We start from the raw sequence: 56240 nt of genomic DNA on the forward strand, positions 1-56240 counted from the left end.
GGGCGGGTTGGTGGCTGGGGATCGCCGTGGTGGCTGCCGCGGGCGCGGACTTTACCGCCGTCGGCCATGTGGTGGCGCTGCTGCTCGGCATCGGGTTGTCGTTCCGGCTCCGGTCGGCTGCGTCATGGGCGCCCCTGCACCAGACGCTGCTCATGGTCGCCGTCACGTTCGGCTATCTCTTGCTCGCCGGGCCCTCGCTGATGGCGCCCGTCGGGGGGCTGGCCGGGGCGCTCATCGGACTGGCCACCAACCGTTCGTTAGCCGGTGGGTCCCGCCAGGTTGTCGACGTGGTACCGGCTGGCGGTCCAGGGCGGTGAGTCGGCGGTGGGCGTCAGGGTGATCGTCGCCTGCGCTTTGCCACCCGTCACCGAACGCGGCAGCAGGTAGGTGTCGTCCAGCCACCGGTGGATGCTGTTGCTGCGCGGCTGCAGCCAGTTGCCTGTGGGGGTGCCGTCCACCGCAACGTCGGCCGATTGAAAGCCGGTGGCCTGATCCGAGGTGCGCCGCAGCAGGATGCCGTCGTTGTCCGGATCGATCTGGACGTGAAAGGTGATCGCGCCGTTGGCGGTACGGACCGAACCGGCGACGGGCAGGGTGTCCTGAGTGCCTTCGTACTCGCTGACCAGGAGCTGGTCGGTCGCGTCGGAGTCGGTGTAGCCGTGTAGGACCCGATTGACGGGAGCCGTCGGGCTGATGTCGTCGCCACCGGTGACACCGGGGTCCGGCTGGGTGTAGAGGAAGGCGGTCGAGCCGTAATCGGGCTGCACCATGTTCCGTTTGCCGTGTTCGATGCCGAATCGGAGCGCGGAGTGATAGCCGATAGCGTCGGCCAGCATAATCCGGTAGACGGCGACGCAATAGTCGGCGCAACCACCGGCGGAGGTGCGTTGATCGGGCTGGCCGTTGAGTGGGTCGCTGAAGTGGGTGCCGTCCTTGAAGTACCAGCCGCCCTCGTAAAGGTCCTCGGTGCCGGTGCCGTACCACTGCGGGGACGCGGCGCCGTCGATGTAGACCCGTTCGGCGCCTTCGAGAAAGTACGGGGCATCGTCACTGAACGCCGTTTTGGTTCGATAGCCGTGGATGGTCTGGCTGACACCGACGAATTTGCCGCGTCCCTGCTCCTCGGCGAACAGCCAGTCCTGGCCGAGCGCGGTCGGCCCGGCATGTGAGCGCGCGGTGAAGTAGCCGGCCCGGCCGCTGATCAGCGCGGGCGCCCACCGGGCGTCGGGTGTGGTGGCGACGTCGCTGACGATCCCCGATACCGCGTCGCCGCCGGTGTTGACGAGCGTGACGCGGGCCGATTGCGCGAAAGGCATTGGCCACCAAGCGCATAGCTGCAGCGCCCCATCGGGCTGTGGGGTGGCCGCGAACATCAGCGATCGCACGGAGTTGACACCCAGCCCGGCGCCGAAGAACTCCCCCAGTGGGGAGTCCACCATGGTTCGCCCGTCGAACTCGATCCGCAGCTGCAAGCCGTTCAACTGCGCGGCCGCCGGCCCCGGCAGCTGCAGTCGCAGCGCCGAAATGCTACCCGGGCCGGTCGATTCGGCGATGGTCTGCGCGGCGCCGCCGGCCAGCTCGATGACCCGATTGCTGTGCGCCACATCGGCGGCCGCCGGTTTGGGGTCGGTTGTCCCGGCGGCCCGGAGGGTGTCCAGCACGTCGAGCGCGGGATCGCTGGGCGCGAAAGTGTTGATCCCGTCGGCGTTGGGAAACTGCCGATAGTCGACGTGGTAATACTCCAAATGCGATGTGACGCTGACCCGCATCGAGCGCCGGTACGGCATCGGCACCTTGATGTAGTCGCCGCCCGGCGATTGCGCGGCGTTGGCCACCAGCGGCCACACGAACGGTGCCCCCAAGCTGCCGTCGACCAACGATTGCAGTGGGGTGTCGACCACGGTCTGCCCGTCCAGCTCGATGCGGATGTTTCCGAGGGCGCGGACATTGCCGCCGTCCCGGGTCAGCCAGATCGAATCGATCTCTCCGGCACCGTGATCCTCCGCGATGATGCAGCCGGCGCCGCCCGGCGCCAGGCACCCGCCGCTGCCGTTGCGATTGCCGGTCGATATGTCGAAATTGCCGCCGCTGCGATCAAAGCTGGATACCTGCAGGGTTTGCGAGGCGGGGTCCAAATAGGGCAGCCGATCCAGCCGCCGATAGGTGTCCCAGCCGACCAATCTTTCGCCGGCCAGGTTTGTACCGGGCGTGGCCGGATCCGCCCCGGCCACCCCGGCCGCGGAATTCGTCACCAGCAGCAACGCGAATGTCGCGGTGCATAACCGCGCTGCCACCGACATAGAAACAGAGCCTACGGAAGGAAATCCCGTACCTGCAGTTAGGCGCTCCGGTGAATTCGATACCGAAAGTTGGATATCAGGCCCTAAAGCAAGTTTGTATCCTGTTTCGGCCCAACACGTTTCCTCCCTGGCGATAACTGCCTGCGGGTACCCCTTTGCGGCGCAATAGGACTCGATTTAGACCCGAAAACATCTGCACTCACCCCGTAAGGTGCCCGAAATCAACGACCTGCACTCGGCTACTTTCAGTCAGGTGAAGTAATTAGTCCGAAAATTACTCATTCCCATACTCATACGACAGCGCGACGCGTAATATACCTACTCTCGGGCGTCAGATATTCTCCTACGGACGGAGTGGTCATGTCTGGTCTGAAATACAAAGTTGTTCTTGGTCTGATCCTCACCTTCACCGCCATCACGGCTTCCGGCTGCACGACGCCGATAACCATCGACTGCGGACCCAACCTGACCTGCACGATGTAGGTTTTGCCGGGCTACCGGCACGGGGTCTCAATTACTCGCATCCATTCCTTGGTATGGCCCATTTCGTGGGCCTGTTGCGTAGTTTCTCCATGGCATTGGGTGCCAGTTTGCGCACGGTCACATACCGTTACGTGCCGGCGTAGCGGATGGGACCATGACGGCATCAACCGAAACCTCGTGATGTGAAAGTCACTGGGCATCAGGGGTTTTGCAGGCCGCATCGGTCGCATTCGGGCCGCGCTTGGGCAACGCCCACTCGAGCCACGCGAGGGCGTGCGCATTGTTCGGGCCATGCGCACGCTCTCCGCGAATTGCCTGGGTGACCTTTGCGCGCGATGGCGGTAAGCTAATCGCCTCGGCTAAACAGTTCTGAAAGCCGTTGGCCCCGACGCCGTGGCAGTTCGGGCGGGGGAATTCGTGTGGTTTGAATCCGGTTCGCCAATGCGGGGATTGAGGCCCCTGGGTGTCACTGTGACAAATCAGGTTAAGCCACTGCGGCGCAACAGAATGCCTTCTGCGCACGCGCCGCGAGTGATAGCGTTGGCACCCTCACGTGAACAAAGGGGCGCGCGAGGGTAAACCGCGGCCCACGCAGAGTCCGTACAACGCATTGTGGTTAGTCCTTCTCGTTTTTGAGGTCTCGATCCCGGCTGGGTTGAACGCGTTTGGGTTCGCCGGGCATTTTCGGGTAGTTCGGTGGATACGGCATGTCCCCAAGCCCACGCTCGTCGTCGGCCTCGGCCATTTCCAATAAGGGAACAATCGATTGGGCCGCATCATCCATTGCGGCCCAAGGGTCTTGCCGATCCTTGACCAGATCGGGCACGGTCGCCATGGTGTAATCGTCCGGCTCGGCGTCGGCGAGCTCGTCCCACGTCAGTGGCATCGATACCGTGGCGATCGGCGTGCGTCGCACCGAATACGCCGACGCCATGGTGCGGTCCCGGGCGTTCTGGTTGAAGTCGATGAAGATACGCTCGCCGCGTTCTTCCTTCCACCAGGACGTGGTGACGGCATCGGGCGCCCGGCGCTCGACTTCGCGGGCCAGGGCGATGCCGGCGCGGCGCACTTCGATGAAATCCCAGTCTGTCGTGATCCGCAGGAACACGTGGATACCGCGACCGCCCGAAGTCTTCGGGTAGCCCGCCAGTCCGAGCTCGTCAAGCAGCGGGCGCAGCACGTCGACCGCGACCGTGCGCGCCTGGTGGAATGCGACGCCGGGCTGGGGATCCAGATCGATGCGCAGTTCGTCGGGATGGTCGGTGTCCGGACAGCGCACCTGCCATGGGTGCAAGGTGACCGTGCCCATCTGTGCCGCCCACACGACCGCCGCCGGGTGGGTGACTTTCAACGCGTCGGCGGTCCGCCCCGACGGAAAGGTCACCTGGCACGTCTGCAGGTAGTCGGGATGGTGCTGCGGGATCCGCTTCTGGTAGATCTCCTCACCGTCGACGCCGTCCGGGAACCGCTGCAGGTGCGTAGGCCGGTCGCGCAGGGCATCGAGCATCGGGCCACCCGCGACGGCACGGTAGTAGTCCACCAGGTGTCGCTTGGTGCCTTTCGACCCGAGTTTCGGGAAATACACCTTGTCCGGATTGGTCAGCCGCACCGCGATGCCGTCGACGTCGAGCTCTTCTGCAGCAGCCATACCTCTGATTCCAGCACAATCAGGCTATGCATCTCCCTGTCATGCCGCCGGTGTCGCCGATGCTGGCCAAGTCGGTTCGCTCCATTCCCTCCGATGCGTCCTACGAGCCCAAGTGGGACGGCTTCAGGTCGATCTGCTTCCGCGACCACGACCACGTCGAGCTGGGCAGCCGCAATGAACGGCCGATGACGCGCTACTTCCCCGAGCTGGTCGCCGCGGTCAGGGCCGAGCTGCCGCAGCGCTGCGTCATCGACGGCGAGATCGTCATCGCCACCGACCGGGGCCTGGATTTCGAGGCGCTACAGCAGCGCATTCATCCGGCGGAGTCGCGAGTGCGGATGCTCGCCGAGACCACACCGGCGTCCTTCATCGCGTTCGACCTGCTCGCCCTCGGCGACGACGACTACACGCGGCGGCCCTTCACCGAGCGGCGCGCCGCCCTGCTCGACGCTGTGTCTTCAGCGGCCCAGCCGGGCCGCACGATCCATGTCACGCCGGCGACGACCGATCTGGACACCGCGCAGCGCTGGTTCGACGAATTCGAGGGCGCGGGCCTCGATGGCGTGATCGCCAAACCGCTGGACATCACCTATCAACCGGACAAGCGGATCATGTTCAAGGTCAAGCACGAGCGGACCGCCGACTGTGTGGTCGCCGGCTATCGCGTGCACAAATCCGGTGCCGACGCGATCGGTTCGCTGTTGTTGGGGCTGTATCAAGATGACGGTCAGCTGGCGTCGGTCGGGGTGATCGGTGCGTTCCCGATGGCCGAGCGGCGGCGACTGTTCGGCGAATTACAGTCGCTGGTCACCGATTTCGAAGGTCACCCGTGGAATTGGGCGGCGCACGAAGCCGGCGAGCGGACGCCTCGCAAGAACGAGTTCTCCCGCTGGAACGCCGGCAAGGATCTGTCGTTCGTGCCGCTGCGGCCCGAGCGGGTGGTCGAGGTCCGCTACGACCATATGGAAGGTCGGCGGTTTCGCCATACCGCGCAGTTCAATCGGTGGCGCCCGGATCGTGACCCCCGCTCGTGCGCGTACGAACAGCTCGAACAGCCGGTGACTTTCAGCCTGGGCGACATCGTGCCGGGGCTCGGTTCGAGCTAGGACAGCGACGGCGGGTTGACGGGCCTACAGCGTCCGGCTGTTGGGCGTCACGACGCCGCGGTTGTCCCAGGATCTATATCGCAGTGGGAGACTATCCGCCGCGACCGGATCAGCGTCGTAAAGAACCCTGAACTAAGCGACGAAGCCTAGACCCGTGTCCCGGTCGGGTCCAGTCAGGCGTCGACGTGCCTCGAGGATGGAGGAAGACGAAATCCGCGTCCGCTTGGCGCACGTTAGTGCGCACGTCGGCGCGGATTGTCGACTTCGATTATCGCGATGCAGTCCTGCGCGCATCCGCGCGAATTTCTCTATGCCCCAACCTGTTTGGGCCTTAACCCGGTGCTGGTCATGACGGGCAGCGCTGAGCTAGTTAGCTGTCGGTGGTGGTTGGGGTTGGAAGGGTGTGTACCACCACCACTGGGCGCGTTCGCCGGTCGGTCCCGGACAGGGCGCGACCGCGGGTCGGGGTGTGGTGGGTGGGCGTGCCAGCGATCCCGGGCTCAGCACGCGCCCGGCGTCGTCGCGGACAACGAGTGCGTGTGCGGGTCCGGTGATGGTGATGACGCCGCGATGGTGCAGCCGGTGATGGTACGGGCACAGCAGCACCAGGTTGGCCAGCTCGGTGGGCCCGCCGTCTTCCCAGTGCCGGATGTGGTGGGCGTGCAGGCCGCGGGTGGCACCACAACCGGGAACCACGCAGCTGCGGTCGCGATGCTCCAGCGCGCGGCGCAGCCGCCGGTTGATCAGCCGGGTCGCCCGCCCGGCGCCGATGACCTCGCCGTGACGTTCGAACCAGACTTCACAGGTGGCATCACAGGTCACATATTGGCGTTCGGCGTCGCAGAGCAGCGGACCCAGATGCAGTGCCGCGGCCGGCTTGTCGACGTCGAGGTGCGCCACGACGGTGGTGTGCTGCCCGTGTGGGCGCCGCGCCGCCTCAACATCCCAGCCCGCCTCGACCAGGCGCATAAACGCCTCCACCGTGTTAGGCATCGGGGGCCGCTGATCCAAGGTCCCCGCGCCCGCGCCGTGGTCGCGTTGCCATTCGGCGATCAGCGCCTCGCGGTGGGAGGCCACGGCGGCGTCGAACTTCGCCGCATCCAGCGGGCCCAGGGTGATCCGATAATAGCTGCCCGCCTCGGTGGTGGTCGTGGTGAACGAACCCTGGGGCTCGGGCCGGGGGTCGGGGTCGGGTCGGGGTTCGAGCTTGACCGCGGTGCGCAACTGGTTGACCGTCGCGACCGCGGCCAGCTGTGCGTAATGCTCATCGGACCCGTGACCGGCGCGTGCGGCGATCACCCCGACCTGATCAACCGACAGCCGGCCCTGCCGCAGGCCTTGGGCGCACCGGGGGAACTCCTCGAGCCGGCTCGCGATGGTGGTGATCGTGTGCGCGTTCACCGGTGAGCAGCCCGTCTTCCAGGCCACCAACGCCGGCACCGACCGCGCCCCGGTCATCCCGCACAACTCGTCGCGATCAATCTCGGCCACGATCTCGACGATGCGCCCATCGATCGCATTGCGTTGACCGCTCAACTCCGCCAGCTCCTCGAAGAGCACCTCGAGCCGTTCCTTAGGGGACGCTTCGACGCTGGCTACAGTCGCGGTCAAAGACATGACAACATCATCGCAGTCGGGTACGACAAATCTGGCCGCAAGAAATTGTGCCGGGAAGTGACCAGCCCGCTCAGCCGTCGATGTGCGTCGGTGGATCGGCGAAGGTGAAATCCGAGGGCTGCTGGCCGGGACCCATCAGGCCGCAGTGGTTGTCCGGCACTAGGTAGGAACTGGCGCCGTTGGGGACCAGGCGCGTGACCGCGACGCAACGTTGCCAGGTGCCGTCGGGCTGGACGGGGCCGTCGCACTTGCTGAGAACGGGTCCCCCGTACTGGCAGCCGGCGGCGGCCGGCGGCGCCGAGGCAATCAGCCCTGCGGCCGTCAGCAGGGCAGTCGTTCCACCAACAATGCAGCGCTTCATGGTTGCCTCCCGTCACGACGCTACCGCTTGGGCGAGCGGGTTTTGGCCGTTTAAGCCCCGACTACAGCGGGCACGCGGCCACCATGTCAGTCACAGCCTTTCAAGATCTGCCGTTGGCCGATCGTGGCCGCAAGTGGGATGGTGACGCGGCCGAGAAGCGGGTGCGGAAGTGGGCCGGCGCCCAGGACGGTCCGAATCAGAAGTACCGTGACGCGCACGTCTGGTACGACGGCGACAACAAAGACAACTTCACCGCCTACAAGCTGCTGATCGCCGACGTGATCGATGGCGACCTGACGGCCGTGCCACGCGGCGTGATGGCGGCCGGCGCCATCATGGACGGCGCGCGGGGCGGTATCGACGTGCCGCAGTCCGATGTCGATCGGATCAAGAGCCACCTGGCGAAGTACTACAAGAAGATGGACGAAACCCCGCCCTGGGAACGGAGTTAGACCGCGACCATCAGCTGCGACAGCCCGCGCAGCGTGACGTTGGTCTTGTACTGCGGTTCGCCATCCAACCGGGCGTTCAAGAAACGCGCAGTCACCGCCGACAGGGCCGCACCGGCTTCGAGTCGGGCCAGCGGCGCGCCCAGGCAATAATGCGCCCCGCGGCCGAATCCTAAGTGTCGCATAGCTTTCCGATCCGGATCGAAGACATCGGGACGCTCATACTCGGCGGGGTCGCGCTGGGCGGCGGCGGTGAGCAGCATCATGATGTCGCCTGCGGGCACGTCAAGGCCGCCAATTGTCATGTCGTCGGCCGCCGTTCGGGCGATCATCTGCACAGGCGGGTCGTAGCGCAGCGTCTCCTCGATGACCGCCGGGGCGCGGTTGGCGTCGGCGCCGAGCGCGATCCATTGCGACGGTTGACGCAGCATCGCCAAAACCGCGTTGCCAATCAGGTTCACCGTGGTCTCGTGACCGGCGACCAGTAACAGCACGCAGGTGGACACGATCTCCTCCGCGGTCAGCTGGTCGCCCGACTCTTCCACGGCGATCAGCCCCGACATCAGGTCGTCGCCGGGCCGCGAGCGGCGACGGTCGATGAGGCCGTGCAGGTAGGCGCGCAACCACATTCCGGCGTCCATCCGCTCCTTGAGGTTGTCCGACGGCGTTCCGGTGAAGGCGACGAACGGGTCAAGCGATTGCGCCAGCAGTGCGGACACCCGGCTGAATTGCGGTTCGTCCTCGAGCGGTACGCCGAGCAATCGGCAGATGACCGCCACCGGCAGTGGGTAGGCGAGGTCCTCGACGACGTCGAACCGCCCCTTGTCGGCGATCCGGTCCAGCAACCCGTCTATCAGCGCGCTGATGTCGGGTTGCAGCGCGTTCACCACCTTGGGCGCGAACGCCTTGCTGACCAGTTTGCGCAGCCGGGTGTGGTCCGGCGGGTCCTGGAACAGGAACCCTGGCGGGGTTTGTGGCGGCGCCTCGGCACCGGCCTCGAGCAGCTGCTGGGTCTGCGCCTCGATCTGTGCGCGGGCGGCAGTCGACTTGAGTCGGTCGTTGCTCGACGACGGGTGGCGCAACGCGTCGTCGCAGTCACGATAGGTCGCGAACACCGCGAGGTTGCCCTCCGGCAAGGCGAACGATCCTTGTTGGCGAAACCGCGCGAACAGCGGGTAGGGGTCGGCACGGACGACCGGGTCCAGCAGCCGTACCAACAGTTCCTCGGGTTTGGTGGACTCGGTGGGCGCGGTCGTCATCCTGACATTGTGCCCGGCACCGGGTCGCGCCCTGATCAGCGGCGCAAGAACTCCACGATGTGACCGGCCAGTTCATTTCCGGCGTCCTCCTGCAAGAAGTGCCCGGCGCCCCGGATCACCGGATGCTCGATCCCCTGCGCGCCGCGCATCTGCCGCTGGAAGATCGCGGCCATCGGCCCGGTGATCGGGTCGCTGTCGCTGAACGCGACCAGCATGGGTGTCGCGCTCGCCGAAAGCTTGGCCCACGCGCTCTTGTTGGCCGCCGCGGCGGGGTCGTCCGGTGAGGTGGGCACCAGGCCGGGCATGGCGCGCGGCCCGGCGCAGTAGTCGTCGGTGGGGAACGGCGCGTCATAGGCCGCCCGCTCCCGCTCGCTGAGTTGCGTGCGACAGCCGCCTTGGACGAACGCGCCGACGTTCAGCGTCGGAGCCGAGGTGATGGCTTCGCGGAAGCGCCACCAGACGTCGGCCATGGGCTGCTCGCCATTGGGCAGCCCGGTGTTCGCGACGACCACCCGGGCGAAACGCTCGGGATGCTCTGCGGCAAGCCGTAATCCGATTAACCCGCCCCAGTCCTGGCCGACCAGGGTGACGTTGCGCAGGTCGAGGACATCGAAGGCCATCGCCCGCATCCACTCGACATGGCGCGCGTAGCTGTGGTCTTCGCGGCGGGTCGGCTTGTCCGAGCGACCGAACCCGACCAGGTCGGGGCAGACCACCCGACGGCCGGCGGCGGCCAGAATCGGGATCATCTTGCGATACAGGTACGACCACGATGGTTCGCCGTGCAGCATCAGAATCGGGTCGGCGCCTTCCGGGCCGTCCTGAACCCAGGCCACGCGCAGTGCGCCGCCTTCGTCGTCGGGTACTTCGCAATACCTTGGGGTGTAAGGGAAGTCGGGTAGACCCTCGAATCGGTCGTCGGGCGTTCGCAGTGCTTGCATGTCAGGTTCCTTCGGATAGTCCGGCCACGCCCGGATCCGCCATCAACCGGTCGAGAAAGCCGTGCTGGCCCTTCAGTAGTTTGATCCGCGCGGTTGCCACCGCGAACCATCCCACGCGGTCGACTTCGGGGAACTCCCGCAGCGCGCCGGATCCCTTCGGCCATTCCAGTTCGAAAGTGTTGCTGCGCGCGTCGGTGACGTCGAGGTCGCTGTCCACCGCGAAGGCGGTCACGACCTTGCCGCCGGACTGCTTCAGCTGACCGAGGTCGATGCGCGGCCCGGCCGGCACCGGCAACCCCAACTCCTCGGCGAACTCGCGTTGCGCGGCCGCCCAGGGATCCTCCCCGTCGGCGTACTCCCCTTTCGGGATCGACCACGCGCCGTCGTCCTTACGGGCCCAGAACGGCCCGCCGGGATGCGCGAGCAAGACCTCGACGACGCCGTCGCAGGTCCGGTACAACATCACACCGGCGCTCAGCTTCGCCATCGAATCCTATGCTCCCACAGCGCGTTCCAGGTCCTTCAGTGAGGATTCCAGATGCGCGAGCAGGCGTTGCAGGTGCGGCACGCTGCGCCGGCAGCCCACCAGACCGAAGTCGAGATTGCCGGCGTTGTTGGCCAGGGTGATGTTCAGCGCTTGACCGTCCAGCGCGATGGACAGCGGGTAGTTGCCGTCGAGGCGGGCGCCCCCGTAGTAGATCGGCTGCGTCGGTCCCGGCACGTTCGAAATGATGATGTTGAACGGCGGTGACGTCGATGTCACCCAGCCCGGGACCGCCGCCAACGCCAACGCCGACGTGTTGATGGCGGACAGCGCCAGCGCCTGGAACCGCGGCAACTGTGAGAACACTGTCTTGTTGCTGCGCATCGATTCGCTGATGGTCAGCAGTCGTTGCGCCGGGTCGTCGGTGTCGGTCGCGAGATTGCACAGGATGGCTCCGACCAGATTGCCGCCGGCGTCGGCCTCTTCCTCGGTGCGCAGGCTCACCGGGACCATCGCGATCAGCGGCGTGTCCGGTAGCGCGTCTTGCTCGAGCAGGTAGTAGCGCAGGGCGCCCGAACACATCGCCAACACGACGTCGTTCACCGTGACTCCCGCGGCCTTCTTCACGGTCTTGATACGGTCCAGCGACCAGGACTGCGCGGCGCAGCGGCGAGCGCCGCCGATCTTGACGTTCAACATGGTCTTCGGCGCCCCGAAGGGCAACGTCAGTTGTTGTTCCAGCAGCGCCGCACGCGCCAGCCCCAGCGTCGACGGCGCAAGCGCCGCAACGGATCCCGCCGTGCGCGCCAGTGCGCGCAACGGAGACGACGGGCCGGCTTTGCGCCTGGGTTTTCGCAGACCCCACGGGGCGCGGATCTCGAGGTCGTCCGGATCGGTCGACAGCGCGCGCTGCATCAGCTTCTGCGCGGAGACACCGTCGATCAGCGCGTGGTGGACCTTGGTATAGATAGCGAACCGGCCGTCTTTCAGGCCCTCGACGATGTGCGTCTCCCAGAGGGGGCGGTGCCGGTCCAGCAGGCTGCTATGCCAGCGCGACGTGAGTTCGAGCAATTCGCGAACACGTTTGGGCGACGGCAGCGCCGAACGGCGGACGTGGTAGTCGATGTCGACGTCGTCGTCGTAGGACCAGCCCAGGTTGGCGATGCCGCCGACAAAGCTCGCGGGATGTTTGCGAAACGTGGGCTGGAAATCCCGCTGAGCGGCCAGGCTCTTGTAGAGGTCACTAACGAAGCCGCGGCCGGCGCCAGGCGGGGGCTCGAACAACTGCAAGCCTCCGACATGCATGGGATGTTCGCGAGATTCTCCCAGGAGAAAGATCGCATCGGTGGGCTTTATCAGTTCCATCCACCCATTAGACCCATTTCGGCCTGATCCGGAAAGGCATAGCGCGATCGGACCGGCGCCGGCCCAGGTCGACGGGGGCAACGCCAGGCGGCCCGGCGAAGGATCGACGCGCTAAATCACTCGGCGGCCATCGACCAGATCGAGGTGGCGATCAGGTCTCCGCGGTCCAGACCGGCGGCCCGATGCTCGTGCACCTTGGCGTATTCCGGGGTTGTCACCATGTCGATGAAGGCCTGCGGGGTGGGATATTCGACGATGAGAATCGCGTCCCACCAAGGCTGTTCGCCATCGCCGATGACCACCGACGGCGCTCCCCCGGCGTAGCGCAGGGTGGCGCCGACCCGCTCGAGGTGTGGAACCACTTCTTGGCCGTATTGCAGGTAGCTCTGTAGACCGCCCTCGGGTTTGAATTTCAACAGGTTGACCATCACCACCGGCGCATCGGCGGGTCGCGCCGCGAGCGCGGCGAACTGCTCGGGCGTGGGTTCCAGGCCGCTCATGTGAATCTCCTTGCGCTGGTTTGTGCTAGCCGTACGACGAATCCGGTTAGAGCAGGTCGGTGATCGTCTTGAGTCCCGCGTCGTAGAGCACACCGGGAAGCATCCCGCCGTCGCATTCGATGGTGGTGCCGTTGACGAAGTCGGCCTGTCCGCCGGCCAGGAAAACGCAGACGCGCCCGACCTCCGCGGGCTCGCCGGCGCGGCGCAACGGGACGGCGGCGAAATACCTTGCGCCATCGGGGTCGTCCTTGGGCAGCACGAACGACCGGAAGTTCTCGGTCATCGTCGGCCCCAGGGCGATGCAGTTGACCCGCACCGTGGGCCCCCACTCTTCGGCCAGGGACCGGGTGAGGTGGTTGAGGCCGCTTTTCGCCGCCCCGTAGGAGACCAGGGTCGGCGATCCGGCCGGGTGGCCGGCGCCGCTGGAGATGTTGATGATGCAGCCGACGCCGTCCTGAGTTTGCATCTGCCGATAGGCGCGGATCGCGAACCACAGCGGGCTGATGAGGTTCATCTGCACGGCGAACGCATGGAACAGTGCGGTGCGCGCGTAGTCGTCATCGTCGGCGGGCGCACCTTGAATGCGTTGCACCAGTTCGGGAATGCTCTCGGCGTGGGGTGCGGGGACGGTACCGCCGGCGTTGTTCACCAGGATGTCGATCCGTCCGTGGACGGCCACAACGTCCGCGACGAACGCGTCGATCGATCGGTAGTCACCCTGGTCGCACACCTGTTGGAAAGCGCGCTCCGCCCAGGCCGGCTCGATGCCCGGAATGCCGTCCAGCGGAGAGCGCGAGCAGCCGATCACGGTCGCGCCCGCGCGCAGCAGCTCATGGGCGATGCCCACACCCACGCCGCGGCTGGTGCCGGTGACGATCGCGATCTTGCCCTCGAGGACGCTCATCACAGACCCTCTCCAAACGGTGAATTATTGACAGTCACTGTCAACGAGTCATAGCCTGCCATTTCATCCGTCGATGTGTAAAGACCGCGCACTGTCCACCCCGGAGGTCAATGATGAGTAGCCCGTCCAAGCTTCGTGTCGTCCAATGGGCCACCGGGGGCGTGGGTAAAGCCGCGATCCAGTGCGTCCTCAATCATCCACAGCTGCAGCTGGTGGGGTGCTGGGTGCACAGCGCGAACAAGAACGGTGTGGATGTCGGCAACATCATCGGGGCAGGCGATCTCGGCGTCACCGCCACCAACAGCATCGACGAGATACTGGCGCTGGACGCCGACTGCGTGATGTACAGCCCGCTGATACCCAACGACGACGAAGTGATCGCGATCCTGCGCTCGGGCAAAAACGTGGTCACGCCGGTCGGGTGGGTCTATCCCGATCCGGGCAACAAGCGTCACCGGGCCGTCGCCGACGCCGCGACGGAAAGCGGTGTGACGCTGCATGGTTCGGGCATCCACCCCGGCGGTATCACGGAGCGATTCCCACTCATGGTGTCCTCGTTGTCGTCGGCGGTGACGCACGTGCGGGCCGAGGAGTTCTCCGACATCCGCACCTACAACGCACCGGATGTGGTGCGCCACATCATGGGATTCGGCGGCACCCCCGAGGAAGCCACCCAAGGGCCGATGGCGGGACTGCTCGAAGCGGGCTTCAAGCAGTCGGTGCGAATGATCGCCGACCACATGGGTTTTCGCATCGACCCCAACATCAGGACCATCCAGGACGTCGCCGTCGCGACCGCCGACATCGACTACGACCCCTTCCCGATCACGACCGGCACCGTGGCCGCGCGCCGGTTCCGCTGGCAGGCGCTCGTCGACGGCGAACCGGTCATCACCGCGGCGGTCAACTGGCTGATGGGCGAGGAAAACCTGGAACCGGCCTGGAATTTCGGCGGGCGGGGCGAGCGCTTCGAGGTGGAGATCACCGGCGATCCGGACGTGAGCCTCACCTTCAAGGGCCTGCAACCGGAGACGATCGCGGAAGGACTGGTGAAGAACCCGGGCGTCGTGGTCACGGCCAATCACTGCATCAACGCCATTCCCGACGTCTGCGCCGCAGAGCCGGGCATCAAGACCTACCTGGACCTGCCGTTGTTCGCCGGCCGCCCGGCCCCGAATCTTTCGGCGGGCAATCGGTGACGGGCCGGGGTGTCCTCGGTGACGTGTCGTTCTGCCACCTCGTCGTCGGGGTGACCGACATGGACCGCGCGCTGGCGTTCTACCGCGACATGCTGGGCATGGAGATCGTCTTCGAAACCCTCATCTCCGGCGAGCCTTTCGACGCGGTGCTACACGCGAGCCGCAAGCAGGAGGGCCGCGTGGTCGGGGGCCTGCTGGGCGGGTTGATGGTCGAGCTGCTGTCGATCGGCGCCAACCCGCCCGAGCGCAAGCAGCGGCGCGGCATCACAGGCATCCACAACGTGTCGCTGTCGGTGACCGATCTCGATGACGCCCACCGCCGCGTCGTCGACGCCGGCTATGCCCCCGACCAGGCGCCCTTCGAGATCGGCGGCGTGCGAATGTTTTTCGTCAAGGACCCGGACGGTACGCCGGTGGAGTTCATCGAACTTCCCAACGGTGCGCGCAGTACCTACGAATTGCATCGCGGCGTGCAGCTGCAGATGGGACCGGTCGGATGAGCTACAGCCACCCCGAGTCCATGCGTGGGCACGTCGCGATCGTCACCGGGGCCGCCCAGGGCGTCGGCAAGGGTGTCGCGACCGCGTTGCTCGAACGTGGCGCGAGCGTGCTGCTGGTCGATATCCAAGAGGAGGTTCTGGACAGGACGCGCGCGGAGCTCAGTTCGATCGGACGGGTCGAACAGCTCGTCGCGAACCTGCGCGACCCGGACAGCGCGCAGCGGATCGCGGCCGCCGCGGTCGAGGCCTTCGGCACGGTGCACGGCCTGGTCAACAACGCGATCGCGACCAACGAACCCAAAGCGTTCGTCGACATCACCACCGAAGACCTGGCCCTCGGCTATGACGTGGGCCCGCGCGCCACCTTCCTGCTGATGCAGGCCGTGCACCCACTGATGGTTGAGTCCGGCGGCGGATCGATCGTGAACCTCGGTTCGGGCACGGGCACCGGCGGTGAGCCGAAGTGGGGCGGCTATGCCGCGGCCAAGGAAGGCATCCGCGGGTTGTCGAAGGTGGCGGCCCTGGAATGGGGGCGCGACAACATCCGCGTCAACGTGATCTGCCCCTTCGCCGAATCCGACGGCGTCAAGTTCTGGAAGTCGTTTGCGCCCAAGGAATACGACAAGGCCGTGGGACGGGTGCCGATGAAGCGCATCGGCGATGTCCGCACCGACGTGGGTGCGCTGGTGGCGTTCCTTCTCGGCAGTGACGCCACGTTCATCACCGGACAGACCATTCACGTCGACGGCGGGATCGGCTGCTTCCGATGAGCGGCGAGTCGCTCCGCGACCGGCAGCGCGCACAGATCCGGGCCGACATCCGGCGCGCTGCGTTTCGGCTGTTCGTCGAGCGCGGGTACGACGCCGTGACCACCGAGGAAATCGCCACGGCCGCAGGGGTTTCCCCCCGCACCTTTTTCCGGCATGTGCCGGCGAAGGAAGAGCTTCTGCTGGCACCGGTGCGATACGGCGGGGCCGCGATCGTCCATCTCCTCGAGGGCCGGCCCGCCGACGAGGCACCCGATGTCGCGCTGATCAATGCCATCATCACCCGGACCCGCTCGTTCGAGCAGGCCGACACCGAAGAATGGCGCGAAGCCCTGCTCGTTGTCCCCGACCTGCTCGACAAGGTCACGGTGCACCGGCCCGCCGACAAGGAGCGGGCCACCAAGCTCATCGCCGATCGGATGGGTGTCGACCCGGATGCCGATCTGCGCCCCGGTCTGCTGGTCCAACTCGCCTTCGCGGCCGCCGATTTCGCCTTCCAGCAGTGGGTGCGGCAATCCGGGCGGCCGCGGCCACTGGATCGTTACGTCACCGACGCCCTCGAGGCGGTCAAAAGTCCGCACTGGAAACGCAAGTAGACGGCTCAGCGCCCCTGCATCGCTTCGGGATTGGCGATCCGGATGGGCGCCCCGTCCAGCCAGGCGACCACCGATTCCACGGTGTCGGAGTAGAAGGCGCCCAGCATCTCACGAGTGACGTAGCCCAGATGAGGGGACAGGGTCACGTTCGCCAGCAGCCGCAAACGGTGGCCTTTAGGCAGCGGCTCGGTGTCGTAGACGTCCAACCCGGCCCCGGCGATGCGTCCCGCCTCCAACGCGGCGATCAGCGCGGCCTCGTCCACGATCGGGCCCCGGGAGGTGTTGATCAGGTAGGCGTGTGGCTTCATCCGCGCCAGCTCGGCCTCGCCGACCAAGCCTCGGGTGCGCTCGGAGAGCACGAGATGAATGGAAACCACGTCCGACGATTCGAACAGCGTCGCCTTGTCGACCCTGCGCGCGCCCACGCTCGCAGCGGCTTCGTCGGTGAGATTCTGGCTCCACGCAAGGACTTCCATGCCGAACGCGGCGGCGTAGTGGGCCATCCGAGCGCCGACCCGGCCCAGGCCGAGCAGCCCGAGCGTCTTGCCGGCCAGGGTGACGCCCGCGCTGCTCTGCCAGCCCCCGTCACGCATGTTGCGGTGCTCTTCGGCGAGATTGCGCACCGTCGCGATCATCAGCCCCCAGGCGAGTTCGGGTGTGGCGTCCCGCATCGACCTGAACCGGGGATGGGCGAAATCCGAGTGCGCCACCGCAATTGCGTGCTCGGTGGCCGCGGCCATGTCCAGGTTCGGCAGGCTTTTGCCGACGATGGTGATCAGTTTCAGGCCGGGCAGGCGCTCGATCAGGGTTCGGGGGAACGCCATCCGCTCCCGCAGTGTGCACACCACGTCAAACGATCGCAGCGCCTCGGCCGCTTCGTCCTCGGCAAGGTGCCGGTCGAAAACGGTGACCTCGGCGCGCTTTTGCACCGGTGACCAGTCGGCGACCCGTAGGGCGACACCGGCGTAGTCATCGAGAATCGCTACCTTGGGCACGAGGTCTCCCCACCTCGGTGAGTGGCCGCCGGTGGATAGGGCAGATTCGTGCTGCTGTGTGGATCCACGGATACCGGGCGGCCCAGATACGGGAAGGCGCGTTGCGCGCAGGCCTGCCGGTCGCAGATCTTGCAGCCGGCCCCGATCGGCACGATCGATTCGGCGTTGGTCGGATCGATGCCGACGCAGTAAATGAGTTTCCCGGCGTGGGCGACGTCGCAGCCCAACCCGATGGCGAAGCTCTTGCCCGGCCCGAGATAGCGGCTCGGCTCCGTCGCGGTGGTCCTGGCGATCCAGAAATAGGTGCGCTCGTCCGGCATCTGCGCGACCTGCGTCAGGAACTGGCCGGGCCGGGAGAACGCGTGGTGTACCACCCACAGGGGACAGTTTCCCCCGACGCGGGAAAAGTGAAAGGCCGTGGCGGACTGGCGTTTAGAGATGTTTCCGGCGCTGTCGGTGCGGACGAAGATGAAGGGAATCCCGCGGGCATGGGGCCGCTGCAGGGTGGACAGCCGGTGGCAGATCGTTTCGAACCCGACCTCGAATCGCCTTGCCAGCTGGTCGATGTCGTACCGGACGCTCTCGGCCGCGTCCAGGAATCTCAGGTAAGGCAGCAGCAGTGCGCCGGCGAAGTAGTTGGCCAGGCCGATGCGGGCGACGCCGCGCGCATCGTCGCTGAGCTGATCGTCACCGGCGAGGATCCCGGTGATCAGCTTGTTCTGGGTCAACAGGGCGATCTGGGTGGCGAGCTGGAAGGCGCGCTGGCCGGGGTGAAGCCACCGCGCCACGTACAGGGTCTTCGATTCGGGCGCAAACAGCCGTTTGGCGTTGGGGTCTAGCGTCTGGCCATCGTCGATCACCACCGTGACGCCGAGTTTGTCCGCGAGCAGCTGCGCCAGCTGGCCGTCGAGACCGCCGATGCGCAGGTTGTTCTCGTTGAACAGGTCTTCGGCAGCGACGTCCAGTTCGCCGATGTAGTTCTTGCGGTCGTAGAAGAAATCCCGGACCTCTTCGAACGGCATGGGTTGCTGGGCCATTGCCGAGGTGTCGACGTTGGCGCGACTGTGCAGCGCTTCGAGGTCGGCGGTGGTGTCATGTAGGCGCCGGTGCAGATTGACCAGCGTCTGACCGACCGCCGGCATGCGGGCGACAAGCTCCTCGAGTTGCGCCGGCGTGGCGGACGTGTCGGCCAGCACCTCCCGCAGGTCCGAGACCAGGCGGGCGTCGGATTCGGGCGCGAAGTAATGCGTCGGCAGGTCGAACCGCTCGGTGAGCGTGAGCAGCACTGGAACGGTGATCGGGCGCTGATCGTTTTCCAGCTGATTGACATAACTGGTCGACAAGCCCAGCGCGCGCGCCAGCGCCACCTGGGTCATCCCCTGCTCCTCGCGCAATCGCCGCAGCCGTGCGCCGGCGAACGTCTTCGCCACCCGGTACACGGTACGCCCGCGTCTTTCGCAACGTTTGCAAAAGTCGGCAATTATGGACACACGATTACGCTTTTACAGGGGATTTACCTTGTGATCGGCCTTGCGTACTGTGCGGCTTATGCGGATTCATGACGTTCGAACCCGTCGCAGCGCCGACAATTTCCCCCGCGACCAGCACCTGGCATGGAAGATCGCCGAGGTCGCCGCCGACCCCGTCGCCGTGCCAGCGGACACCGCGGCGATGGTGATCAACCGCATCATCGACAATGCGGCGGTTTCGGCGGCCTCGGTGAACCGCCGCCCGACCGCCGCCGCCCGCGTCCAGGCACAGGCACACCCCACCTCCGTCAAGGGCGCCAAGGTTTTCGGGATCCAGGGCGACTACTCCCCGGAATGGGCGGCCTGGGCCAACGGGGTCGCCGTGCGCGAGTTGGACTTTCACGACACATTCCTGGCCGCCGAGTACTCGCACCCGGGCGACAACATCCCGGCCCTGGTCGCGGTCGGCCAGCACCTCGGAATCAGCGGAGCCGACCTGATCCGCGGCATCGCAACGGGTTACGAGATCCAGATCAACCTGGTCAAGGGAATCTGCCTGCACGAGCACAAAATCGACCACGTCGCTCACCTCGGCCCGTCGGTGGCGGCGGGTCTGGGCACCATGCTGCGGCTGGACAAGGAGACCATCTACTCCGCGATTGGACAGGCCCTGCACCTGACGACGTCCACCCGGCAATCACGCAAGGGCCTGATCTCCAGCTGGAAGGCGTACGCACCCGCGTGGGCCGGCAAGGTCGCCATCGAGGCCGTCGACCGCGCGATGCGTGGCGAGGGCGCGCCCGCACCCATCTGGGAGGGCGAGGACGGGGTGATCGCCTGGCTGCTCTCGGGGCCGGAGCACACCTATCGGGTGCCGCTGCCCGAGGCCGGCGAGCCGAAGCGCGCCATTCTGGACAGCTACACCAAGGAGCACTCCGCCGAATACCAGAGTCAGGCGCTGATCGACCTGGCGCGCCGAATGCGCGACCGCATCGGCGATCTGGGTCGCATCGCCGCGATCGAGTTGCACACGAGCCACCACACTCATTACGTCATCGGCACCGGATCCGGTGATCCGCAGAAATTCGATCCGGATGCCTCCCGCGAAACGCTGGACCACTCCGTGATGTACATCTTCGCGGTCGCCTTGCAGGACGGAAGCTGGCACCACGAAAGGTCTTACACGCCGGAGCGGGCACACCGTCCCGACACCGTCGAATTGTGGCGCAAGGTCTCGACGGTCGAAGATCCCGAATGGACCCGGCGCTACCGCTCCTCCGATCCTGCGGACAAGGCGTTCGGCGCCCGCGCCGAGGTCACCCTCGAAAGCGGTGAAGTGATCGTCGACGAGATCGCGGTCGCCGACGCGCATCCGTTGGGGGCCAGGCCGTTCGGGCGCGAGCAATACCTTGGAAAGTTCACGGAGCTGGCTGACGGGGTGGTCAGCGATGCCGAGCAGCGGCGATTCCTATCGGCGGCTGAAGGCCTGCCAGATCTGCGGCCGGGTGGGCTGGGAGCGCTCAACATCGCGGTCTCCCCGCCGGTGCTTGCCCACGCGCCGGTGATTCCCTCGGGGATCTTCTGATGAGCGGGCCGATCGGCGCGACCGTGCCCGCGGCGGCGAAGCGGGCCCAGTTCCGCGCCGGCCTGCAAAGTGGCCGGCTGCAACGCTTCCCGGGAGCCTTCTCACCGCTGGTGGCCAAGCTCATCGCCGAGCTCGGCTTCGAAGGGGTCTACGTGTCCGGGGCGGCGCTGTCGGCCGACCTCGGGCTGCCCGACATCGGGCTGACCACCTTGACCGAAGTCAGCGGCCGCGGAGCGCAGATCGCATCGGTGACCGACCTACCCACCCTGATCGACGCCGACACCGGTTTCGGCGAGCCGATGAGCGCCGCTCGCACCGTGACCCTCTTGGAGGACGCCGGGCTGGCGGGTTGCCACCTGGAGGACCAGGAAAATCCCAAGCGGTGCGGGCATCTCGACGGCAAGGCCGTGGTACCGGCCGTCGAGATGGTCAAGCGCCTGCGCGCCGCCGTTGCCGCCCGCAGGGATCCGAACTTCATCATCTGCGCCCGCACCGATGCCGCCGGGATCGAGGGGGTGGCTGCCGCGATCGAGCGCGCCAAGGCCTATGCCGATGCGGGTGCCGACCTGATCTTCACCGAAGCCCTCCGGACGCCAATGGAATTCGAGCAATTCCGGGCCGCCATGGATACGCCGCTGCTGGCGAACATGACCGAATTCGGAAAGTCGGAGCTCTTGACCGTCCGACAGCTATCCGACATCGGCTACAACGTGGTGATCTACCCGGTGACCACCCTTCGGCTGGCAATGCATGCCGTCGAGGCGGGTCTTGGTGAGATCGCCGACAGCGGAACGCAATCCGGTCTTATGGACCGCATGCAACATCGCAGTCGGCTCTACGAACTGCTGCGCTACGCCGATTACAACCAATTCGATTCCGACATCTACAACTTCGCCATCGGAGGAGACGCGCAATGAGCGCTATCGAAGACAGCCAGCCCCGCATCTACAAGGGACTGGCCGGTGTCGTCGTCGACACCACAGCCATCTCCAAGGTCGTCCCGGAGACCAACTCCCTCACCTACCGCGGGTATGCGGTACAGGACCTGGCGACACAGTGCAGCTTCGAACAGGTGGCCTACCTGCTGTGGCACGGCGAACTTCCCGACGAGCAACAGCTTGCGCTGTTCTCCCAGCGGGAACGAGCGGCCCGCCGGCTGAACCGTTCCCAGCTGTCGTTGCTGGCCAAGTTGCCCGAGACCTGCCACCCGATGGACGTGGTGCGCACCTTCATCAGCTCCATTGGTGCCGAAGACCCGGATGAGGACGACAGCAGCGCAGCGGCCAACTACGCCAAGGCCCTGCGGATGTTCGCGGTGCTGCCCACGATCGTCGCCGCCGACTTGCGCCGCCGGCGGGGCCTGGACCCCATCGCCCCGCACAGCCACATGAACTATGCGCAGAATTTTCTGCACATGTGCTTCGGCGACGTTCCCGAGCAGGTGGTGGTGGACGCCTTCGAGCAGTCGATGGTCCTCTACGCCGAGCACAGCTTCAACGCATCGACATTCGCCGCCCGGGTGGTTACCTCCACGCAGTCCGACATCTACAGCGCGGTCACGGCGGCCATCGGCGCGCTCAAGGGCCCGCTGCACGGCGGCGCCAACGAGGCCGTCATGCATGACATGCTCGACATCGGCACCGCCGATCGGGCCGCGGAATGGCTGCGGGACAAGCTGGCTCGCAAAGCCAAGATCATGGGATTCGGTCACCGGGTGTACAAGAACGGTGACTCGCGGGTGCCGACAATGAAGGAGGCACTGAAGCGCGTCGCCGCGGCGCGCGACGGCCAGAACTGGCTCGACATCTACGAAGTCCTGGAGAAGGGCATGGCCGAGGCCACCGGCATCAAACCGAACCTGGACTTCCCGACCGGACCCGCCTACTACTTGATGGGCTTCGACATCGGCATCTTCACGCCGATCTTCGTGATGAGCCGCGTCACCGGCTGGACGGCACACATCATCGAGCAGACCGCGTCCAACGCGTTGATCCGTCCGCTCAGTGAGTATGTCGGACCACCGCAACGGGCTCTATCGTAAATACCGTGTTTGCCAAGGTACTGGTCGCCAATCGCGGAGAGATTGCGATCCGCGCGTTCCGCGCGGCTTATGAGCTGGAAATAGGCACGGTCGCGATCTACCCGTATGAGGACCGCAATTCCGTGCACCGGCTCAAGGCCGACGAGTCCTATCAGATCGGCGAGGAGGGCCACCCGGTGCGCGCCTACCTGTCGGTCGACGACATCGTCGCCACGGCACAGGCGTGCGGAGCGGACGCGATATATCCCGGCTATGGCTTCCTGTCGGAGAACCCCGATCTGGCGGCGGCATGCGCGGCGGCGGGCATCACGTTCGTCGGACCGAGCGCGGAGGTGCTCGAGCTGACGGGCAACAAGTCCCGGGCGGTCGCGGCGGCGCGGGCGGCGGGTCTTCCGGTGCTGACTTCCTCGCCGCCCTCGACATCGGTGGACGAGCTGGTGGCCGCCGCCTTGACGATGACGTTCCCGCTGTTCGTCAAGGCCGTCGCCGGTGGCGGCGGCCGCGGGATGCGCCGGGTCGCCGACGCGGCGTCGCTGCCCGAGGCGATCGAGGCCGCCAGCCGCGAGGCCGAATCCGCGTTCGGAGACGCCTCGGTCTTTCTCGAGCAGGCGGTGATCAATCCGCGGCACATCGAGGTGCAGATCCTGGCCGACACCCAGGGCAACGTCATTCACCTCTATGAGCGCGACTGCAGTGTGCAGCGCCGGCACCAAAAGGTCGTCGAGGTCGCACCGGCTCCCAATCTGGATCCGGCGCTGCGCCAACGGATCTGCGCGGACGCCGTGGCCTTCGCACAGAGCATCGGCTACACCTGCGCGGGCACCGTGGAGTTCCTGCTCGACGAACGCGGCAACCATGTGTTCATCGAGATGAACCCGCGCATCCAGGTGGAGCACACGGTCACCGAGGAGATCACCGACGTCGACCTGGTGTCCGCGCAACTGCGCATCGCCGGCGGGCAGAGCCTGGAAGATATTGGCTTGAGCCAGAATTCGATCGTCCCCCATGGTGCGGCCTTGCAGTGCCGGATCACGACCGAGGACCCGGCGAACGGGTTCCGTCCGGACACCGGCCGGATCACCGCCTACCGCACCCCGGGCGGCGCGGGAATCCGGCTGGACGGCGGCACCACCCTCGGCGCCGATATCAGCGCGCACTTCGACTCGATGCTGATCAAACTGACCTGCCGGGGCCGTGACTTCGCCACGGCGGTGCGCCGGGCGCGCCGCGCGGTCGCCGAATTCCGTATCCGCGGTGTCTCGACGAACATCCCTTTCCTGCAAGCGGTCCTAGACGATCCCGACTTTCAGGCCGGGCGCATCACGACGTCGTTCATCGAGGAGCGCCCGCAGCTGCTCACCGCGCGCAGCTCCGCCGACCGCGGCACCAAGATCCTGAGCTACCTGGCCGACGTCACCGTCAACAAGCCACACGGCGAGCGTCCGTCCGCGGTCTACCCGCACGACAAGCTGCCCGACGTCGACCTGTCGGTGGATCCACCGGCGGGTTCCAAGCAGCGGTTGACCGAACTCGGGCCGGAGGGATTCGCCGCCTGGCTCCGCGAGTCGCGCGGGGTCGGCGTCACCGATACCACCTTCCGCGACGCCCACCAGTCCCTGCTGGCGACGCGCGTGCGCACCAGCGGCCTGATCACGGTGGCGCCCTACATCGCCCGGACCACCCCACAGTTGCTGTCGATCGAGTGTTGGGGCGGGGCGACCTACGATGTGGCGCTGCGGTTCCTGAAGGAAGACCCGTGGGAGCGGCTGGCGACGCTGCGGGAGGCGTTGCCGAACATCTGCCTGCAGATGTTGCTGCGTGGACGCAATACCGTTGGGTACACGCCCTACCCGGAGACGGTCACGACGGCTTTCGTCGAGGAAGCGACGGCAACGGGCATCGACATCTTCCGGATCTTCGATGCGTTGAACAACGTCGACTCGATGCGCCCGGCCATCGACGCCGTGCGGGAAACCGGTGCCTCGGTGGCCGAGGTGGCGATGTCCTACACCGGCGATCTGAGCGATCCCGCCGAAAAGCTTTACACGCTGGACTATTACCTGAAGCTTGCCGAACAGATCGTAGAAGCGGGCGCGCACGTGCTGGCGATCAAGGACATGGCCGGGCTGCTGCGCGCGCCCGCCGCGACGACTCTGGTCTCGGCGCTCAAGTCCCGGTTCGACCTGCCGGTGCACGTGCACACCCACGACACCCCGGGCGGCCAGCTGGCGACCTATGTGGCGGCCTGGCACGCCGGGGCCGACGCCGTCGACGGCGCCGCGGCCCCGCTCGCGGGAACCACCAGCCAGCCCGCGCTGTCATCGATCGTGGCCGCGGCGGCCAACACCGCCTACGACACCGGGCTGTCACTGCCGGCGGTATGCGACCTGGAGCCGTATTGGGAGGCGCTGCGAAAGGTGTACGCGCCCTTCGAATCCGGGCTTCCGGCGCCGACCGGACGCGTCTATCACCACGAGATCCCCGGCGGCCAGCTGTCGAACCTGCGCCAGCAGGCCATCGCACTGGGGCTCGGTGACAGGTTCGAGGACATCGAAGACGCCTACGCCGGAGCCGACGCCATCCTGGGGCACCTCGTCAAGGTCACCCCGTCCAGCAAGGTGGTCGGCGATCTGGCGCTGGCACTGGTGGGTGCCGGCGTCAGCGCCCAGGACTTCGCCGACGACCCCGCCCGCTACGACATCCCGGACTCGGTCATCGGCTTCCTGCGCGGAGAACTCGGTGACCCGCCCGGCGGCTGGCCCGAACCGTTGCGCACCAAGGCATTGGAGGGCCGCGGCCCGGCAAAGCCCGAACAGGAGCTGACGGCTGACGACGAAAAGGCGTTGGCGACCCCCGGCGCCGACCGGCAGGCGGCACTGAACCGGCTGCTGTTCCCCGGGCCCACCAAAGAACTCGAGGAACATCGCGAACAATACGGGGACACCTCTCGGCTGAGCGCCAACCAGTTCTTCTACGGATTGCGCCACGGCGACGAACATCGCGTCGAGCTGGAGCGCGGTGTGGAGCTGTTGATCGGCTTGGAGGCCGTCTCCGATGCCGACGAACGCGGCATGCGTACGGTGATGTGCATCCTCAACGGTCAGCTGCGCCCGGTCGTGGTGCGCGACCGCAGCGTCGCCTCGGATGTGCCGGCTGCCGAGAAGGCCGACCGCGCCAACCCGGACCACATCGCGGCTCCCTTTGCCGGGGTCGTGACGGTGACGACCGGCGTCGGTGAGGAAGTCGAAGCCGGCCAGACCATCGCGACGATCGAAGCGATGAAGATGGAAGCCGCCGTCACCAGCCCGAAGGCCGGCAAGGTCGCGCGGATCGCGGTGTCCCAGACCGCGCAGGTGGAGGGCGGCGATCTCCTGGTGGTGATCGACTAGCGGTTACCGCAAGCGCGCGGCCGTGATCAGGGCGGCGCGCGCCAGCGTCTGCTGCGCCTGCTTCACGTGGGCGGCGTCGACCAGGACACCGTTCACCCCGACCGCGCCGCGGCCCTTGGCCTCGGCCTCCCGGTAGGCGGCGACATTGGCTTCGGCCCGGGCGATTTCGTCGGCCGTCGGAGCGTAGACCTCGTTGGCGACCGGCACCTGGTCGGGGTGGATGGCCCACTTGCCGGTGTAGCCGAGCAGCGACGCGCGCCGAGCGTCGCACTCGTACCCCGCCACGTCCCGGTAGTCGGGATAGGGCGCGTCGATCGCGTCGATGCCCGCGATGCGGGCGGCCACGAGCACCTTGTTGCGCGCGTAGGCCCAGAATTCGCCGGGATATTCGCCGAGCGGAACGAAGTTCGTGTCCACCCGGGCGCCCTGCGACAGCGAGAAATCCCCCACCCCGAAGATCAAGGCATCCAGCCGCGGGCTGGCGGCGGCGATCTCCTCGGCGTTGGCCAGGCCTTCCACCTCTTCGATGAGAACCTCGAGCCGAATGCGCTCGCTCAGACCGAGTTTCGCCTCCAGCTGGGTGAGCAGCACATCGACCCACCACACGTCGCGTGCCCTGCGGGCTTTGGGAATGATGATCGTGTCGAGGTTTCGGCCGGCCTTCGTCACCACCTCGACGACGTCGTCGTGGCACCACGGGGTGTCCAGCCCGTTGATCCGGATGGCACGGGCGGTGCGGCCCCAGTCGAGATCGTTGAGCGCGGTGATCGCCTTGGCGCGCGCCTCCTCCTTGAACGCCACGGGCACCGCGTCTTCGAGATCGAGGAACGCCAGGTCGGCGCCGCATTGGGCGCCCTTCTCGAACATGTTGTCGTTGCTCGCGGGCACCGCGAGTTCGGACCGGCGGAGCAGATCAGTCATCGATTTCTTTCTGTCACAACACGCCGCGGGCGTGCAGGCTGTCAATGTCGTTGGGAGTCATGCCGAGTAGCTCGCCGTAGACCTCGGCGTTGTGTTCGCCCAGCCGGGGTCCGAGATGGTCGACCGTGCCGGCCGCCGAGGAGAACCGCGGAACGGGTGCCTGTACCTTCATCGCCCCGAGCTGTGCATCGTCGACGGAGACGAACACCCCTCGATGCGCCAGCTGCTCGTCGGCCACCAGATCGCCGATGTCATAGACCGGGGCCGCGGCCACCTCGTGGGCGTCGAAAACGGCCATCGCCTCCGAAAGTGTGTTGGTGGCAACCCAATCCGCCACCACGGAGTCGACCTCGCGGGCCCTCGCCAGCCGGCGCTGCGGGTCGGCAAAGTCGGGGTCGGTTACCAGGTCGTCGCGTCCGATCGCCCGGAACACCCGCAGCGCGAGCGCCGGCGAGCTTCCCGACATGGCCAACCACTTGCCGTCGGCGGTGCGATAGGTGTTGCGCGGCGCGGAGATATCCCACCTGTTGCCCGACCGCTCGGGGACCAGTCCCAACTGGTCATAGCCCAGCAGCGTCTGCTCGAGCAGCCGGGCGAGCGGGTCGATGAGGTTGACGTCGATCAACTGTCCCGGCCCGCCCTGCACGTCGCGGTGGTACAGCGCCATCAGCACCGCGTAAGCGGCGTTCAGTGAGGCGACGCCGTCGGCCAGCATGAACGGGGGCAGCGTGGGCGGGCCGCCGGCCTGGCCGGTGATGTGCGCGAATCCGCTCATCGCCTCCCCCAGCGTGCCGAACCCCGGCCGCTCGCTCTTCGGGCCGCTCAATCCGTAACCGGTGATGTGCAGCATCACGATCCGGTCGTTGACCGCGCGCAGACTCTCATAGTCCAGACCCCACTTGCGCAACGTCTGGGGACGGGTGTTGAAGATGGCCACATCGGCGTGCGCCACCAGACGACGCACCAGGTCCTGGCCTTCGCCGCAGCGCAAGTCCAGTGTGATCGAACGCTTGTTGCGCGAAATCGACTTCCACATCAACCCGACTCCGTCGCGCTGATTGCCCCAGCCGCGGATGGGATCGCCGTGCCTGGGTTCCTCAACCTTGATCACGTCGGCGCCGAACTCGCCCAGATAGGTCGCCACCAGGGGCGCGGCGGCCAGGGTGGCGAGGTCGAGTACCCGCAGCCCGTCAAGCATTGACACCGGCAGCAGCCCACGCGCTCGAAGGGCGTTGCAGCCCAAGGTGTTCCCGCAGCGTCGATCCCTCGTACTCGGTGCGGAACAGCCCCCGGCGTTGCAGCTCCGGAACCACCATGCGCACAACATCTTCGAACGCCCCAGGCAGATGCGTTGCGGCCAGCACAAATCCGTCGCACGCGTCGGTTTGGAACCAGTCGGCCATCTGATCGGCTACCTGAGCGCCGGTGCCCACGAAACGCGGCCCCTGCAACAGGGTGGCGCGATGGTTGGCGAGGTCACGCAGCGTGACAGTGTCCCCGCCGATATGGGTGCGCAGGTTCTGCACCAGACCGCGGATTCCGGACACCGAGGCGAGCAGTTCATCGGTGACCGGATCGTCGAGATCATGTTGCGCGAAGTCGTAATTCATCAATTCCGACAGGAGCGTCAGCGATGCCATCGGATGAACCAGATCGTCGAGGAACATGGCTTCGCGCTCTTTGGCGTGGGCTTCCGACTCGCCGACGACGGCATAGGCCATGGGGCAGATGCGAACAGCGCCGGGATCGCGGCGGGCGTCGGCGATACGGTCCTTCTGATCGGCGTAGTGACTGCGCGCCACGTCGATGCCAGGATCGCCGGTGAAGATCAATTCGGCCCATCGCGAGGCGAATTCGCGTCCCCGGCCCGAGGAACCGGCCTGGATGATGACCGGACGCCCCTGCGGGGTGCGCGGCACCGTCAGCGGGCCGCGCGCGGAGAAGAATCGGCCGACGTGGCCCAACTCGTGCACCTTCGCGGGATCCGCGTACTGACCGGACGCCCGGTCGTGCCGGACGGCGCCGTCCTCCCAGGTGTCCCACAGGCCGGTCACCACGTCCATGAATTCGTCGGCCCGGTCATAGCGTTCGTCGTGGCCGAGGTGGGCGTCGACGCCGAAGTTCTGCGCTTCGCTGTCGTTGACGGAGGTGACCACGTTCCACGCTGCGCGGCCGCCCGACAGGTGGTCCAGCGAGGCGAAGGTCCTCGCGACGTGGAACGGCTGGTAGTAGGTCGTCGAGTAGGTGGCGCCCAGCCCGATTTTGGAGGTCGCCTGCGCGAGCACACCGAGGATCACGCTGAGGTCCAGCTTGACCGGGCGGGCGCCGTACCGCACCGCCTCACCCACCGAGCCGCCGTAGACGCCGGGCATCGCCAGGCGATCGTCGAAAAACATCAGGTCGAAGCAGCCCTCTTCGAGCTGGCGGCCGATCTTGGCGTAGTAGGAGGCGTCCAGGTAGCGGTGCTCCGTTGCGGGGTGCCGCCACGAGCCCGCGTACACGGAAGTGCTGCCGGCCTGCATGAAGGCGACCAGCGCCATCTTGTCGGTACGCATAATTGAAACGTAACATCTGATATTTCAGATATCAAACGTTAGATCTGTTGTTTGGTATTGTGCGCAGGTGGCGAGGATCGACATTTCCGGCACCGTGCGCGAACGCGCCGCCCGCGAGCTCCGCGACCGGATTCTCACCGGCGCACTGCCCGCTGGAGCGCGGGTGGACCTCGACGCCATCACGGAGGAATTCGCGACCAGCCGCACCCCGGTGCGAGAGGCGCTGCTGGAGCTGTCCTTCGAGGGCCTGGTCCAGGTCGCCCCGCGCAGTGGCGTGACCGTCCTGGGCATCAGCCCGGACGACGTCCTGGACAGCTTCACCATTCTCGGCGTGCTGACGGGTCAGGCCGCGGCGTGGGCCGCCGCACGGATCGAGCCTGCAGAGCTCGCGACGCTGCGCGAACTCGCCGCCGACGTCGTCGCTCGATCCGGTGACGACAGCATCGGCGAGGCCAACTGGCATTTCCATCAGATGATCCACCGGGCCGCGCACTCGGCCCGGCTGATGAATCAGATCAAACAGGCTGTCCGGGTGGTGCCGAGCAACTTCCTCACCCTGTTCCCCGAGCACGAGAAGCACTCACTCGACGAGCACCAGGAGCTACTGGACGCGCTCGGTGACAAAGACGCCGAACGCGCGCGCACCATCGCCGAACGACATGTGTTGGACGCGGGTCGCTCGCTGGCCGACTGGCTGGAGCAGCGCCGCGACGGTTAGTCGCGGGCGTGGGTCAGGAGAATGCCGGCAAGACCTTGTCGGTGAGCAACTGCACCGACTTCCAGGCTTCGTCGACCGGCATGCCCCCGACCAGGGGGTGCATGACGAGCGGGCCGTAGTTGTCGGCGTCACGGATCTCCGCGGTCAGCTGCTCCGGAGTGAGGAAGCGGTATCGTCCCGATGCCCTGACCTGGTCCAGCGTTTGAACCCCGGGCAGGTGCATGAGCGAACGCTGGTCGGTGGACCACCGGCCGTAAGTCACTGCCTCCCAGAGGATGTGGTCTCCGAGCTCCGCCCACGCGCGGTCGGGGTCCTCGTGCAGGTAGATCATTCCGCGATTGACCGGCCCCGGCATCAGGACGAAGGGCGACATGCCCGCCTCCGCACACAGCTCGCGGTAATAGTCGGCAATGTCGGGCAAGTGGTCCGCCAAGCTCAGCGGCAATCGAAAACGGGCCGCGCGCCGCGCCGTGGCACGTGCGCCACCGCCGACGTACAGCGGGGGGTGCGGCCGCGACCAGGTGCCGGTGCAGATCCCGTTCTCCGGATCAGCGCCGGACCAGACGGCGAGCATTCGTTCGAGCAGCGCGTCCATCAGCGCACCGCGCCGGCTGAAATCGGCTTCGAGAGCGTCATATTCAACCGTGCGGTACCCCAGGCCCACCGTGGTGTGCAGGCGTCCGCGACTCATGTTGTCCACCAGCGCGATGTCCTCGGCAAGTCGCACCGGATTCCACAGCGGACCCAGCGCGCAATCGACACTGGCGATCAGCTTCGAGGTCCGGGCCAAAAACATCGCCGCGGCCATGATCGGATTGCAGCTCCACCCGTACCCCGTCGCGTGATGCTCATCGACGCTGATGGAGGTGATGCCGTGGGATTCTCCCCACTGTCCCAACTCGAGCGCCGCGGAAAGGAGCTTGCCCTGCGTGCGTGGGTCGCCTTGCGGGGAAGCAAAATTGAAGCGCAGCACCGTCAACAGCATGCGAAACCCCGCCTCTCTACGCTTCCGGGCCCGCCGCCGCCTGCAGGAAGACCGGAAAGTCCGGGAACAGTGCGCGGTCGACGATCTCGATGCGGGTTCCCGCCGCGTCGACGTAATAGGCGAACAGCGCCAGGTCGCCCGAAGACGGGCCTGCGGTGCCGGCGGTGGCTTCGAAGCTGAAGCCGTTGTCTTCCAGTATCTTCGCGCTCTCGGCCAGGCTGTCGGTCCAATAACCGAGGTGATGGATCGCGTTGCCGGGCGCTGCCGACCAGGCCGTTCCGGGAACCTCCTTGATCAGTTCGACGTGCGGTGCCTGCAGCGAATAGACGAAAGTCGAAGTGATTTCGTGGGTTCCGGCGGTTGTGCGAAAGGGCAAGGTGTAGCTCACCGGGGTTATCCACCGGTAACCGGCCAGCGCGCTCAGCCGCGCCATCGCCGCCTCGAGGTCAGGCACGATGATGCCGGTGTGGTAGAAGTCTTCGGGCCGTAGCGCGAATGCCGTCATGTGTTCCTCGCTATCTGGTTGCGCAGCCAGGCACTCTCCCAGAAGTTGTTGCTGCTGGCGAGAAGCTTTTCATGAGCGTCCCGCAACACGGCGCGAGCCCCAGGATGTTCGGCCGGAACGAGCTCGGCCAAATGGATGGCCTGCAGAGGGCGCTCGGCAGTCAAATGAGCGCGAGCTCGCGCCAGTAACGCATCGGCGCCGGCCAGTTCGACCACATCCGCGGCGACCGAATCGAATCCGACCGGATACAGCTCGGTGGTCGATTCGTGGTGGAACCAGCCTGAGTAGTTCTCCCAGACGGCCCGCACGTCCCAGGCGACTTTGCCGTAGCCCTGGCCCACTTCGTATTCCGCGGGAAGCGTGATGTCGCGCATCAGCGCGCGGACGTCCTTGCCTGCGTTCATCCCGTCAACGGTTTGATCGTGGATGTACTGGATGGCGTTGCGCAGCCGGGTCAGCTCTTGGTTGATGCGGTCGGCACCCTGGACCGGCTCGAAGTGTCCGGTCACCAGCAGGTCGGCCTGCAGGTCCCGGACTCTGTCCACTGACGCGATCGCCGTCAACGCGTCCCGATACCGATCGCCGCGCATGGTGACGAGGTTGGGAATGTGCCCGATGAGCGGGCCAAAGGTATTTCCGCACAAGCAGATCCGCTCTTGCGGCAGCCACACCACCAAAGAGTCGGTGGTCTCTCCTCCAGGCACCGAAATCAGTTCCATTCGCCGGCCGCCGACCTCGAGACGCAGGGTGTCCTCGAAGTCGATGTCCACCGCGGGCACGCTCTGGCCCGCCAGCCGCGACGTGCCCAGGCGCCGCTGGATGGCCTGGATGCCGGTGGCCAGCGTATCTTTGAAAGCGAATGCGCTGCGGCTGGCCCGGTACGGGATCAGCCGGTCGTTGTCGTCGCGCCAGGCCTTCCAGTTCGCCTGCGCGACAACGACCGTGTCGGGATCGCGCACGCTGTCCAGGCCGCCGACGTGATCGACGTGGCCCTGCGTGAAGATGATGTAGCGCACCGGCGACGAGTCGACGGCGTCGAAGTTCGCGCGATGCACCGGGCCCTCGAAACCCATCCCGGTGTTGATGACCACCCGACCCTCGGTCGTGGTGAGCAGATACGAGTTGGACAACCCCGGCGAACACCACAGCCCGGGGGCGATTTCCTCGGCCCTCTCGGCAGACGCCGGGCGCATCGCGTCGGCGCCCGGGCTGCTCCGATAGACAGGTTCGAACATCGCTGGTGACTCCTCTTATTCGGGACGGACGTCGAACTTGTCGAAGTAGAAGCCGAAACGGCGGCGCAGTTCGTCCGCGGAGGTGCCGAAGTGCCGCTGCAGTTCGTAGTGGATGCGGCCGTGTTTGCCCCGCGGATTACCGTCCAGGTAGCGCTGGAAGCGTTCGCGTACCTTGGGCGGCAGCTCCACGCCGGCGCACCGGTACAGCGTCTCGAGCACCGGCATCTCGTTGCCCCCCAGCTGGTGGAAGTTGATGTCGATGCTGCGTTCGGGCGCCACCAGGTGGCGGTCCCGCACACATGCGCTGAGTAGTCGATGCACGCGGTCGCTCCAATAATCGAGCAGCCACTGCGGGTCAATGCTGTTGCGGCGCAACCGGTCCGAGTAGGCCATCATGGTGATCGCCGACTGGATCACCGCGGCGGGGTCGCGGTGCGTGAAGGCCACTGTCGCGTCGGGGAACGTCGCCATCAGCGGGCCGAGCTGCTCGCAGTGCTGTGGACTCTTGAGCACCCAGGTCCGCGGGCCGCGCAGGAAGGTCAGCGCCTGCAGCACCTTTTTCATGTAGGCGTAATGCCGAGTTTGGTCGAGGCCCAAGTAGTAGTCACGCCAATCAGGCACGCGCGCATGCCATTCCAGCACGTACGAGGCCAGGTCGAGGTCGACAAGCTCCACTTCCTCCTCGATCGCCTCGGGAAACCGGTCATGCATCGCGGCCACCACGGGTGCGCTCGCCATCAGCGCATCGTGTTCGGCTTTCGCGCGCGCGTAGCGGGGATCGACGCCGAAAATGTCGGGGCCCTGCCCCCGCGCGGGAATGGGATCCTGACTTTCCCAATACGGCAGCGCGCGCCGGCGCGGGTCGGTGGCAATGAGGTTCACCAAATGGGTGGTGCCCGAACGCGGCATCCCGACGACGATGAACGGCTTTTCGATCGGGATGGACTCGATCTCGGGGTAGCGCCGGAGGAGTTCGGTGAGCGACATGCGGTTGCGGAGCAGGCGCACGATGCGTTGGCGCAGCGAACCGCGGGTGAGCTGGCGCAGGGCGTCGTCGGCTTCGATGGCTCCGACGTGCGCCCGCAGCCGGTCGGCGAAGCCGTCGGTGTCGTCGAGGTCGGCGGCTCCGGCCGGCAGGCCGGTCTGCTCGATGGCCTCCGCACGCATCCGGTCGATGTCCAGGTCGACGGGCTTGGCCTCGGTGAATTCCAGGATCTGGCGCTGCACGTCGGTCAGCCGGGGCGCCGTCAGGTCGTCGAAGTCGATGTCGTCAACCGCCGAACCCACCGCAACCCCTCTCCGACGCAACGGGTGAGAAAGATGACACCGACGCTAGCCGCGGCGCAGATCCGTGGTGCATCCACCTGCCGCGCCCGGCCGGCGCTAGAGGTTGGCCAGATCGTCGGGGACGTCGACCTTGTGTTCTTGCAGCGCCTCCAAGGGCACCACCTCGAGGGTGCTCTCGTGAGTAGCGGCCAGCACCACCGGCGCGGCACAACCGTCGTGGTGGGCGCGCAGCCAGTTCAGCGCGGTCACGCACCAGCGGTCGCCGGGCAGCAGGCCGGGGAACCGGTACTCGGGCACCGGCGTCAGTAGGTCATTGCCGATCGAGCGCTGGTGCTCCAGGAATTCGGCGGTCATCACCGCGCAGATCGTGTGCCGGCCAAGGTCCTGAGGCCCCGTCGAACAACAGCCGTCGCGGTAGAAGCCGGTCACCGGGTCTGTGCCGCACGGTTCCAGCGGACCGCCGAGCACATTTCGATCAGGCACCCGTTCAGTATTGCGCTCCTGAGGGTGAAGTTTGAAGAAAATCTGCCGACTGTTTCGTCGGGTTTTCACGGGACGGTCCCGCCGGGCCTCTGTGTGGACGCCCGGACGCTGGGCGTGTTAACTCGATGCGATGTCGACGCCGCCCAACCAACCCGGAAATCCGCCCGGCGAGCCGCCCTGGGGGTGGCAGCCGCCGGGTTATCCGCCCCCGCAGCCCTACCCCGGCTTCTCGGGCTATCCGGGGTATCCCGGTTACCCCGGATATGGTGACCCCCAGGCGCCGTACGGCCGCGATCCGGTGACCGGGCTGGCGCTGTAGGACAAGTCCGCGACCACCGCCGGCTTGCTCCAGCTGTTCTTCGGCGTGTTCGGTATCGGGCGCTTCTATATCGACTCGACGCAGATCGCGGTCGCGCAGCTGTGCCCGGGGCTGTTCGGAGTTCTCTTCAGCCTCTTTTGTTTTCTCGGCTTTCCGGTCCTGCTCGGCGTCATGGTCTGGGCCATCGTCGACGCGATCATGATCTTCACGGGCAGCGTCAAAGACAAATACGGCCGCAAGCTGCGTTAGGCGAGCGACGATAGGGAATCGTTTTCGGTTGTCCGACAACGCGTTTGACGCGCAACGGGGCCTGATTTTAACTTGGTTGACCTTCGAGGCGGTCCGGCCACGCCGGTAGTCGTGGTCACGGATTGGTCACGATCGCCAGCGAGTTCGTCGCGCGACGGTGCCGACAACGAACCTGTCGCGACGCGCTGAGCAAATCCCGGGGAAATCGCCCCGAAAACTTATCGTCACATCGTGGAACGACGTACGGCCCTGAAACTCCCTCTGTTACTGGCGGCAGGCGCCGCAGTTGCCCGGGCACCCCGGGCTTCCGCGGAGGAAACGGGCCGGTGGTCACCCGAGCGCGCGAACCGTTGGTATCAAGCGCAGGGCTGGCTCGTTGGAGCAAACTACATTCCGGCGAACGCCATCAATCAGCTCGAGATGTTCCAGCCCGACACCTTCGATCCGCGGCGCATCGATACCGAACTCGGCTGGGCGCAGTTCTACGGCCACAACACTGCGCGGGTGTTCCTTCATGATCAGCTGTGGGCCGCGGATCAGCGTGGCTTCCAAACGCGCCTAGGGCAATTCGTCGACATCGCGGCGCGTCATCGCATCAAACCGCTGTTCGTGTTCTTCGATTCCTGTTGGGATCCACATCCGCGCGCGGGCCGCCAGCGTGCGCCGAGGCCCGGCGTGCACAATTCGGGGTGGGCGCAAAGCCCCGGCGCCGAACGACTCGGCGACCCTCGCTACGTCCCTGTCATGCGCGACTACGTCACCGCGGTGATGACCCAATTCCGTAACGACAACCGCGTTTTGGGCTGGGACCTGTGGAACGAGCCCGACAATCCCGCGCGCCAGTACCGCACGGTCGAAAGAAGCGACAAGGAACAACTGGTCGCCAACCTGCTCCCCCAGGTGTTTCGGTGGGCGCGGGCGGTGGATGCCAGCCAGCCACTGACAAGCGGTGTGTGGCAGGGAGATTGGGGACAACCTCAGGGCCGCAGCACGATCAGCGACATCCAGCTTGCCAACGCCGACGTGATCACCTTCCACTCCTACGCCGGGCCGTCCGGGTTCGAGAACCGGATCAACGAGCTCACTCCGCTGGGCCGGCCGATCCTGTGCACGGAATACATGGCGCGCCCTCAGGGCAGCACCGTCGAATCGATCCTTCCGGTTGCCAAGCGCCACAACGTCGGTGCCATCAACTGGGGTCTGGTCGCCGGCAAGACCCAGACCTACTTTCCCTGGGACTCATGGGATCACCCGTACACCTCAGTCCCGAAGGTGTGGTTCCACGACCTGATCCGGCCCGAGGGCCGCCCGTTTCAAGACATCGAGGCCCTGACGGTGCGAAAGCTGGCCGGTAGCCAGACCTGAGCAGGTTGCGGCCTGGGACTGCCTTAGCTTCGATCCTTCAGCGACCGCACCCGCCCGTGAGCTTCCAGTAGTAGGGTTATACCTGCTCAGAAGGGGGCGGCGATGGTCGTCGGTGTTGGTCGACTGCAGGCGGCGCCATGACGTGGGGCCACTTCACCGAAGCGGAACTGATCGCGGCGGCCGGCGGCGATCCGTGGGCGATCAACCAGAGCTTGCAGGCCGGCAGCCCGTTTCAGATATCCCAGCTGGCGGAGGCTTTCCATGGTGCCGGTCGGCACACCGCCGAAGCTGACCACGCCTTCGAGGACGCGCGCAAACGATTCGCCGCGGCCTGGAACCATGAGCAGGGCGGGCACCCGATCAACGACTCCGATGAAGTCCAACGGGTCACCAAATCCCTTGGTGCACAGTCTGAGCAACTGCCGAAGATCGGTGCCGAGCTGGAGTCCATCGCCGCTGCATTGGCCGACGCGCAAAAGCAAGGGGCCCAAGAGATCGCCCTTTTGGAAAGTGAGCTGCGGGGCCTCGACAGGGTGCTCGCCGCGATAGAACACGATTTAGGGTTCGACCTCCCTCCGGGGGAGCGCGACAAATTGGAGAAGCTGAGGCAGGCTGTGCACGCACAGGCGGTGGACGATGTCCGCGATGCCGTCAAGCAGATGAATTCAATTCGTAATGCCTACTCGGACACGTTGCGCAAGTCGATGGGGAATCTGCACGCCGACGGCTATGACCCTGCCAAAGCTGTGGACGACTGGATCGAGCAGCCGCTGCGGGGAGTTGTAAGAAATCTGGGCCCGGTTGCTGGCACCGGCGGTATCCCCGGCATCCCGGGAATTGGCGCCGCAGATTTGGGGGAAGTTGTCGAGGTACCCGGCCAAAACGGACAGCCTGGGAAGTTGTTCGCAATTTTTGGAGATTCATTCACCGGTGATAAGGCCTACGACGGGAAGCACTACCCCTCAGTGGCCGTGCCAGTCACGTTCGACGAACAAGGTCGTCCCCATTTTGGCGCTCCGCTCACTGGACCGGACGGCCAAAACGTCTTGTTCCCACCGCCGCCTCAAGCAGCGGGGACAGACACACTTCCTGCCGGAAGTATCCGGATGAGCGACGGCACCACGTACATGATGGTCGCCGGCACCGACAAACTAAACCCCACGGGGGGATCGTGGCTCGTCAAAGTAACGAACGACCCCAGCCAGGGGTGGAAACCGATCGACAAGTCGTGGCGCCCCTGGACACCCAACCCTCCGAATCCGAATGACCCGATTCACCCCGGCACCAGCGCGACGAGCCAACCTACGCAGATCAGCGGTTTTCAAGCCAAAGACGGCAAGGTGTACATCGCCGCAGACTCTTTTGACCGCAGTAGAGGCGTCACCATGTACCGGGTTGATCCCAACCAAGTCACCGACCGCGACGCCTGGCAACCCTGGACCGGCAGCGGCTGGGGCCAACCGGGAGAACTCGCAACGGTGCCAATGAGCCCGAATACCTACGGCGAACTCAGCTTCAGGGAAGTGGACGGAAAGCCGGTGCTATCTGGATTCAATAGCACGTTTGGAACGAATCAAGTGGAGGTGCGAGTCGCAAACGATCCCCTCGAAATCTTCAGTGGCCGCGCTCCCACGGTCGTTGCTCACAACGACACCGGGAACACTCCCATTTCGATCCGACAGCCCTACGGAGGTTACATCTTGCCCGGTTCAAGCCTCAACAACCTGAACTTGTTCCTCAGCCAATGGAATACCGACGCGAATACGCCTTACAACGTGCAGCAGGTCCAAGTCACTCCGGCGCAATGACGGTCGCAGCGAAGGTCGTCTCCGCGTCACGTTCCTGATAGGAAAGCCATGATCAGCAAGGCACTCGTAGCATCAGCCGCATGTACGGCCACCGCCGTGATCAGCGCCTGCAACGCGCACGCGGACCCTCCGCGCTTCCCCGACCTCGGCGGGTATACCCCAGCCAATGTCACCGACTACAGAGTTGACGCGTCCACCCCCGGCATACCCGCTACCCAGGTATTTTTCCTGACCCCCGACGGCATCATCTGCAGTTTTCTGTCAGGCCAAGCGCAGTGCACGGGGAACAATCTCCCTGGTATCCCACCGGCTTCGCCTGCATCCGACGGATCGCAGCGCGTGAATTGGATTGGAACGGCATCGCGTCTACAACAAATTGCACCCTCGGGTCCCCCACCGAACGGAGTAAAAACCCTGCCGCCATCACACTCCATCACCGTCGACGGCGTTATCTGCGGGGTTGATAACTCAGGAATGACGGCTTGCAAAGACCCGCAAGGCCGTGGTTTCGTTCTATCGCCGCATGGGTCAAGTTGGCTGCCTCACGTGTGATTGTCGGTCCGGTTCTGCTCAATCGGCTTTATCGTCAGACACTGAGTCTGCGGAGGACCCGCTTGCGCGCTGTCACTCGTTTTGCCATACGGATCTTGACCGCGGCTTCAGCCGTTGTGTGCATGTCTTGTGCGGCAGCACCACGGCATGCGGCCGCGCAGCCCCCTGGCTTCCCGGATCTCAGTGGCTTCGCCTCTGTACCGGTCGAGAACTACTTCGTATCCCCCCAAAAGGGGATGCGTTACGCCCACTTTTCGACTCCCTACAACATCGATTGCTCCTTTGCCGCTGCCGAACCTGTGCCGGCGTGGAATGGGCAAGCAATCACATGCGATGGTGAATTTCCCGGACTCGACAACGGATCCTGCGTCATAGGTAGTGCAGGGGCAGCAGGTATGGGCCCGGCATACGCAGTGAGTCGGACGGACCAGCCCTGCGGAGCGCATTTCACGCACGGAAACCTGTTGAACATCGGGCAGAAGCTGAACTACCGCAATGCGACATGCGCAGTGGGCGCGGACCACTTCGTCGCATGCTTGGACACCACACGCGGCGACCACGGATTTGTGCTCAAACCGTCAGGCAACCTTGCGTTTTGAGGTTCAACCATTTCGGAGAGGTCTTGCCGGTCAAGATGAGGATCCCGCGAATGACGGAACACGTTGCAACGCAGTGAAATACGGACTGCAGCCAAAGTGGTGTATCGTTTGGCAGCACGGTGCTTGAATCGACAGGAATGATATGCGGGTCAACACGCTTCCCTGGATGGGCGTACTCGCCGGCGCTACTCTGCTAACTCCCGGTTTAGCTCATGCGGACCCTCCACGCTTCCCCGATCTGAGCGGTTACACACCGGTCGCGGTTTCGGACTACACAATTGACGTTCCCAATCCAGGCCGGCCGCCCCTGCAAACCGTTTACTTTCTCACGCCTGACGGCGTAATCTGCAGCTTCATTTCTGACGAGGCGACTTGCAGGGGGAACAACTTGCCCGCAATACCTCCAGCGACCGCGAGTCCCAACGCCAGTTCCTCGGCGGTCAATTGGATTGGGACCACGACGGGAATAAGGCAGACGAATGAAGGTGAACAGTCACGCGTGATCGACGGAAAGCCAGTCAAAACGCTTGCTCCGTCGCACTCCATCACAGTGAACGGCATCGTCTGCGGGGTCGATAACTCAGGCACAACAGCTTGCAAAGACCCGCAAGGCCGTGGCTTTGTTCTATCGCCACATGGCTCAAGTTGGCTGCCTCACGTGTGATTGTCATGTAGGTGGCGAGTGGCCAGTGTCAAAGGCTGAGTGGTCGAGGAGGACATGCGTGTATGCCATCGCCACCGTCGCGAAGTGGTCGCTGGCGGTTACGTGTGTCGCCGTGTGCATATCTTGCGCGGCCGTTGCGCATCATGCTGCCGCGCAACCAGCTGGCTTCCCCAACCTGGACAGCTTCACTGCCGTGCCAGTGGACCCCTTCCTGCTGGTGTATCCGAAGGGGTCGTCGGATATCCGTACGATTACTTTTTCTCCGCCCTACAACGTGCAGTGCAGCTTTCCCGCTCCGGCCCAGCCAGGACCGCCGCAGCCGATCGGTTGCACCGGAGACATGCCGGGCATCGACAACGTCCCGTTCAACGGTGGGGGGAGTACGGCCCCGCCGGGCACTTGCGTTTTAGGGGCGGTGCACTTGGCCGGAGGAGCCTACCGACTGCAGCGTCAAGGCTACGGCGGCTGCGAGAGCGGACGCGATCCAGGATCGCAGTTTGGCGGACACCCAGTATTACAACCTGGCCAGAAGATCACTTACCAGAACGTGACATGCGCCGTTGGCGATGACCGGCTCGTCGCAAGCCTTGACACCAGCAACCAGCACGGATTCGTGCTCAAATCATCAGGTAGCGTTGCGTTTTGAGGTTCAACCGTGTCGAAGAAGTATTACCGCAACTCCAGTTGGGAGGGGGTCTCGCAACGGCCCTGAGTAGCATCGAATGCCCGAAACATGTTGCCATGCGGTGAAATAACAATGGACGAAATCGTCTGCCGTTCGGCAACGCGGCGCTTGAACCGATGGGAACGATATGGTCGTAAAGACGTTCACCAACGTCGGCGTACTTGTCGGCGCTGCGTTAATAGGTTCGTGCGCGGCGCATGCCGACCCGCTAAGTTTCCCCGATCTGAGCGCATACGCTCCCGCCGATGTCAAAGACTATGAAATCCTGGTGCCCAACCCTGGCCGGACACCCTTACCAACGGTGTATTTCCTCACTCCCGACGGGGTCGTCTGCAACTACACGCCTGATCAAGCACAGTGCACAGGAGATAACTTGCCCGCAATCCCTCCCGCTCCCTCAAATCCCAATGCCGGAATCACCGGAGTCAATTGGATTGGAACCACTACTGGGCTGAAGCAGACGAACGAGGGAGAACCATCACGCATGATTGACGGACAGCCAGTCAAAACGCTTCCTCCCGGTCATTCCATCACCGTCAATGGCATCATCTGCGGGGTCGACAATGTGGGCACGACCGCGTGCAAAAACCCGCAAGGCCGCGGTTTCGTTCTGTCACCTAAGGGATCTGGGTGGTTGCCCCACGTATGACGGCAGCCGCACGATCACCATCGCCTGCCGTGGCAGGGCTTTGCAATACGAAACGGCTTGTTCTAGCGAGGTTTACGACGCCGCGAAATCCCCGACGGCGGTCATCTTGTTGCCATCCCAAGCGGTGGCGAAGCCACCGGCGTTGTATGCGCAGTTCAAAATGATGTCCCGGTGTGGCGGACTCTGCATCCACATGTCGAGGGCTTCTTTGGCGGTCGCAGCGGATCCGGTGCCCCAGAAGACGATCTCGCCCGAATACCTGCTCCTATAGCCCGCGGCGGTGATGCGCGCCTGCGGCGACGAGCCGTCCGATCCGATGTGTCCGCTGACCCCGTTGCGCAGCATGTCGTCGGCGTGCCACTGGGCCGCTTCGGTCAGGCGCGGGTCCTCGCTGATCGGCCCGCATCCCGGGCGAAGCTGATTGATGCCGCTATACAGCGCGGACCCCGAATCATCGGCGTGCGCGACGAAACCGGACAGTGCGCCGGGAGCCGTGATGAGGGCAATACAGATCGCCAAGACGGCGATGATCTCGACTTTCCTGGCCATGGTGCCTCTTGTCGCGCGCTCGCTTTGCTGTTTTTGGTATCTAAATGTTACCCATTTTCAACCAAGAACGATCCCGAATCGCAAATCGATTCGCGGCAGTCAGTGACCGGCGTTGCGGGCCAATTCGATTGCGTATTGATTCACAAAGTTGCCGGCCGGCGGATCACCCTTGCCGCATGTTCCGTCGGACTCGCCCGGACGTTTGATCCACAGATACGCATCGGCGTGCGCCCCCGCGGTGCTGGCGGTCGGCGGCGTGCCCAGTGCTCGGCCGCTGGGATTGCACCAGTTCAGGTCGGAGTCGGGGGCCGGTCCGGCACCGTTGCGCGACGTGTCGATCACGTAGTGCGAACCATTCGTGAGGCCGGAAATGGCTTCGCCGTAGCCGATTTCGTCCTCGGTGGTGAAGAAGTTCGCGGTGTTGATGCTGAAACCCCGCGCATGGCCGACGCCGGCCTGGTTGAGCCGGGCGGCCATGTCGTCGGCGCTGTGCCAACGTAGGTGACCCGCGTCGACGTACACGGCCGCGTTCGGATCGCGGGTCAAAGTGTCGACGGCGTAGCGGATCAGGTCGAAGCGTTCCTGGCGCGCATCACCCGATAAGCAGTCGGCCATGGCAAGCGCATCGGGTTCGACGACGATCGCCACCCGCGAGGCGCCCACCCCGGAGGCGATGCCGTCGATCCACGAGCGGTAGGCGTCGGCCGAGCCCATGCCGCCGGCGGCGAAGCTGCCGCAGTCGCGGTGCGGGATGCCATAGATCGCGAGCACCGGGATGGCGCCGGCGGCATTGGCATCGCCGACGTACTTCCCGACCGTGCCTGCCGACCCGCCCGGCACGATCCAGTACGCCTGGGGTGTGTTGGCGATGGCGGTCAGCTCGGGACTCGGCGGATCGGCGCTCTGCGCGGCGCGCATGGCCGCCGACATGGGGTTGACGTAGAACGGCGCACCGGCCAACGGGTCGCCGTCGGCGACCAGGCGCACCGCCGGCGCGGGACGGACCTGTACCGGGCCGGCGAGAAGGCCCATGCCGGCCACGGCCGCCGCAGCCGTGAGAATGGGGACGATCCACCGCGCTGCTGCAACCGCAGCTGAGAAGTTCACCTGAGGAAAATTAGTGGCTCGGAAGTGCCGAGCGCCAATCGGCCCGAGCGATGGCCATCCCGCTTACATCGCGCCCCGCGCGCCGCCACCCGAGCCGAGCAGGCCCGCGGCGAAAGCCGCGCCCTTGTCGATCACCTCAGCGTTGGTCGCATACGTGTCATGCGCGGCGTAATTCATCCCGCCGGAGCAGATCGGGTCCGCGGTGGCGCACACCTGGAGGGTCTTGGCCTGATACAGCGGGCCGATGACCACCGGTGGCTCGCCGAAGAAATTCATCGCCTTTTCGTTGGGCAAGGCGAAGAGCACGACAGAGGAGACGTGGTTGGCGACTTCCGGATCCAGCGGTTTGGGCACGCTCGCAGGATCGATCCCATTCGGCACCACGGGCGAGGTGACGAAGCCCATCACGGCCGCGCCTTGGGAGTAACCGCCGAGCACCATCTTGGTGTTGGGACAGTCGCGCGCCATCGACACGACGTGTGCGCCAGCGTCTCTCACGCCGGCCTCCCCCGCGTTCGTCCAGTCGTGAGTGGCGGGGTAATCGACCGGATAGACGTCGAAGGATTGTGCGCCGACGCGTGGGCGCAGCGAGTCGACGAACGCCTGCCCGGTCGGGCCGAGGCCGGGTGGATCGTCGGTGCCGCGAGCGAACACGACCTGCACGTCCGGGCATGGACCGGCGGTGGCAGCGGGGACGGCGGCTGCAAACAGCGAAGCGGCGCAGCCCGACACCGCGGCAACCGCAGAAGCAAGGACGCGAGGGGCGTGACGTGCGGTCATGCCGCTGTGCGCCCAAAAATGCGATTTTCAAACCGCGGCCTTCGGCGGCGGACCGACCTCGCAGCCGGATTTCCAGCAAACTGGAAACCAGTTGCGTCGATCAAGTTTGGCGGTGGCGGAGGGATTTGAACCCTCGGACGGTTTTAGCCGTCACACGCTTTCGAGGCGTGCTCCTTAGGCCGCTCGGACACGCCACCGCCGAGCAGCTTACCCAACGGCAGGCCCGTCACCCCAATCGCTGGCGGGCGAAGAAGGCCTCCAGTGGCGCGGCGCACTCCTGCGCCAGCACACCACCGCGCACCTCGGGCCGGTGATTGAGCCGCCGATCGCGCACCACGTCCCACAACGATCCGACCGCGCCCGTCTTGGGTTCCCAGGCCCCGAACACCAGGCGCGCGACCCGCGACAGCACCAACGCGCCGGCGCACATGGTGCACGGTTCGACGGTGACCGCCAGCGTGGCGCCCTCCAGCCGCCACCCGTCGCCGAGGACCGCGGCGGCCGCACGCAGCGCCAGGATCTCGGCGTGGGCCGTCGGATCGCCCAGGGCCTCGCGAGCATTGACCGCGCGGGCCAGCTCGGTGCCGTCGGCACCGATCACCACCGCACCGATGGGCACATCACGGGGACCCGCCGTCGCGGCGACCGACAGCGCGGACCGGATCAGGTCGTCGTCAGATCTCACCGACCGATCCTGATAGCGGCGACCCGTCCCCCGCGAGCGGGAGGTGCCCCCGGCGCCCGGCTCCGCCGCGCTTGCGATCACCGACCGAGGCGGTCGATCACCGCCGACAGTTGATCGGCGAAGCCCATCTCCCGGGCGATGCGGCCCAGCTGCTCGTCGGCGTACAGATCGGTCTCGTCGACGATGACCCCCAGGACCGCCTCGGGCAGCCCGATGTCGGACAACAGCCCTAAGTCGCCCTCCTCGAACGGATCCGAGTCCTCCAAATCCTCCGGATCGAGGTCGGCATCCAGCTTGTCGAGCACTTCCGCGGCGATGTCGTAATCGAGCGCGGCGGTGGCATCCGAGAGCAACAACCGTGTCCCCGAGGGCGCGGGCCGCACGATGACGAAGAATTCGTCATCCACGTCCAGCAGGCCGAAGACCGCCCCGGAACTGCGCAATTCACGCAATTCCGTCTCGGCGGCCGACAGGCTGGTGAGCGACTTGCGGGCCATCGGGGCGCAGCGCCACTGGCCCTCTTCGCGCACTACCGCGACGCCGAAACCGTCCGGCGTGTCCGCGGCCAGGCCCGGGGCAGAGGCCCGTTGTGCTCCCATGGCCGCTTACGGTAGTCCCTGACCAGGCCCATGACCAGACGGCGCAGGTGGCCACGACATCTGACGGCACCGCTCCCGACCGGATGTGCCAACCTTGAAATGTGGCGCGCCCTCCTTCTAAGACACCGGTGTGTGTGCTCGGGCTGGGGCTGATCGGCGGCTCGATAATGCGGGCCGCCACGGCGGCCGGCCGCGACGTGTTCGGCTATAACCGCTCGGTCGAGGGAGCACACGCCGCGACGGCCGACGGCTTTGATGCCACCACCAACCTGACCGCGACCCTGTCTCGCGCCGCCGACACCAGGGCGCTGATCGTGCTGGCCGTGCCGATGCCGGCGATGGCCGGCATGCTCGCCCACGTCAAGGAGGCCGCCCCGAACTGCCCGCTGACCGACGTCACCAGCGTCAAGCAGGCGGTACTCGATCAGGTCATCGCGGCGGGGCTGCAGGAACGCTTCGTGGGGGGCCATCCGATGGCGGGCACCGCCCATTCGGGGTGGACGGCCGGCTACGCCGGGTTGTTCACTGGGGCCCCCTGGGTCATCAGCGTCGACGACCATGTGGACCCGGCGATCTGGTCGACGGTGATGACGTTGGCACTGGACTGCGGCGCGGTCGTGGTGCCGGCCAGGTCCGACGAACACGATGCCGCGGCCGCGGCGATCTCGCACCTGCCCCACCTTCTCGCCGAGGCACTGGCCGTCGTGGCCGGAGACGTCCCGCTGGCCTTCGCGTTGGCGGCCGGGTCATTCCGCGACGGGACCCGGGTCGCGGCCACCGCACCGGACCTGGTCCGGGCGATGTGCGAGGGCAACTCCGACCAGCTCGTGCCCGCGGTCGACCGCCTGATCGAGCTGTTGGGCCGTGCTCGCGAATCGCTGGCTGCCCACAATTCGGTCGCCGACCTCACCGAGGCCGGCCACGCCGCGCGAATCCGTTACGACAACTTCCCGCGCAGCGACGTCTTTCACGTCGTGATCGGAGCGGAGAACTGGCGTGCCGAATTGGCCGCAGCGGGCCGGGCGGGCCAGGTGATCAGATCCGCTCTGCCAAGCCTGGATAGTCGGCGATGAATCCTTCTTCGTCGACGCTCACCGTCGTGTCCGAGATGGGCGAGCGCAACTTGATCTCCTGCAGGGAGCCGGTGCTGCTGTAGCTCACGGTGTCCGCGGTGATGGACATCTCCGGCATGTTCACGTAGACCACCGGCAGCGTGACCGACGCCGGCCGCTCGTATAGCCCGAGCCGCCGGATGGGCAGCGCGTTGAAGAACGGGCTGAACTCCACGTCGACGTCGAGCGCGCCGTTGTAGGCGGCGCGATGCTCGCCCTGGTGGTCGGTGACCAGCCACATGTTCTCTTCGTCGCGGGCGAACGAGAAGACCCGCTCCCGCTCGGCAAGGGTCACGGTCATGCCGAGCCGCTTGGTGGCACCGGTCTCATCGGTCAGCAGGTCGTAATAGGCGCCGAACGCCGGAGTGGTCTCGGTGGCGGCGGCAATGATGCGGCCATTGGCCTTGATTCTGTTGCCGGACACCTGGACTCGTACCGATTCCATGCGGGCAGCATCCTGTGCGCGCCAGGTGAGCATCGCCTGCCACACGCGGCGAGACGGATCAGAGGGGGCTGCGTTCACTCATCTACCGTAAGACGTGCCCGCCAAGCGGTGCGGAAGTGCCCGGTATGTTCGCCGCAGCCGCCCGGTGCCCGGCACCGAAATCCACACCGCCAACGCCAGCAGTCCGTCGAGCACCAGCGCCAACGCGGCGACCATCAGCGCCCCGACAAGGGCGAGATGAAACTCACGTTCCTTGATCCCGTCGATCAGGTACCTGCCCAGACCGCCCAGGCTGGCGTAGGCGGCCACGGTCGCAGTCGCGACCACCTGCAGCGTCGCGTTGCGCAGCCCACCCAGGATCAACGGCAACGCGTTCGGTACCTCGACGCGCAGCAGCACCTGAGCCTCGGTCATGCCCATCGCCCGGGCGGCGTCGACGACCGTCGGCTCGACATTGGCGACCCCGGCATAGGTGCCGGCGAGCAGCGCCGGCACACCCAGCAACATCAGAGCCACCAGCGACGGACCCAGACCCAACCCGAACACCAGCGTCCCGAACAGCAGCACACCCAGCGTCGGCAGCGAGCGCAACCCGTTGACGGCACCGACCACCAGCAGCGTGCCGCGGCCGGTATGCCCGATGATCAGGCCGACGGGAACCGCGATCAGCGCAGAGGCCGCCACCGCCAGCGCGGTGTACTCGAGGTGTTCCAGGATGCGGGCGGCGAGCCCGACCGGACCCGTCCAGTTGTCGGCCGTGAACAAATAGGAGATCGCCCGCGCGACGAAGTTCACCGCGCACCTCCCACTACGGGCGCGACGACCGCGCGGCGACCGGAGCTCCGCGTGGCGTGCGCCCACGGTGTGGCCAGCCGGCCCGCCACGACGATGAGCACATCGATGACCACCGCCAACACGAACAGCGCGATGATGCCGGCCAGGATCTGATCGCTCTTGTCGGTCTGGTAACCCTGGGTGAACCAGCTACCCAGCCCGCCGATGCCGATGACCGACCCGACCGAGACCATCGCGATGTTGGTGACCACTACCACCCGCAGCCCGGCGACGAGCACCGGAATCGAAAGCGGCAGTTCCACTTTCAGCATCCGTGTCACCGGCGGATAACCCACCGCCGTGGCGGCGTCGCGCACCTGGGCGGGCACCGCGTCCAGCGCCTCGAGGACCGCGCGCACCAGCAGCGCGGCGGTGTAAGCCGTCAACGCCACCATGACGTTGGCCTCGTCGAGGATGCGGGTCCCGATGAGCATCGGCAACACCACGAACAGCGCCAGCGACGGGATGGTGAATACGACGCTGGCCACCGCCGTCGTCAGCCGGCGTGCGATTCGGGTGCGCTGCACCAACATTCCCAGCGGCAAGGCAATCGCCAGCCCGATCAGCACCGGCACCAACGACAACCGCAGGTGCACGACGATCAGCCCCCAGGCGTCGTCGAGATGACCAAGCAGATAATGCATCGGCTATGTCCCTCGAGGTTCCGCCGAGCCCAGGCGTTGGGCCTCGACCGCGGCCAACACGTCGTCGGCCAGCACCCCGCCGATGACCTTCCCGTCGTCATCGACGGCCACGCCCATGCCCGACGGCGACGACAGCGCCGCGTCCAGCGCCTGGCTCAGATTGCCCCGGGGCCGAAACAGCGACCCGACCCCGCTCATGCTGTCCGTCAACGGCACGCCGTCGCGGTGCCGGCGCGCCCCCTGGCCGTCGATCCAGCCGAGGGGCATGCCGGCCGAATCGACCACGACGGCCCACCCGCCGGAAAGCTCCGTCTGCGAGATCTTTTCGGCCACCACTCGCTCGACTTCGTGCAGTGGCAGTCCGGCCGCGTCGAGGAGCTGCAGCCATCGATAGCCGCGGCCCAGCCCGATGAACCTCGACACGAAATCGTTGGCCGGCCGCGACAACAGCTCGGCGGGCTCGTCGTATTGCTGCAACGAACCACCCTTGAACACCGCCACCCGGTCGCCGAGCCGCAGCGCCTCGTCGATGTCGTGGGTGACGAAGACGATCGTTTTATGCAATTCGCCTTGCAGACGCAGCATTTCGTTCTGCAGCTCGTGGCGAACCACCGGATCCACGGCGGAGAACGGCTCATCCATCAACAAGATGGGCGGATCGGCGGCCAGCGCGCGCGCCACGCCGACCCGTTGTTGCTCGCCGCCGGAGAGCTGCGCGGGGTAGCGGGTCGCGAGTTTGGCGTCCAGTCCGACCCTCTCGAGCACCTCGTAGGCGGCTTTGCGGGCGGCCCGGCGAGGCTGGCCCCGTAAAACGGGAACCGTTGCCACATTGTCGATTACCCGCTGGTGCGGCATCAACCCGGCGTGCTGGATGACATACCCAATCCCGAGGCGCAGCTTCACTGGATCGCGGGTGGACACGTCGACCCCGTCGATCGTGATGATGCCCGAAGTGGGCTCGATCATCCGATTGATCATGCGCAGCGCGGTGGTCTTGCCGCTGCCCGACGACCCGACGAACACGGTCAGCTCCCCGGTGGGGACGCTCAGGCTGAGCTGGTTGACGGCGGTGGTTCCGTCGGCGAAGGCCTTGCTGACTTTGTCGAAGACGATCAAGTCATCCTCCGATCGGATGGTTGAAGCCGTTGTCCCGTATCCAGTTTCGCGCGGCCTGGTCCGGATCGATGCCCGAGTTCCCCGACACCGCCGCGTTGAGTCCGGCGACACCCGCGGTGGTCAGCTTCGCCGACACACCGTCCAGCACGTCCCTGAGACGGTTGGATTTCTTCTGCGAATTGACCAGCGGCACAATGTTTCCGGCCACAAAGTTGTGCTCGGGGTCCTCGAGGGCCACCAGGTGATTCTGCGGTATGGCCGGGGAGGTGGTGAAAACGTTGGCGGCATTCACCCTTCCCTCCACCAGCGCACGCACGGTAACCGCTCCGCCACCGTCGTCGATGGCGACGAAATTGCCCGGCTTGATGTCGAGCCCATACTTCTGCCGCAGCCCCGGCAGCCCGGCCGGGCGGGTCGCGAACGCCGAGGGCGCCCCGAATCGCACCGCGGGCGAGTGAACGGCCAAATCGGCGATGGTCTTCAGACTCCAGGAGTTCGCCGTCTGGCCGGTCACGGTGACCGTATCGGTGTCGGTGGCCGGCGCGGGCGCCAGAATTGACAGGTCGGCCGGCAAGCGCTGGTGCAGTTCCCTCTCGACCGCATCCAGGGTGGTGGCGTCGGACCGCGGGGAAAAATACTGCAGCAGATTGCCGATGTATTCGGGCACCAGATCGATGGAATGGTCTTTGAGCGCAGGGATATACGTTTCCCGGCTGCCGATGCCCATCCGGGTTCCCACTTCGAACCCGTTGGCCTGCAACGCTTGTGCGTAGATCTCGGCAATGATCTGTGACTCCGGAAAGTCGCCGGAGCCGATGACGATGGAGTTGGGGCTTCGAACCTGCGCCCCCAGCGGATCGGAATTGCTGCACGCCGCAACAACGCACATCGTCATCAGCAGGGCTGCCGCGTCCATGATCCTGGCTTGCAGGCGCGGCAGCGTTGTCATACCGCAGACCCTAATGCCCGAGCCGCGCGGACGCTGGCCTGCGGAATTGGTGGCGGTGAATCGGTTTCATTCTGCGTCGGATAGGGCAAAGATGGCAGTATGAGCAGCCACACCTCTGCCTCGCCCGGGCAGCCGCCCCCCAAGCCCGATCCTGCGGCCAAGACCGGTGCGCCGGCCAAAGAACCGGCCATCGGGTTCACCCGCGCCGGCGCACTGTGGTCCTCGCTGATCGCCGGCTTTGTGATCCTGATTCTCTTGCTGATCTTCATCACGCAGAACACGACACCGACAGACTTTCAGTTCTTGGGCTGGCACTGGAGTCAGCCCAAGGGCGTGGCGATCTTGCTGGCAGCCGTGGTCGGCGGGCTGATCACCGTCGCGGTCGGCACCGCACGGATCCTGCAGCTGCGCCGCGCGGCCAAACGGCAGCACGCGGCGGCCGCCGCCCGCTAGCCGGGCAGCTTCGCCAGTTCGGCCAGACCGCGCGAAATCAGCGGGGCCACGACTTCCGGCGAGTGATCGGAGTCGGTGCCGCGGGCCTGATCCGACATGCGTCGGCGGAAGTCGATGCCCGCGGCGATGATGGCGAGCTTGAAGTAGGCCAGCGCCATGTAGAACTCCCAATGCGCCAGCGGTGTACCGGCCACCAGCGAATACCTGTCGGCCAGCTCGTCGGCCGTCGGCAACAGCGGTGACGTCCACGCGGCCTGCGCATTGACGATCAAATCCAGGGCGGGATCGCGGTACACGCACATCAAGGCCGCGTCGGACAGCGGATCCCCCAACGTGGAGAGCTCCCAGTCGACGACGGCACGGACCTTCGTCGGGTCGTCGGCGTCCAGGATCGTGTTATCGATCCGGTAGTCGCCGTGCACGATCGACGTCCGGCTCTGCTGCGGAATCGCTTCGCCCAGACCGGAATGCAGTCGTTCCACGTCGGCGTCGCGCCGATCCTCGGGCAGTCGCACCAGCGACCACTGCGAGCCCCACCGCCGCACCTGACGCTCGAGATAACCGCTGGGCTTGCCGAAGTCGGCCAGGCCGACCGCGTCGGGATCGACGTTGTGGAGGTCGACAAGCACCCGGATCAGCGAGTCGACGCAGCCCCCAATGACGGTGTGACTGAACGATTCGAGTTGGGCACGGCGGCGCACCACCTGCCCGGCGACGAACTCGACGATCTGGAAGGGGGCGCCCAGCACCGAATCGTCCTCGCACAGCCCGATCGTGCGCGCCACCGGAACCGGTGTGTCCTGCAGCGCCGCCACGACGCGGTACTCGCGGGCCATGTCGTGCGCGGACGGGGTCAGACCGTGCAGGGGCGGCCGGCGCACCAGCCAACTGGTGGTGTCGTCGTACACGCGGAACGTCAGATTCGAGCGACCACCGGAGATGAAGTCCGCGCGCAACTCGCCGTCGCGCCCGATTCCCAGCGAACGCAGGTAGGAGTCCAGCGAGGCCAGGTCGAGCCCCTCGAGTTGGTCAGCCGAAGTCACCGAACTTGTCTACCATCGCCGGCCTCGACCCGGAGCACCACCTGCGATTTGCGGGCCTCCCCCTCAGGCCGTGCCGCGGCCCGCCTCGTCGTCGAGCAGCCTTTGGTTTCGCGGCAACAGGTCCCAGACGTGTTCGGTGGTGTTGACCGCGGCCACCGTCGCCTGACCGGACCGGGAGAACAACAGCCGAGTCACCGACGCGTAGTCGACGGGGAAGGACAGCAGGCGGGCGGTACCCAGAATTTCGTGCAGGAGCACGTTGATCACCCCACCATGGCTGAACACCGCGACCGTGTCGTCGGGTTCGGCGGCGGCGACGAGGTCGTCGATCGCGGCGCGCACCCGGGCGCGAAACGCGTCCTCGTCGACCGCGCTCGGGAGATGCCCCTGAGCCAGGCGCGCCCATTCTTCGGGCATCTCCGCGCGAATCTGCTCGACGGGGATGTACACAGGAAGGTCGCGGTCGTACTCGGCGAACCGATTGTCGATCTCGACGCGCAGCCCGCGATCCGCCGCGACCGGTTCGGCGGTCTGGATGGCCCGGCGCTGCGGGCTGCTCACCACCCGCGCGATGGGAAACCTGGCGAGCGCCTTGGGGAGTCGCTCGATCTGGGCCAACCCTTGCTCCGACAGGTCCGGATCGGAGCCTTGTCCGTGTTCGCTGCGCAGCGGCAGCGCGTGCCGGACCAGAAGCACTTGCATATTTCTTCCTGTCGTTCGATGGTTGGCAGCGCCAGTTTCTCATCGCGTCGGTGAGGTCGATCCCGAGGAGGCACCCAATGACCGAACCGGACAGGGATTGGGACGCCACCTACCGACAGGCCACACCGCCGCCGTGGAGCATCGGGCGGCCCCAACCGGAGCTGGCCCGTCTCATCGACGAGGGCAAGGTGCGCAGCGAGGTGCTCGACTCCGGCTGCGGTCATGCCGCCCTCTCGCTGACCCTGGCCGCGCTCGGCTACACCGTTGTCGGCCTGGACGCCAGCGCGACCGCAATTCGGGCGGCCACCGCCGCGGCCGCCGAGCAGGGTCTCACCACGGCAACCTTCGCCCAGACCGACGTCACCGACTTCGGCGGCTATCCGCCTGGTTCCGAAGGCCGCTTCTCCACGATTCTGGACAGCGGCCTGTTCCACGCGCTGCCACCGGACCGGCGTCAGGACTACGTCCGGTCGATCTTTCGGGCCGCCGCGCCCGGGGCCGGGCTGTACATCCTGGCCTTCGCGGCCGGGGCGCTCGATGACGCCCATTCGGGCCGGCCGGGCCCGCCGGGCTTCACCGAATCGGAATTGCACGATGCGGTCGCGACGCTGTGGCGCGTCGATGACCTGCGCGCGGCGAAGGTGTACGGCAACGACGACACCGGCGGGTCGCCGGACGGTCCGCTGGCCCACCTGGAGCACGACGACAACGGCCACTTCATGGCCCCCGGGTTTCTGCTGAGCGCGCACAAACCGCACTGAGCCGCGCATGACCCGATCATCTCGGAGAATGCTATTCTCCGCATCGAGATTGCGGTGCGCAGCAACGGTGGGACGGTGACTGACGTGGGTGGATCGGGACTCGACGCGGGCGTCCTGGCCCGCTGGCTGGATGCCAACGACGCCCCGGGTGGCGGTGAGGAGCCCCAGCTGACGCAGCTGAAGGGCGGCTCGCAGAACACCCTGTATCTGATCGAGCGTGCCGGCCAGCGCATGGTGCTGCGGATGCCCGGCGAGCGGGCCGACGCCGCCCGCATCGACGGCCTGCTGCGGGAGATCCGCCTGGTGCGGGCGCTGTCCGGCACCGACGTCCCGCACGCGGCGCTGATCGCGGCCGACGACACGGGCGCCGTGCTCGGCATGCCGTTCTACGTCATGGAGGCGATCGACGGGTGGAGCCCGATGGACGGCGGGTGGCAATCGCCGTTCGACACCGACTTAGCGGCCCGGCGCGGCCTGGCCTTCCAATTGGTCGACGGCGCGGCCAAGCTGGGCCGGGTGGATTGGCGCAAACAAGGACTCGAAGGCTTTGGCCGCCCGGACGGATTCCACGAGCGGCAGGTCGATCGCTGGCTGGCGTTTCTGGACGCCTACAAGGTCCGCGAGCTGCCGGGTCTGAACGAGGCCTCCGACTGGCTGCGCCGCAACCGTCCGGCGCATTACCGGGCGGGGATCATGCACGGTGACTATCAGTTCGCCAACGTGATGTTCGCGCACGGCGCACCGGCGCGGTTGGCCGCGATCGTGGACTGGGAGATGACAACGGTCGGCGACCCACTGCTCGACCTCGCGTGGTGCCTGCTGGGCTACGACGGCGAGAAACCGCGCGAGGACGGGTTTTATCTCGACATGCGCGGCATGCCCACGCGCAGCGAGCTGCTGGAGCACTACGAAACCGTCAGCGGGTTGTCCACCGAAAACATCGACTACTACCTGGTGCTGGCCAACTGGAAGCTGGGCATCGTGTTGGAGAAGACGTATGCGGCAGGGGTAAGGACCGGCAAGGTAGACCCGAAGATCACCGACGCGTTCGGCCCGATGATCCTGCAGCTCATCGCCACGGCGGCCGAGCTGGCCCGATCCAATGAGGGGGCCTGAATGGGTTACGCCGAAACGCTTTTCGACCTCACCGACCGGGTGGTCCTGATCACCGGCGGCAGCCGCGGATTGGGGCGTGAGATGGCGTTCGGAGCGGCCCGCTGCGGCGCGGACGTGGTGATCGCCAGCCGCAACCTGGACAACTGCGTCTCCACCGCCGAACAGATCGAGGCCGAAACCGGCCGTTCGGCCATGCCGTATCAGGTGCACGTCGGGCGCTGGGACCAGTTGGACGGCTTGGTCGAGGCAACCTACGAGCGGTTCGGCAAGGTCGACACGCTGATCAACAACGCGGGCATGTCGCCGTTGTACGACAAGCTGACCGATGTGACGGAGAAGTTGTTCGACGCCGTGGTAAATCTCAACCTCAAGGGCCCATTCCGGTTGTCGGCGGTGGTGGGCGAGCGCATGGTCTCGGCTGGGCGGGGCTCGATCATCAATGTCAGTACGGCAGGATCGTTGCGGCCGACACCGGACATCATCCCGTACGCCGCGTCCAAGGCCGGGCTCAACGCCATGACCGAGGCGCTGGCGAAGGCGTTCGGCCCGGCGGTGCGGGTCAACACGCTGATGGCGGGGCCGTTTCTCACCGATGTCAGCAAGGCCTGGAATCTCGAGGCGGCACACCAGAATCCGTTCAAGCATCTTGCGTTGGAGCGTGCGGGAGACCCGCGTGAAATCGTCGGCGCGGCATTGTTTTTGGCGTCCGATGCGTCCAGTTTCACCACCGGCTCGATTGTGCGGGCCGACGGCGGGATTCCTTAACGAGCAGGAGGTTGCGCGATGTCCTGGGACTTTTCCACCGAGCCGGAGTTCGAGGAGAAGCTCGAATGGATCCGTGGGTTCGTTCGCGACGAGGTGGAACCGCTCGAGGTGCTGTTCGGCGGCTGCGAGTTTCTGCCACTGAACGACGAGCTGCGTCGCATCGTCGACCCGCTCAAGCAGCAGGTCCGCGACAGGGGTTTGTGGGCACCGCATCTGGGGCCGGAGCTGGGCGGGCAGGGCTTCGGCGCGGTCAAGCTGACGCTGATCAACGAGATTCTGGGCCGCAGCCCGTGGGCGCCGATCGTGTTCGGGACGCAGGCGCCCGACACGGGCAACGCCGAGATCATCGCCCGCTTCGGGACCCAGGAGCAGAAGGACCGCTACCTGGCGGGGCTGCTGTCCGGTGAAATCTTCTCGTGTTTCTCGATGACCGAGCCGCAAGGCGGCGCCGATCCGCGGGTCTTCACCACCCGCGCGGTGCGAGATGGCGACGACTGGATCATCACCGGACGAAAGTACTTCTCCTCCAACGCCTCCGTCGCCTCCTTCTTCATCGTCGTCGCGATCACCGATCCGGACGTGCCGGTGCATACCGGTGCGTCGACGTTCCTGATCCCGGCCGGCACCGAGGGGCTGGTGCTCGAGGCCAATCACCATTTGGTCGGGGCCGACCCGCACGAGCCGGGCCATTCCCTGGTGCACTACAACGACGTGCGAGTGCCATCGGACGCGCTGCTCGGAGAGCCCGGCCAGGGCTTCCTGATATTGCAGACCCGGTTGGCCGGCGGGCGGCTGCACCACGCGATGCGCTCCATCGGGATGGCGCAACGCGCCGTCGAGATCATGTCTCGCCGGGCGAAAAGCCGCTTCACCCAGGGCAGCCTGCTGGCCGACAAGCAACTGGTCCAGGAATTCGTCGCCGACTCCTACACCGAGTTGATACCGTTCCGGCTGACCGTGCTGCACGCGGCGTGGTTGATCGACAACGGCGACGAGCGCGCCGCCCGGGCGGAGATCGCCGCGTGCAAGATCCTGGCTTCGCA

Annotated in this window: 57 protein-coding genes, 1 tRNA gene and 1 pseudogene (2 of these 59 only partly in view); 26 read left to right on the forward strand and 33 right to left on the reverse strand. The window is 66.0% G+C overall.

Annotated elements, in window-relative coordinates; all coding sequences use genetic code 11:
* Nucleotides 1-317, forward strand: partial view of a rhomboid-like protein gene (locus AC5Y5B_RS08260; protein WP_240631766.1) — the 3' portion only. 517 nt of this gene lie to the left of the window's left edge; 317 of the gene's 834 nt are visible here — the last part of the coding sequence; its start codon lies beyond the left edge, outside the window; its stop codon occupies nt 315-317.
* Here AC5Y5B_RS08260 and AC5Y5B_RS08265 read toward each other — a convergent pair.
* Complete coding sequence (locus tag AC5Y5B_RS08265) at nt 258-2300, reverse strand: glycoside hydrolase family 172 protein (protein ID WP_500004977.1); 2043 nt, start codon at nt 2298-2300, stop codon at nt 258-260. The genes AC5Y5B_RS08260 and AC5Y5B_RS08265 overlap by 60 nt on opposite strands.
* Nucleotides 2301-2660: 360 nt before the next feature.
* On the opposite strand from AC5Y5B_RS08265, the gene AC5Y5B_RS08270 reads away from it, so the two are divergent.
* Entirely contained in the window at nt 2661-2783 is a 123-nt protein-coding gene (locus AC5Y5B_RS08270) for a hypothetical protein (protein WP_276310837.1), read from the forward strand.
* A 616-nt stretch (nt 2784-3399) separates the two neighbouring features.
* Here the strand turns inward: AC5Y5B_RS08270 and ligD are convergent.
* Nucleotides 3400-4431 carry a non-homologous end-joining DNA ligase gene (ligD, locus tag AC5Y5B_RS08275; RefSeq protein ID WP_112633699.1) on the reverse strand — a complete coding sequence of 344 codons (1032 nt, stop codon included), beginning with the start codon at nt 4429-4431 and terminating at the stop codon, nt 3400-3402.
* Between the two features lie 26 nt (nt 4432-4457).
* On the opposite strand from ligD, the gene AC5Y5B_RS08280 reads away from it, so the two are divergent.
* Nucleotides 4458-5537 carry an ATP-dependent DNA ligase gene (locus AC5Y5B_RS08280; protein WP_500004980.1) on the forward strand — a complete coding sequence of 360 codons (1080 nt, stop codon included), beginning with the start codon at nt 4458-4460 and terminating at the stop codon, nt 5535-5537.
* A gap of 366 nt (nt 5538-5903) precedes the next feature.
* Here the strand turns inward: AC5Y5B_RS08280 and AC5Y5B_RS08285 are convergent, their stop codons facing one another.
* On the reverse strand, nt 5904-7154 hold the full coding sequence (locus AC5Y5B_RS08285) for an HNH endonuclease signature motif containing protein (RefSeq protein WP_500004982.1): 1251 nt from the start codon (nt 7152-7154) through the stop codon (nt 5904-5906).
* 70 nt (nt 7155-7224) lie between these two features.
* Nucleotides 7225-7515 (reverse strand): CDGP domain-containing protein, encoded by a 291-nt coding sequence (locus AC5Y5B_RS08290; RefSeq protein ID WP_112633702.1) that lies wholly within the window; start codon nt 7513-7515, stop codon nt 7225-7227.
* Between the two features lie 83 nt (nt 7516-7598).
* Between AC5Y5B_RS08290 and AC5Y5B_RS08295 the strand changes: the two genes are divergently transcribed.
* Nucleotides 7599-7967, forward strand: a complete 369-nt coding sequence (locus AC5Y5B_RS08295) for a hypothetical protein (RefSeq protein WP_112633703.1) — start codon at nt 7599-7601, stop codon at nt 7965-7967.
* Here AC5Y5B_RS08295 and AC5Y5B_RS08300 read toward each other — a convergent pair.
* The 6 genes from AC5Y5B_RS08300 to AC5Y5B_RS08325 all read right to left on the reverse strand — a co-directional run bounded on the left by AC5Y5B_RS08300 (nt 7964) and on the right by AC5Y5B_RS08325 (nt 13417).
* Nucleotides 7964-9223 carry a cytochrome P450 gene (locus AC5Y5B_RS08300; RefSeq protein WP_500004985.1) on the reverse strand — a complete coding sequence of 420 codons (1260 nt, stop codon included), beginning with the start codon at nt 9221-9223 and terminating at the stop codon, nt 7964-7966. The genes AC5Y5B_RS08295 and AC5Y5B_RS08300 overlap by 4 nt on opposite strands.
* 35 nt (nt 9224-9258) lie before the next feature.
* Nucleotides 9259-10164: a haloalkane dehalogenase gene (locus AC5Y5B_RS08305; protein ID WP_500004987.1), complete on the reverse strand. Its 906-nt coding sequence runs from the start codon at nt 10162-10164 to the stop codon at nt 9259-9261.
* 1 nt (nt 10165) lies between these two features.
* Nucleotides 10166-10651, reverse strand: a complete 486-nt coding sequence (locus tag AC5Y5B_RS08310; RefSeq protein ID WP_112633706.1) for an NUDIX hydrolase — start codon at nt 10649-10651, stop codon at nt 10166-10168.
* Nucleotides 10652-10657: 6 nt separating this feature from the next.
* Nucleotides 10658-12013, reverse strand: a complete 1356-nt coding sequence (locus AC5Y5B_RS08315) for a WS/DGAT/MGAT family O-acyltransferase (protein ID WP_112633707.1) — start codon at nt 12011-12013, stop codon at nt 10658-10660.
* A 116-nt stretch (nt 12014-12129) separates the two neighbouring features.
* On the reverse strand, nt 12130-12513 hold the full coding sequence (locus tag AC5Y5B_RS08320; protein WP_500004990.1) for a DUF1330 domain-containing protein: 384 nt from the start codon (nt 12511-12513) through the stop codon (nt 12130-12132).
* 46 nt (nt 12514-12559) lie between these two features.
* Nucleotides 12560-13417 (reverse strand): SDR family oxidoreductase, encoded by an 858-nt coding sequence (locus AC5Y5B_RS08325; protein ID WP_112633709.1) that lies wholly within the window; start codon nt 13415-13417, stop codon nt 12560-12562.
* Nucleotides 13418-13530: 113 nt separating this feature from the next.
* On the opposite strand from AC5Y5B_RS08325, the gene AC5Y5B_RS08330 reads away from it, so the two are divergent.
* From AC5Y5B_RS08330 to AC5Y5B_RS08345, 4 genes are read left to right on the forward strand one after another with little or no spacing between them, the layout of a single operon-like run.
* Entirely contained in the window at nt 13531-14616 is a 1086-nt protein-coding gene (locus AC5Y5B_RS08330) for an NAD(P)H-dependent amine dehydrogenase family protein (RefSeq protein ID WP_500004993.1), read from the forward strand.
* On the forward strand, nt 14613-15116 hold the full coding sequence (locus AC5Y5B_RS08335; RefSeq protein ID WP_500004996.1) for a VOC family protein: 504 nt from the start codon (nt 14613-14615) through the stop codon (nt 15114-15116). Before AC5Y5B_RS08330 ends, AC5Y5B_RS08335 begins: the two co-directional genes overlap by 4 nt.
* The gene (locus AC5Y5B_RS08340) at nt 15113-15886 is read left to right on the forward strand and encodes an SDR family NAD(P)-dependent oxidoreductase (RefSeq protein ID WP_112633712.1); all 774 of its coding nucleotides are present in this window, start codon (nt 15113-15115) and stop codon (nt 15884-15886) included. Before AC5Y5B_RS08335 ends, AC5Y5B_RS08340 begins: the two co-directional genes overlap by 4 nt.
* Nucleotides 15883-16479, forward strand: a complete 597-nt coding sequence (locus AC5Y5B_RS08345; protein ID WP_500004998.1) for a TetR/AcrR family transcriptional regulator — start codon at nt 15883-15885, stop codon at nt 16477-16479. Before AC5Y5B_RS08340 ends, AC5Y5B_RS08345 begins: the two co-directional genes overlap by 4 nt.
* Before the next feature lie 5 nt (nt 16480-16484).
* On the opposite strand, the gene AC5Y5B_RS08350 is transcribed toward AC5Y5B_RS08345, so the two are convergent.
* Together AC5Y5B_RS08350 and AC5Y5B_RS08355 are read right to left on the reverse strand one after the other, a co-directional pair.
* Nucleotides 16485-17474, reverse strand: coding sequence for a D-2-hydroxyacid dehydrogenase family protein (locus AC5Y5B_RS08350; protein ID WP_112633714.1), 990 nt, complete (start codon nt 17472-17474; stop codon nt 16485-16487).
* On the reverse strand, nt 17462-18913 hold the full coding sequence (locus AC5Y5B_RS08355; RefSeq protein WP_500005002.1) for a short-chain fatty acyl-CoA regulator family protein: 1452 nt from the start codon (nt 18911-18913) through the stop codon (nt 17462-17464). Before AC5Y5B_RS08355 ends, AC5Y5B_RS08350 begins: the two co-directional genes overlap by 13 nt.
* 109 nt (nt 18914-19022) lie before the next feature.
* Here AC5Y5B_RS08355 and prpD point away from each other — a divergent pair, with 109 nt between their 5' ends.
* Genes prpD through AC5Y5B_RS08375 form a run of 4 tightly spaced genes read left to right on the forward strand, consistent with a single transcriptional unit; the run spans nt 19023 to nt 25958 of the window.
* Entirely contained in the window at nt 19023-20528 is a 1506-nt protein-coding gene (prpD, locus tag AC5Y5B_RS08360) for a 2-methylcitrate dehydratase PrpD (RefSeq protein ID WP_500005004.1), read from the forward strand.
* Nucleotides 20528-21445, forward strand: a complete 918-nt coding sequence (gene prpB / locus AC5Y5B_RS08365; RefSeq protein WP_500005006.1) for a methylisocitrate lyase — start codon at nt 20528-20530, stop codon at nt 21443-21445. Before prpD ends, prpB begins: the two co-directional genes overlap by 1 nt.
* A complete protein-coding gene (locus AC5Y5B_RS08370) occupies nt 21442-22569 on the forward strand; it encodes a bifunctional 2-methylcitrate synthase/citrate synthase (protein ID WP_112633717.1) in 1128 nt (375 codons plus the stop codon). Before prpB ends, AC5Y5B_RS08370 begins: the two co-directional genes overlap by 4 nt.
* 5 nt (nt 22570-22574) lie before the next feature.
* Entirely contained in the window at nt 22575-25958 is a 3384-nt protein-coding gene (locus AC5Y5B_RS08375) for a pyruvate carboxylase (RefSeq protein ID WP_500005008.1), read from the forward strand.
* 3 nt (nt 25959-25961) lie between these two features.
* Here AC5Y5B_RS08375 and AC5Y5B_RS08380 read toward each other — a convergent pair whose 3' ends face one another.
* The 3 genes from AC5Y5B_RS08380 to AC5Y5B_RS08390 are packed head-to-tail and all read right to left on the reverse strand — an operon-like array spanning nt 25962 to nt 29434.
* Entirely contained in the window at nt 25962-26879 is a 918-nt protein-coding gene (locus tag AC5Y5B_RS08380; protein ID WP_112633719.1) for an HpcH/HpaI aldolase/citrate lyase family protein, read from the reverse strand.
* A 13-nt stretch (nt 26880-26892) separates the two neighbouring features.
* On the reverse strand, nt 26893-28077 hold the full coding sequence (locus tag AC5Y5B_RS08385) for a CaiB/BaiF CoA transferase family protein (protein ID WP_500005273.1): 1185 nt from the start codon (nt 28075-28077) through the stop codon (nt 26893-26895).
* Nucleotides 28070-29434, reverse strand: coding sequence for an LLM class flavin-dependent oxidoreductase (locus AC5Y5B_RS08390; RefSeq protein ID WP_500005013.1), 1365 nt, complete (start codon nt 29432-29434; stop codon nt 28070-28072). The genes AC5Y5B_RS08385 and AC5Y5B_RS08390 overlap by 8 nt, the downstream gene beginning before the upstream one ends.
* A gap of 67 nt (nt 29435-29501) precedes the next feature.
* On the opposite strand from AC5Y5B_RS08390, the gene AC5Y5B_RS08395 reads away from it, so the two are divergent.
* Nucleotides 29502-30152 carry a GntR family transcriptional regulator gene (locus AC5Y5B_RS08395; RefSeq protein WP_112633722.1) on the forward strand — a complete coding sequence of 217 codons (651 nt, stop codon included), beginning with the start codon at nt 29502-29504 and terminating at the stop codon, nt 30150-30152.
* 13 nt (nt 30153-30165) lie between these two features.
* Here the strand turns inward: AC5Y5B_RS08395 and AC5Y5B_RS08400 are convergent, their stop codons facing one another.
* The 5 genes from AC5Y5B_RS08400 to AC5Y5B_RS08420 form a co-directional block, all read right to left on the reverse strand.
* The gene (locus tag AC5Y5B_RS08400) at nt 30166-31137 is read right to left on the reverse strand and encodes an LLM class flavin-dependent oxidoreductase (protein WP_500005017.1); all 972 of its coding nucleotides are present in this window, start codon (nt 31135-31137) and stop codon (nt 30166-30168) included.
* Between the two features lie 16 nt (nt 31138-31153).
* Nucleotides 31154-31642 (reverse strand): VOC family protein, encoded by a 489-nt coding sequence (locus AC5Y5B_RS08405; RefSeq protein WP_500005019.1) that lies wholly within the window; start codon nt 31640-31642, stop codon nt 31154-31156.
* A complete protein-coding gene (locus AC5Y5B_RS08410) occupies nt 31639-32877 on the reverse strand; it encodes an MBL fold metallo-hydrolase (RefSeq protein ID WP_500005023.1) in 1239 nt (412 codons plus the stop codon). The genes AC5Y5B_RS08405 and AC5Y5B_RS08410 overlap by 4 nt, the downstream gene beginning before the upstream one ends.
* 15 nt (nt 32878-32892) lie before the next feature.
* Nucleotides 32893-34164: a sulfotransferase family protein gene (locus tag AC5Y5B_RS08415; protein ID WP_500005025.1), complete on the reverse strand. Its 1272-nt coding sequence runs from the start codon at nt 34162-34164 to the stop codon at nt 32893-32895.
* A gap of 96 nt (nt 34165-34260) precedes the next feature.
* Nucleotides 34261-34647 carry a DUF2237 family protein gene (locus tag AC5Y5B_RS08420; RefSeq protein WP_112633727.1) on the reverse strand — a complete coding sequence of 129 codons (387 nt, stop codon included), beginning with the start codon at nt 34645-34647 and terminating at the stop codon, nt 34261-34263.
* Nucleotides 34648-34777: 130 nt separating this feature from the next.
* Between AC5Y5B_RS08420 and AC5Y5B_RS08425 the strand changes: the two are divergent.
* From AC5Y5B_RS08425 to AC5Y5B_RS08455, 7 genes and pseudogenes are all read left to right on the forward strand, one after another.
* Nucleotides 34778-35215, forward strand: a pseudogene (locus AC5Y5B_RS08425) (TM2 domain-containing protein).
* Nucleotides 35216-35446: 231 nt separating this feature from the next.
* Complete coding sequence (locus AC5Y5B_RS08430) at nt 35447-36580, forward strand: cellulase family glycosylhydrolase (RefSeq protein WP_500005030.1); 1134 nt, start codon at nt 35447-35449, stop codon at nt 36578-36580.
* Nucleotides 36581-36717: 137 nt separating this feature from the next.
* Entirely contained in the window at nt 36718-38388 is a 1671-nt protein-coding gene (locus AC5Y5B_RS08435) for a putative alpha/beta hydrolase (protein ID WP_500005035.1), read from the forward strand.
* A 48-nt stretch (nt 38389-38436) separates the two neighbouring features.
* Nucleotides 38437-38940, forward strand: a complete 504-nt coding sequence (locus tag AC5Y5B_RS08440; RefSeq protein ID WP_500005038.1) for a hypothetical protein — start codon at nt 38437-38439, stop codon at nt 38938-38940.
* A 765-nt stretch (nt 38941-39705) separates the two neighbouring features.
* Nucleotides 39706-40203: a hypothetical protein gene (locus tag AC5Y5B_RS08445; RefSeq protein ID WP_500005274.1), complete on the forward strand. Its 498-nt coding sequence runs from the start codon at nt 39706-39708 to the stop codon at nt 40201-40203.
* A gap of 58 nt (nt 40204-40261) precedes the next feature.
* On the forward strand, nt 40262-40849 hold the full coding sequence (locus AC5Y5B_RS08450) for a hypothetical protein (RefSeq protein ID WP_500005040.1): 588 nt from the start codon (nt 40262-40264) through the stop codon (nt 40847-40849).
* A 166-nt stretch (nt 40850-41015) separates the two neighbouring features.
* Nucleotides 41016-41537: a hypothetical protein gene (locus AC5Y5B_RS08455; RefSeq protein WP_500005042.1), complete on the forward strand. Its 522-nt coding sequence runs from the start codon at nt 41016-41018 to the stop codon at nt 41535-41537.
* A 72-nt stretch (nt 41538-41609) separates the two neighbouring features.
* Here AC5Y5B_RS08455 and AC5Y5B_RS08460 read toward each other — a convergent pair whose 3' ends face one another.
* The 6 genes from AC5Y5B_RS08460 to AC5Y5B_RS08485 form a co-directional block, all read right to left on the reverse strand.
* Nucleotides 41610-42086, reverse strand: a complete 477-nt coding sequence (locus AC5Y5B_RS08460; RefSeq protein ID WP_500005044.1) for a CAP domain-containing protein — start codon at nt 42084-42086, stop codon at nt 41610-41612.
* 99 nt (nt 42087-42185) lie between these two features.
* Nucleotides 42186-43193: a glycoside hydrolase family 6 protein gene (locus tag AC5Y5B_RS08465; protein WP_500005046.1), complete on the reverse strand. Its 1008-nt coding sequence runs from the start codon at nt 43191-43193 to the stop codon at nt 42186-42188.
* A 63-nt stretch (nt 43194-43256) separates the two neighbouring features.
* Nucleotides 43257-43973: a cutinase family protein gene (locus tag AC5Y5B_RS08470; protein ID WP_500005049.1), complete on the reverse strand. Its 717-nt coding sequence runs from the start codon at nt 43971-43973 to the stop codon at nt 43257-43259.
* Between the two features lie 107 nt (nt 43974-44080).
* Nucleotides 44081-44170: transfer RNA gene (locus AC5Y5B_RS08475), tRNA-Ser, on the reverse strand.
* A gap of 29 nt (nt 44171-44199) precedes the next feature.
* Nucleotides 44200-44658, reverse strand: coding sequence for a nucleoside deaminase (locus AC5Y5B_RS08480; protein WP_112632616.1), 459 nt, complete (start codon nt 44656-44658; stop codon nt 44200-44202).
* Nucleotides 44659-44735: 77 nt separating this feature from the next.
* Nucleotides 44736-45257: a tRNA adenosine deaminase-associated protein gene (locus AC5Y5B_RS08485; protein ID WP_112632541.1), complete on the reverse strand. Its 522-nt coding sequence runs from the start codon at nt 45255-45257 to the stop codon at nt 44736-44738.
* Between the two features lie 128 nt (nt 45258-45385).
* On the opposite strand from AC5Y5B_RS08485, the gene AC5Y5B_RS08490 reads away from it, so the two are divergent.
* Nucleotides 45386-46330 carry a prephenate dehydrogenase gene (locus AC5Y5B_RS08490; protein ID WP_500005275.1) on the forward strand — a complete coding sequence of 315 codons (945 nt, stop codon included), beginning with the start codon at nt 45386-45388 and terminating at the stop codon, nt 46328-46330.
* On the opposite strand, the gene AC5Y5B_RS08495 is transcribed toward AC5Y5B_RS08490, so the two are convergent.
* The 5 genes from AC5Y5B_RS08495 to AC5Y5B_RS08515 are packed head-to-tail and all read right to left on the reverse strand — an operon-like array spanning nt 46293 to nt 50357.
* Nucleotides 46293-46892 (reverse strand): putative glycolipid-binding domain-containing protein, encoded by a 600-nt coding sequence (locus tag AC5Y5B_RS08495; RefSeq protein WP_112632543.1) that lies wholly within the window; start codon nt 46890-46892, stop codon nt 46293-46295. The genes AC5Y5B_RS08490 and AC5Y5B_RS08495 overlap by 38 nt on opposite strands.
* A complete protein-coding gene (locus AC5Y5B_RS08500) occupies nt 46893-47609 on the reverse strand; it encodes an ABC transporter permease (RefSeq protein WP_112632544.1) in 717 nt (238 codons plus the stop codon).
* Nucleotides 47606-48292: an ABC transporter permease gene (locus tag AC5Y5B_RS08505; RefSeq protein WP_112632545.1), complete on the reverse strand. Its 687-nt coding sequence runs from the start codon at nt 48290-48292 to the stop codon at nt 47606-47608. The genes AC5Y5B_RS08500 and AC5Y5B_RS08505 overlap by 4 nt, the downstream gene beginning before the upstream one ends.
* Nucleotides 48293-48295: 3 nt before the next feature.
* Entirely contained in the window at nt 48296-49408 is a 1113-nt protein-coding gene (locus AC5Y5B_RS08510) for an ABC transporter ATP-binding protein (RefSeq protein ID WP_112632546.1), read from the reverse strand.
* A gap of 1 nt (nt 49409) precedes the next feature.
* Nucleotides 49410-50357 carry an ABC transporter substrate-binding protein gene (locus tag AC5Y5B_RS08515; protein WP_500005056.1) on the reverse strand — a complete coding sequence of 316 codons (948 nt, stop codon included), beginning with the start codon at nt 50355-50357 and terminating at the stop codon, nt 49410-49412.
* A 99-nt stretch (nt 50358-50456) separates the two neighbouring features.
* Between AC5Y5B_RS08515 and AC5Y5B_RS08520 the strand changes: the two genes are divergently transcribed.
* The gene (locus tag AC5Y5B_RS08520; protein ID WP_500005058.1) at nt 50457-50810 is read left to right on the forward strand and encodes a LapA family protein; all 354 of its coding nucleotides are present in this window, start codon (nt 50457-50459) and stop codon (nt 50808-50810) included.
* Here AC5Y5B_RS08520 and AC5Y5B_RS08525 read toward each other — a convergent pair.
* The gene (locus AC5Y5B_RS08525; RefSeq protein WP_112632549.1) at nt 50807-51853 is read right to left on the reverse strand and encodes a phosphotransferase family protein; all 1047 of its coding nucleotides are present in this window, start codon (nt 51851-51853) and stop codon (nt 50807-50809) included. The two genes, AC5Y5B_RS08520 and AC5Y5B_RS08525, sit on opposite strands and share 4 nt — an antisense overlap.
* Nucleotides 51854-51916: 63 nt before the next feature.
* A complete protein-coding gene (locus tag AC5Y5B_RS08530) occupies nt 51917-52555 on the reverse strand; it encodes a histidine phosphatase family protein (RefSeq protein WP_112632550.1) in 639 nt (212 codons plus the stop codon).
* Nucleotides 52556-52632: 77 nt separating this feature from the next.
* On the opposite strand from AC5Y5B_RS08530, the gene AC5Y5B_RS08535 reads away from it, so the two are divergent.
* The 4 genes from AC5Y5B_RS08535 to AC5Y5B_RS08550 all read left to right on the forward strand — a co-directional run.
* Nucleotides 52633-53316, forward strand: a complete 684-nt coding sequence (locus AC5Y5B_RS08535; RefSeq protein WP_112632551.1) for a class I SAM-dependent methyltransferase — start codon at nt 52633-52635, stop codon at nt 53314-53316.
* Nucleotides 53317-53391: 75 nt separating this feature from the next.
* Nucleotides 53392-54432, forward strand: coding sequence for a phosphotransferase family protein (locus AC5Y5B_RS08540; RefSeq protein WP_112632617.1), 1041 nt, complete (start codon nt 53392-53394; stop codon nt 54430-54432).
* A complete protein-coding gene (locus AC5Y5B_RS08545) occupies nt 54433-55197 on the forward strand; it encodes an SDR family NAD(P)-dependent oxidoreductase (RefSeq protein WP_112632552.1) in 765 nt (254 codons plus the stop codon).
* Nucleotides 55198-55215: 18 nt separating this feature from the next.
* On the forward strand, nt 55216-56240 hold the 5' portion of the coding sequence (locus AC5Y5B_RS08550; protein ID WP_500005061.1) for an acyl-CoA dehydrogenase family protein. 259 nt of this gene lie beyond the right edge of the window; only the first 1025 of its 1284 coding nucleotides appear in the window; it begins with the start codon at nt 55216-55218; the stop codon falls past the right edge of the window.

It is taken from the genome of Mycobacterium sp. NGS33 (assembly GCF_059812885.1).

Excerpts from the sequence above, each read along its gene's own strand:
- AC5Y5B_RS08265 (WP_500004977.1), bottom strand. The coding sequence starts at position 2,300 with ATGTCGGTGGCAGCGCGGTTATGCACCGCGACATTCGCGTTGCTGCTG.
- AC5Y5B_RS08270 (WP_276310837.1), top strand. The coding sequence starts at position 2,661 with ATGTCTGGTCTGAAATACAAAGTTGTTCTTGGTCTGATCCTCACCTTC.
- ligD (WP_112633699.1), bottom strand. The coding sequence starts at position 4,431 with ATGGCTGCTGCAGAAGAGCTCGACGTCGACGGCATCGCGGTGCGGCTG.
- AC5Y5B_RS08280 (WP_500004980.1), top strand. The coding sequence starts at position 4,458 with ATGCATCTCCCTGTCATGCCGCCGGTGTCGCCGATGCTGGCCAAGTCG.
- AC5Y5B_RS08285 (WP_500004982.1), bottom strand. The coding sequence starts at position 7,154 with ATGTCTTTGACCGCGACTGTAGCCAGCGTCGAAGCGTCCCCTAAGGAA.
- AC5Y5B_RS08290 (WP_112633702.1), bottom strand. The coding sequence starts at position 7,515 with ATGAAGCGCTGCATTGTTGGTGGAACGACTGCCCTGCTGACGGCCGCA.
- AC5Y5B_RS08295 (WP_112633703.1), top strand. The coding sequence starts at position 7,599 with ATGTCAGTCACAGCCTTTCAAGATCTGCCGTTGGCCGATCGTGGCCGC.
- AC5Y5B_RS08300 (WP_500004985.1), bottom strand. The coding sequence starts at position 9,223 with ATGACGACCGCGCCCACCGAGTCCACCAAACCCGAGGAACTGTTGGTA.
- AC5Y5B_RS08305 (WP_500004987.1), bottom strand. The coding sequence starts at position 10,164 with ATGCAAGCACTGCGAACGCCCGACGACCGATTCGAGGGTCTACCCGAC.
- AC5Y5B_RS08310 (WP_112633706.1), bottom strand. The coding sequence starts at position 10,651 with ATGGCGAAGCTGAGCGCCGGTGTGATGTTGTACCGGACCTGCGACGGC.
- AC5Y5B_RS08315 (WP_112633707.1), bottom strand. The coding sequence starts at position 12,013 with ATGGAACTGATAAAGCCCACCGATGCGATCTTTCTCCTGGGAGAATCT.
- AC5Y5B_RS08320 (WP_500004990.1), bottom strand. The coding sequence starts at position 12,513 with ATGAGCGGCCTGGAACCCACGCCCGAGCAGTTCGCCGCGCTCGCGGCG.
- AC5Y5B_RS08325 (WP_112633709.1), bottom strand. The coding sequence starts at position 13,417 with ATGAGCGTCCTCGAGGGCAAGATCGCGATCGTCACCGGCACCAGCCGC.
- AC5Y5B_RS08330 (WP_500004993.1), top strand. The coding sequence starts at position 13,531 with ATGAGTAGCCCGTCCAAGCTTCGTGTCGTCCAATGGGCCACCGGGGGC.
- AC5Y5B_RS08340 (WP_112633712.1), top strand. The coding sequence starts at position 15,113 with ATGAGCTACAGCCACCCCGAGTCCATGCGTGGGCACGTCGCGATCGTC.
- AC5Y5B_RS08345 (WP_500004998.1), top strand. The coding sequence starts at position 15,883 with ATGAGCGGCGAGTCGCTCCGCGACCGGCAGCGCGCACAGATCCGGGCC.
- prpD (WP_500005004.1), top strand. The coding sequence starts at position 19,023 with ATGCGGATTCATGACGTTCGAACCCGTCGCAGCGCCGACAATTTCCCC.
- prpB (WP_500005006.1), top strand. The coding sequence starts at position 20,528 with ATGAGCGGGCCGATCGGCGCGACCGTGCCCGCGGCGGCGAAGCGGGCC.
- AC5Y5B_RS08370 (WP_112633717.1), top strand. The coding sequence starts at position 21,442 with ATGAGCGCTATCGAAGACAGCCAGCCCCGCATCTACAAGGGACTGGCC.
- AC5Y5B_RS08380 (WP_112633719.1), bottom strand. The coding sequence starts at position 26,879 with ATGACTGATCTGCTCCGCCGGTCCGAACTCGCGGTGCCCGCGAGCAAC.
- AC5Y5B_RS08385 (WP_500005273.1), bottom strand. The coding sequence starts at position 28,077 with ATGCTTGACGGGCTGCGGGTACTCGACCTCGCCACCCTGGCCGCCGCG.
- AC5Y5B_RS08390 (WP_500005013.1), bottom strand. The coding sequence starts at position 29,434 with ATGCGTACCGACAAGATGGCGCTGGTCGCCTTCATGCAGGCCGGCAGC.
- AC5Y5B_RS08400 (WP_500005017.1), bottom strand. The coding sequence starts at position 31,137 with ATGCTGTTGACGGTGCTGCGCTTCAATTTTGCTTCCCCGCAAGGCGAC.
- AC5Y5B_RS08405 (WP_500005019.1), bottom strand. The coding sequence starts at position 31,642 with ATGACGGCATTCGCGCTACGGCCCGAAGACTTCTACCACACCGGCATC.
- AC5Y5B_RS08410 (WP_500005023.1), bottom strand. The coding sequence starts at position 32,877 with ATGTTCGAACCTGTCTATCGGAGCAGCCCGGGCGCCGACGCGATGCGC.
- AC5Y5B_RS08435 (WP_500005035.1), top strand. The coding sequence starts at position 36,718 with ATGACGTGGGGCCACTTCACCGAAGCGGAACTGATCGCGGCGGCCGGC.
- AC5Y5B_RS08440 (WP_500005038.1), top strand. The coding sequence starts at position 38,437 with ATGATCAGCAAGGCACTCGTAGCATCAGCCGCATGTACGGCCACCGCC.
- AC5Y5B_RS08445 (WP_500005274.1), top strand. The coding sequence starts at position 39,706 with ATGGGCGTACTCGCCGGCGCTACTCTGCTAACTCCCGGTTTAGCTCAT.
- AC5Y5B_RS08455 (WP_500005042.1), top strand. The coding sequence starts at position 41,016 with ATGGTCGTAAAGACGTTCACCAACGTCGGCGTACTTGTCGGCGCTGCG.
- AC5Y5B_RS08460 (WP_500005044.1), bottom strand. The coding sequence starts at position 42,086 with ATGGCCAGGAAAGTCGAGATCATCGCCGTCTTGGCGATCTGTATTGCC.
- AC5Y5B_RS08470 (WP_500005049.1), bottom strand. The coding sequence starts at position 43,973 with ATGACCGCACGTCACGCCCCTCGCGTCCTTGCTTCTGCGGTTGCCGCG.
- AC5Y5B_RS08485 (WP_112632541.1), bottom strand. The coding sequence starts at position 45,257 with ATGGGAGCACAACGGGCCTCTGCCCCGGGCCTGGCCGCGGACACGCCG.
- AC5Y5B_RS08505 (WP_112632545.1), bottom strand. The coding sequence starts at position 48,292 with ATGCATTATCTGCTTGGTCATCTCGACGACGCCTGGGGGCTGATCGTC.
- AC5Y5B_RS08515 (WP_500005056.1), bottom strand. The coding sequence starts at position 50,357 with ATGACAACGCTGCCGCGCCTGCAAGCCAGGATCATGGACGCGGCAGCC.
- AC5Y5B_RS08520 (WP_500005058.1), top strand. The coding sequence starts at position 50,457 with ATGAGCAGCCACACCTCTGCCTCGCCCGGGCAGCCGCCCCCCAAGCCC.
- AC5Y5B_RS08530 (WP_112632550.1), bottom strand. The coding sequence starts at position 52,555 with ATGCAAGTGCTTCTGGTCCGGCACGCGCTGCCGCTGCGCAGCGAACAC.
- AC5Y5B_RS08535 (WP_112632551.1), top strand. The coding sequence starts at position 52,633 with ATGACCGAACCGGACAGGGATTGGGACGCCACCTACCGACAGGCCACA.
- AC5Y5B_RS08545 (WP_112632552.1), top strand. The coding sequence starts at position 54,433 with ATGGGTTACGCCGAAACGCTTTTCGACCTCACCGACCGGGTGGTCCTG.